At 66.2% G+C, this 57671-nt stretch carries 45 protein-coding genes and 6 pseudogenes; 34 read left to right on the forward strand and 17 right to left on the reverse strand.

From position 1 onward, the window contains the following. The first annotated feature begins 136 nt into the window (after positions 1-136). Positions 137-604, forward strand: coding sequence for a hypothetical protein (locus ACWDZ7_RS29505; protein WP_451801130.1), 468 nt, complete (start codon positions 137-139; stop codon positions 602-604). Positions 605-694: 90 nt separating this feature from the next. On the opposite strand, the gene ACWDZ7_RS29510 is transcribed toward ACWDZ7_RS29505, so the two are convergent. The 4 genes and pseudogenes from ACWDZ7_RS29510 to ACWDZ7_RS29525 form a co-directional block, all read right to left on the reverse strand. After that, the gene (locus ACWDZ7_RS29510) at positions 695-1057 is read right to left on the reverse strand and encodes a hypothetical protein (protein ID WP_451801132.1); all 363 of its coding nucleotides are present in this window, start codon (positions 1055-1057) and stop codon (positions 695-697) included. Positions 1058-1183: 126 nt separating this feature from the next. After that, positions 1184-1597 (reverse strand): annotated as a pseudogene (locus tag ACWDZ7_RS29515) (transposase); the annotation flags it as partial. 202 nt (positions 1598-1799) lie between these two features. Further along, the gene (locus tag ACWDZ7_RS29520; protein WP_451801133.1) at positions 1800-2012 is read right to left on the reverse strand and encodes a hypothetical protein; all 213 of its coding nucleotides are present in this window, start codon (positions 2010-2012) and stop codon (positions 1800-1802) included. A gap of 23 nt (positions 2013-2035) precedes the next feature. Further along, the gene (locus ACWDZ7_RS29525; protein WP_451801331.1) at positions 2036-2152 is read right to left on the reverse strand and encodes a DUF6233 domain-containing protein; all 117 of its coding nucleotides are present in this window, start codon (positions 2150-2152) and stop codon (positions 2036-2038) included. A gap of 1281 nt (positions 2153-3433) precedes the next feature. Here ACWDZ7_RS29525 and ACWDZ7_RS29530 point away from each other — a divergent pair. Continuing rightward, positions 3434-4018: a S1 RNA-binding domain-containing protein gene (locus ACWDZ7_RS29530; RefSeq protein ID WP_451801333.1), complete on the forward strand. Its 585-nt coding sequence runs from the start codon at positions 3434-3436 to the stop codon at positions 4016-4018. A gap of 498 nt (positions 4019-4516) precedes the next feature. Here the strand turns inward: ACWDZ7_RS29530 and ACWDZ7_RS29535 are convergent, their stop codons facing one another. From ACWDZ7_RS29535 to ACWDZ7_RS29545, 3 genes are all read right to left on the reverse strand, one after another. Beyond that, positions 4517-4858: a hypothetical protein gene (locus ACWDZ7_RS29535; protein WP_451801135.1), complete on the reverse strand. Its 342-nt coding sequence runs from the start codon at positions 4856-4858 to the stop codon at positions 4517-4519. Positions 4859-5125: 267 nt separating this feature from the next. Then, positions 5126-5539 (reverse strand): hypothetical protein, encoded by a 414-nt coding sequence (locus ACWDZ7_RS29540; RefSeq protein ID WP_451801136.1) that lies wholly within the window; start codon positions 5537-5539, stop codon positions 5126-5128. A 40-nt stretch (positions 5540-5579) separates the two neighbouring features. Then, entirely contained in the window at positions 5580-5894 is a 315-nt protein-coding gene (locus ACWDZ7_RS29545) for a hypothetical protein (protein ID WP_451801137.1), read from the reverse strand. A 647-nt stretch (positions 5895-6541) separates the two neighbouring features. Here ACWDZ7_RS29545 and ACWDZ7_RS29550 point away from each other — a divergent pair. The 10 genes from ACWDZ7_RS29550 (at position 6542) to ACWDZ7_RS29595 (ending at position 14107) form a co-directional block, all read left to right on the forward strand. Continuing rightward, the gene (locus ACWDZ7_RS29550; protein ID WP_451801138.1) at positions 6542-6937 is read left to right on the forward strand and encodes an IS3 family transposase; all 396 of its coding nucleotides are present in this window, start codon (positions 6542-6544) and stop codon (positions 6935-6937) included. Between the two features lie 77 nt (positions 6938-7014). Further along, the gene (locus tag ACWDZ7_RS29555; protein ID WP_451801140.1) at positions 7015-7203 is read left to right on the forward strand and encodes an integrase core domain-containing protein; all 189 of its coding nucleotides are present in this window, start codon (positions 7015-7017) and stop codon (positions 7201-7203) included. A gap of 104 nt (positions 7204-7307) precedes the next feature. Beyond that, positions 7308-7952, forward strand: a complete 645-nt coding sequence (locus ACWDZ7_RS29560; RefSeq protein WP_451801142.1) for an SMI1/KNR4 family protein — start codon at positions 7308-7310, stop codon at positions 7950-7952. A gap of 964 nt (positions 7953-8916) precedes the next feature. Beyond that, a complete protein-coding gene (locus ACWDZ7_RS29565) occupies positions 8917-9711 on the forward strand; it encodes a helix-turn-helix transcriptional regulator (protein WP_451801143.1) in 795 nt (264 codons plus the stop codon). A 163-nt stretch (positions 9712-9874) separates the two neighbouring features. Continuing rightward, a complete protein-coding gene (locus tag ACWDZ7_RS29570) occupies positions 9875-10084 on the forward strand; it encodes a hypothetical protein (protein ID WP_451801339.1) in 210 nt (69 codons plus the stop codon). Between the two features lie 50 nt (positions 10085-10134). After that, the gene (locus tag ACWDZ7_RS29575) at positions 10135-10911 is read left to right on the forward strand and encodes a MauE/DoxX family redox-associated membrane protein (RefSeq protein ID WP_451801334.1); all 777 of its coding nucleotides are present in this window, start codon (positions 10135-10137) and stop codon (positions 10909-10911) included. 19 nt (positions 10912-10930) lie between these two features. Then, positions 10931-11338: a hypothetical protein gene (locus tag ACWDZ7_RS29580; RefSeq protein ID WP_451801144.1), complete on the forward strand. Its 408-nt coding sequence runs from the start codon at positions 10931-10933 to the stop codon at positions 11336-11338. Between the two features lie 149 nt (positions 11339-11487). Continuing rightward, positions 11488-13260 carry an ABC transporter ATP-binding protein gene (locus ACWDZ7_RS29585; protein WP_451801145.1) on the forward strand — a complete coding sequence of 591 codons (1773 nt, stop codon included), beginning with the start codon at positions 11488-11490 and terminating at the stop codon, positions 13258-13260. Beyond that, positions 13257-13727: a S26 family signal peptidase gene (locus tag ACWDZ7_RS29590; RefSeq protein ID WP_451801146.1), complete on the forward strand. Its 471-nt coding sequence runs from the start codon at positions 13257-13259 to the stop codon at positions 13725-13727. Before ACWDZ7_RS29585 ends, ACWDZ7_RS29590 begins: the two co-directional genes overlap by 4 nt. Before the next feature lie 194 nt (positions 13728-13921). Further along, on the forward strand, positions 13922-14107 hold the full coding sequence (locus ACWDZ7_RS29595) for a hypothetical protein (protein ID WP_451801147.1): 186 nt from the start codon (positions 13922-13924) through the stop codon (positions 14105-14107). Between the two features lie 388 nt (positions 14108-14495). On the opposite strand, the gene ACWDZ7_RS29600 is transcribed toward ACWDZ7_RS29595, so the two are convergent. Then, positions 14496-15428, reverse strand: a complete 933-nt coding sequence (locus ACWDZ7_RS29600; RefSeq protein WP_451801149.1) for an anti-sigma factor RsbA family regulatory protein — start codon at positions 15426-15428, stop codon at positions 14496-14498. Then, on the reverse strand, positions 15428-15718 hold the full coding sequence (locus ACWDZ7_RS29605; protein WP_451801336.1) for an STAS domain-containing protein: 291 nt from the start codon (positions 15716-15718) through the stop codon (positions 15428-15430). The genes ACWDZ7_RS29600 and ACWDZ7_RS29605 overlap by 1 nt, the downstream gene beginning before the upstream one ends. Positions 15719-15921: 203 nt before the next feature. On the opposite strand from ACWDZ7_RS29605, the pseudogene ACWDZ7_RS29610 reads away from it, so the two are divergent. Further along, positions 15922-16194, forward strand: a pseudogene (locus ACWDZ7_RS29610) (transposase); the annotation flags it as partial. A 123-nt stretch (positions 16195-16317) separates the two neighbouring features. On the opposite strand, the pseudogene ACWDZ7_RS29615 reads toward ACWDZ7_RS29610, so the two are convergent. The 5 genes and pseudogenes from ACWDZ7_RS29615 to ACWDZ7_RS29635 form a co-directional block, all read right to left on the reverse strand. Then, positions 16318-17018: pseudogene (locus ACWDZ7_RS29615) on the reverse strand (Na+/H+ antiporter NhaA); the annotation flags it as partial. 168 nt (positions 17019-17186) lie between these two features. Continuing rightward, positions 17187-18728: an alanine/glycine:cation symporter family protein gene (locus ACWDZ7_RS29620; protein WP_451801151.1), complete on the reverse strand. Its 1542-nt coding sequence runs from the start codon at positions 18726-18728 to the stop codon at positions 17187-17189. 863 nt (positions 18729-19591) lie between these two features. After that, positions 19592-20164, reverse strand: a complete 573-nt coding sequence (locus tag ACWDZ7_RS29625; RefSeq protein WP_451801153.1) for a GNAT family N-acetyltransferase — start codon at positions 20162-20164, stop codon at positions 19592-19594. 209 nt (positions 20165-20373) lie between these two features. Then, positions 20374-20516, reverse strand: a pseudogene (locus tag ACWDZ7_RS29630) (Na+/H+ antiporter NhaA); the annotation flags it as partial. Positions 20517-20613: 97 nt separating this feature from the next. Continuing rightward, positions 20614-21210, reverse strand: a pseudogene (locus ACWDZ7_RS29635) (cation:proton antiporter domain-containing protein); the annotation flags it as partial. 210 nt (positions 21211-21420) lie between these two features. On the opposite strand from ACWDZ7_RS29635, the pseudogene ACWDZ7_RS29640 reads away from it, so the two are divergent. After that, positions 21421-21643 (forward strand): annotated as a pseudogene (locus tag ACWDZ7_RS29640) (hydroxymethylbilane synthase); the annotation flags it as partial. 476 nt (positions 21644-22119) lie between these two features. On the opposite strand, the gene ACWDZ7_RS29645 reads toward ACWDZ7_RS29640, so the two are convergent. Continuing rightward, the gene (locus tag ACWDZ7_RS29645) at positions 22120-22281 is read right to left on the reverse strand and encodes a hypothetical protein (RefSeq protein ID WP_451801155.1); all 162 of its coding nucleotides are present in this window, start codon (positions 22279-22281) and stop codon (positions 22120-22122) included. Positions 22282-22610: 329 nt separating this feature from the next. Then, positions 22611-23120 carry a helix-turn-helix domain-containing protein gene (locus tag ACWDZ7_RS29650; protein WP_451801157.1) on the reverse strand — a complete coding sequence of 170 codons (510 nt, stop codon included), beginning with the start codon at positions 23118-23120 and terminating at the stop codon, positions 22611-22613. Between the two features lie 423 nt (positions 23121-23543). On the opposite strand from ACWDZ7_RS29650, the gene ACWDZ7_RS29655 reads away from it, so the two are divergent. The 20 genes from ACWDZ7_RS29655 (at position 23544) to ACWDZ7_RS29750 (ending at position 56857) form a co-directional block, all read left to right on the forward strand. Then, positions 23544-23936 (forward strand): hypothetical protein, encoded by a 393-nt coding sequence (locus tag ACWDZ7_RS29655; RefSeq protein ID WP_451801159.1) that lies wholly within the window; start codon positions 23544-23546, stop codon positions 23934-23936. A 139-nt stretch (positions 23937-24075) separates the two neighbouring features. Then, the gene (locus ACWDZ7_RS29660; RefSeq protein WP_451801161.1) at positions 24076-25380 is read left to right on the forward strand and encodes a hypothetical protein; all 1305 of its coding nucleotides are present in this window, start codon (positions 24076-24078) and stop codon (positions 25378-25380) included. 58 nt (positions 25381-25438) lie between these two features. After that, the gene (locus ACWDZ7_RS29665) at positions 25439-27520 is read left to right on the forward strand and encodes a phage tail tip lysozyme (protein ID WP_451801163.1); all 2082 of its coding nucleotides are present in this window, start codon (positions 25439-25441) and stop codon (positions 27518-27520) included. A 197-nt stretch (positions 27521-27717) separates the two neighbouring features. Next, a complete protein-coding gene (locus ACWDZ7_RS29670; RefSeq protein ID WP_451801165.1) occupies positions 27718-28701 on the forward strand; it encodes a hypothetical protein in 984 nt (327 codons plus the stop codon). Beyond that, positions 28698-29399, forward strand: coding sequence for a hypothetical protein (locus ACWDZ7_RS29675; RefSeq protein WP_451801167.1), 702 nt, complete (start codon positions 28698-28700; stop codon positions 29397-29399). The genes ACWDZ7_RS29670 and ACWDZ7_RS29675 overlap by 4 nt, the downstream gene beginning before the upstream one ends. A 113-nt stretch (positions 29400-29512) precedes the next feature. After that, positions 29513-30262 (forward strand): hypothetical protein, encoded by a 750-nt coding sequence (locus ACWDZ7_RS29680; RefSeq protein WP_451801169.1) that lies wholly within the window; start codon positions 29513-29515, stop codon positions 30260-30262. Beyond that, positions 30259-30969, forward strand: coding sequence for a hypothetical protein (locus ACWDZ7_RS29685; protein WP_451801170.1), 711 nt, complete (start codon positions 30259-30261; stop codon positions 30967-30969). The genes ACWDZ7_RS29680 and ACWDZ7_RS29685 overlap by 4 nt, the downstream gene beginning before the upstream one ends. 63 nt (positions 30970-31032) lie before the next feature. Next, complete coding sequence (locus ACWDZ7_RS29690) at positions 31033-31557, forward strand: hypothetical protein (protein ID WP_451801172.1); 525 nt, start codon at positions 31033-31035, stop codon at positions 31555-31557. Further along, positions 31557-32606: a hypothetical protein gene (locus tag ACWDZ7_RS29695; RefSeq protein ID WP_451801173.1), complete on the forward strand. Its 1050-nt coding sequence runs from the start codon at positions 31557-31559 to the stop codon at positions 32604-32606. The genes ACWDZ7_RS29690 and ACWDZ7_RS29695 overlap by 1 nt, the downstream gene beginning before the upstream one ends. A 96-nt stretch (positions 32607-32702) precedes the next feature. Then, a complete protein-coding gene (mobL, locus tag ACWDZ7_RS29700; RefSeq protein WP_451801175.1) occupies positions 32703-34991 on the forward strand; it encodes a relaxase MobL in 2289 nt (762 codons plus the stop codon). A 138-nt stretch (positions 34992-35129) separates the two neighbouring features. Beyond that, positions 35130-35678, forward strand: coding sequence for a hypothetical protein (locus ACWDZ7_RS29705; RefSeq protein ID WP_451801176.1), 549 nt, complete (start codon positions 35130-35132; stop codon positions 35676-35678). A gap of 213 nt (positions 35679-35891) precedes the next feature. After that, positions 35892-36107 (forward strand): hypothetical protein, encoded by a 216-nt coding sequence (locus ACWDZ7_RS29710; protein WP_451801178.1) that lies wholly within the window; start codon positions 35892-35894, stop codon positions 36105-36107. A 93-nt stretch (positions 36108-36200) separates the two neighbouring features. Beyond that, positions 36201-37820: an ATP-grasp domain-containing protein gene (locus ACWDZ7_RS29715; RefSeq protein ID WP_451801180.1), complete on the forward strand. Its 1620-nt coding sequence runs from the start codon at positions 36201-36203 to the stop codon at positions 37818-37820. 276 nt (positions 37821-38096) lie between these two features. Beyond that, the gene (locus ACWDZ7_RS29720; RefSeq protein WP_451801181.1) at positions 38097-41006 is read left to right on the forward strand and encodes an AAA family ATPase; all 2910 of its coding nucleotides are present in this window, start codon (positions 38097-38099) and stop codon (positions 41004-41006) included. A gap of 143 nt (positions 41007-41149) precedes the next feature. Further along, positions 41150-43207 carry a hypothetical protein gene (locus ACWDZ7_RS29725; protein ID WP_451801183.1) on the forward strand — a complete coding sequence of 686 codons (2058 nt, stop codon included), beginning with the start codon at positions 41150-41152 and terminating at the stop codon, positions 43205-43207. 136 nt (positions 43208-43343) lie between these two features. Next, complete coding sequence (locus ACWDZ7_RS29730) at positions 43344-48470, forward strand: type IV secretory system conjugative DNA transfer family protein (RefSeq protein WP_451801185.1); 5127 nt, start codon at positions 43344-43346, stop codon at positions 48468-48470. 175 nt (positions 48471-48645) lie between these two features. After that, positions 48646-54195, forward strand: coding sequence for a hypothetical protein (locus ACWDZ7_RS29735; RefSeq protein WP_451801187.1), 5550 nt, complete (start codon positions 48646-48648; stop codon positions 54193-54195). A gap of 1 nt (position 54196) precedes the next feature. Continuing rightward, positions 54197-55936, forward strand: coding sequence for a hypothetical protein (locus ACWDZ7_RS29740; protein ID WP_451801188.1), 1740 nt, complete (start codon positions 54197-54199; stop codon positions 55934-55936). 38 nt (positions 55937-55974) lie between these two features. After that, positions 55975-56340 (forward strand): hypothetical protein, encoded by a 366-nt coding sequence (locus ACWDZ7_RS29745; RefSeq protein ID WP_451801190.1) that lies wholly within the window; start codon positions 55975-55977, stop codon positions 56338-56340. Between the two features lie 133 nt (positions 56341-56473). Next, positions 56474-56857, forward strand: coding sequence for an HU family DNA-binding protein (locus ACWDZ7_RS29750; RefSeq protein ID WP_451801192.1), 384 nt, complete (start codon positions 56474-56476; stop codon positions 56855-56857). A gap of 355 nt (positions 56858-57212) precedes the next feature. Here ACWDZ7_RS29750 and ACWDZ7_RS29755 read toward each other — a convergent pair whose 3' ends face one another. Then, entirely contained in the window at positions 57213-57554 is a 342-nt protein-coding gene (locus ACWDZ7_RS29755; protein ID WP_451801194.1) for a hypothetical protein, read from the reverse strand. Between the last annotated feature and the right edge of the window lie 117 nt (positions 57555-57671).

Consider the following 57671-nt stretch of genomic DNA (forward strand, 5'->3'; position numbering starts at 1 on the left):
GATCCACGGCCGCGACTGACGCTTCGCCATGACCTGACCAACGAGCCACCAAGCCGATAGTCACTTGATCAACAGCTTTTGTTAGAGCCAGTTAAAGGCGGCACTTAAAGATCGACTGAGTGGAACGATAGCCACCATGTCTAGTCAAGTCTGGGTGTCACTCATATCGTTGGGCGGCGTTGCGCTTGGTGGCGCGCTGTCCTTCCTCATCCAGTTTGCGACGCAACGGTCGGCTGAGCGGACGGAGCTGCGGCGGCAGCAGACCGAGTTGTCGGAGGCCCGGCGCGCAGAGCGGCTTGCGCTGCTGGAGCGGTTCGTCGAGGTCGCGGCCGAGGCGGAGCGCGTGGCCTTCAGCCGGCCGCACGAGTGGGACGACACGACCCCATGGTTCCTCACGGCCCAGGACGCCATGAACAGACTCTGGGTCGCGGAACGGTTGATCCGTATCCAGTTTCCGCTGCCCGTGCACGACGCGGCACGCAAGTACTTCCTCGACCTCAACCGGACCGTGTGGGAAGGCTTGCCCGACGGTGAGAGCGTGCGGGACTACCTGGAGCACAACAGACTGGCCTTTCTCGACGCGGCCCGAGCCGTCATGGGATAGCCCGCTGCGGGCCTCGAAGCTTTTTTACGGGACAGCCCTCAGGAAGGACAATTATCCGAGAGGGGTGCTCTCGGACAGCTGTGGGGCGCCTCACGTACGGGTTGCACCGTCCTTGAGACGCCGGTTGATGGCTGCCGTGAGTCCCGCCATCGCCACGGCGGCCAGGGCGAAGCAGCCACAGACCAGGCTCACGGTCTCAACCCATGCGCCCGGCCTGCCGAACAGCGAGACGGAGAACTGGGACCCTGCGCCGAGCACACCCGATCCTGCGGCGAGCAACCATGTGCCAGGGGTGAACGCAGTCCATGCATTACCCGCAGCCGCAGACCGCGCGATACGCAGTACGACTCGCCCAGCAAGCACCGCGCAGGCGATCGGCGAGATAGCGGCCACCCCCAACAAGAACACCACAGGCAGAACCCAGATACCGGCATCTTCGGACGAGAGGATCATGAGTGCATGACCGCCCGAGCAGCAGGAAAGTTGCCCTGCACAGGACGAGGATCACTGGCAACGCAGAGAGTGATCAGAGTGATCACAACAGGGCGTCTCGCTCTGTGGTTCGTGTCTGGTCCGGGATCAGGTTCCGCGCCGGTTCGGGGTGGCTTCGCCGGTGAGGCGGCGGCGGTGGTGCATGAGCCAGCCGAAAGTTCCGCTCGATCACCCAACGTCGGGGGATCACTTTGAAGCCTGCGGTGCCGGGCTCGCGTTGGACGACTTCGACGTCGATGCCGAGGCAGGCTCCGCGGCAATTGCTTTGGTGGGGTAGCCGGTGTCGGCCCACGCCTTGGTCAAGTGAGGGCGTGCGGCGGCGATCCGGGAGAGCAGGTGCATGCCGCCGACGTTGTCGGAGACGCTGGCCGCGGCGACCCAGATGGCCAGCAGCAGCCCAAGGCCGTCGACACCGAGGTGACGCCTGCGGCCTGCGATTTCCGTGCCCGCGTCGATACCCTGGCCGGCCGCGGGCACGTTGGCGGAGGTCTTGATGCTCTGTGGAGAGGATGGCGTCCATGATGCGGCGCAGGTCGTGCCCGGGTGGGAAACGGGCTGAGGGCCAACTTCACGTCAGGGCCACCCTCCAGAGAACGTATGTGCCTGTGAATGAGCGAACGCTGTAGGTTCCTGCCCGGGGGCATTAATGGATCGTGACTGGGACGACTTGCGCTGCTGGTCGCCGTCGTCGCGTAGAGGCGAGTCACGCCGCTTCGTAGCGGTGCACCCAGCCGCCCCGCCACGTCACCCACGCCGAGTCATCGAGCAGCTGCTCCGCATCCGGCAGACCGGCCAGGCGCAGGAACTCGATCACGTCGCGATCGGCGTGCGCCGTACCGAAGATCTGCCCGCATGCGACCACGCGCCGACCACCCGTAGGCGAGGGCGGATGGACGACTATCGGCACTGGTGCCATGCCCCTCGGGGGCGGCGGACGGTTCAGTCCAGCATGCCCAGCGCGGTGTCGGGCCGACAGTGCGGGCACGGACCGACGCGGTCGGCGAGCGCGCGCAGCGCCTGCCCGCGGCCGACACCCTTCGACCGCGCGCCCGCCATGTGGCAGCCGCCGGCGTGCACGTACACGGGGGCGCGCCCGGGGAGGCCCTGCTCAATGAAGCCGGTCCCGGGGCCGGCGGACGTGCCTGCTCGCCGCGGATCCGTTCGGCTTCGCGCTGCTCGGCGGCGGCCATCGCTTTGTCGATCCGGTCGGCCCACATGGCGTGCCGGGTCCGCAGGGTCGGCAGGGTCCGCAGGCGCGGCAGGGTCGGGCGGCAAAACGTTCAAGCGTTCGGGTCTATGTGTTGTCGGAACGATGGGCTCTGGTCGGCCCCTGAGGGCTCGCGCGACGACCTTGCCCTACGCCTCCGTCTCACCTCCCATGACATTTCCTCGCGGGGCGGCAGGAGTGTGCTTGATGATGGGAAGGTGCAACTTCCCTACGTCTACCGCGTCACCAAGTACGACCCCGCCGACCGTGACGAACACGGGCATTACATCGGCAGTGAGGACACCGTCAGCGATCACGGCGAAGTCGAGACGTCTTGTCTTCAGGCGGTCGCGGCCTTCGCCGAGGACACGGGCGTCGATCACCTGGCCGTACGTGAACCTCAGATCCCGTCCTTGGCGCACTTCGGTGCGGAGCCTCCGGTAGACGGCTTTGGGCTGGACGGGCTCTTCCCTGCCGGCCCGACCGGTTTTCACGACGGGGCGGAAGTACCGCTGGAAATCGGGCTGGAACTGGTGCGTGCCATGTTGCGCGCCAACGGCGCCTGGTGCCGGCTGGAGGCGGAAGGCGCGTTCGCGGTCCATGTGGGATGGGACCAGTACCTCTACATCGGAAGCATCCGGCCCTGCGAGGCGGCACTGGCCCGAACTCGCGCGCTGGGGCTGTTCCCGGAACGCCTGCACTCCTCTCCATACGAGATGGAGACCGATGGCGCGGATGTCCAGCGCCCCGGCGACGACGAATTCTGGGCCGGTCTGCGCTGGGCAGTCGCGGCATGCCGCGCCGGGCTCCTGGAAGAGACGTACATCGAAGGTGCCTCACGGTGGCACCGACTCACCCGCGACACCATCGACACAGTTCGCGCCGGGCTCGCTCCCCGCGCCCGGTTGGCCGTGTGGCCGGACCTGTCCCCCGACGTCGACGCAGTCATCGGTGCCCTCCCCACCGAGGGCCTTGTCGAATGTGTCTGGCAAGAGAAGGATGGCCGGATCCAGAGCGCTGTCGCTGACGAGGACGAGTTCCCGGGGCTGGCCGCCCGGGTATCCGGTGCCGACGCTGCAACGCTCCTGTCCGTGTACGCCGATGAACGTGCGCCTCTGTTCACCGCTGTCATGCCTGACAACGACGGAGTAGTACGGGCCCGCTGGCGGACCGAGCCGACGCCGAGCGACCGGAACTGGGCCCTCCTCAAGACCCTTCACCGAGGCGACATCGTCACCGGCACGGTGACCCGGATCGCCAGCTTCGGGGTCACCTTCGTAGACATCGGCGGCTTCGAAGCGATGATCAATATCCCGGAGCTGTCATGGCGTCCCATCAACCACCCCAGCGACATTGTCTCCGTCGGTCAGGAGATCAACGCCGAAATCCTGGACGTCGACCCCATCCGCGAACGCGTACCGCTGTCCCTCAAGGCTCTGCGGGAAGATCCAATGCCGCTGTTGATCGGGCAGATCAACCAGACGATCGTCGGTCGTGTCACCAGACTCGTACCCTTCGGCGTGTTCGTACGCATCGAAGAGGTGGTGAACGGCTTGGAGGGACTGGTGCACAGCTCCGAACTGGCCGACAGCAGCCCGGATACACCTCCGCTGAGCCTCCAGGTCGGTGACGCCCTACTGGTCAAGATCATTGACATCGACCCGGTCCGGCGCCGAATCACACTCTCGCACCGGCAAGCCACCTCGGAGCTCTGACTCCGGGTCCTGACGAACTTCCGGGAGTAGGCTCTGACAGTGACGCCCGGCTGGACCGCTGGCAGGCGAGACCGGGGGCGGGACGCTTCACCTGAAACGACATCGGCTCGCAGTTCGAAACCGGAGAGAACGACCAACTCGGTTGATCAGGCCACGCACCCGGGATGGCCGTGACGGTTTGAGTTGGCCCCGGAGGCAGTCGTCGATGGTCTTCTTGAACGGGCCCAGCGGGGGGCGAGCGGCGTACTGGCTGCCGCCGTGGCCTTGGAACCGGTGATGCCAACGCCTCCTGCGGCAGGCGCCGATGCACCCCGTACTTCCTCGACAGAGCCCTGATCGACAATCCCTCCCGCCACGAGTCGTGACGGGTCCGGCTATAGATCTCTTCCTTGGCCAAGGACACGGAGCCCCCAACCCGGCAACTATCGGGAGCGTGGCCCCAATGCGCCTCCCGCTGGGGCCGCTCCGGGCCGCCTGGCCCGGGGCCCGCTCAAACAGTCACGGCCATCCGGGAGCTGCTTCGTCCTTCGTCTGGATCCACTCACAAATGGTCTCGATGGCGTCGAGAAGCTCCTCGAAGGTGCGGAGATCACGATGCTGGCGTCGAACCCGACTTGTTGCCACGTCCCCGCACTCAAGCTCCGCTTCACCGCTGCTCCAGACGATGAGCATGGCGACGTGGTCATCCGTTTCCAGCGTCATCCAGGTGCTGACCTTGGTTCGGCCGTCCTCGGGCGACCGCTGGATGCCACCCGTGATTCCGCCCGATCGCAAGCGTTCCTCATGCACGGTGAACCAGGTATGAAGCCTCTGAGGCAGCTCGGCCGGGATACGCCCCACTTCTCCGCTTCGTCTCATAGCTGGGGGATGATTCCCACGGATCGATCGAGCTGGAATGGAGAACCGGCCTGCGTTGGATCCCAGCCCTGGATCCGCGCTTCCCGAATGCTCGCAGCAACGTGATCTGGGCGAGTTGGCTCTGCTTCCACACAACCAGTTACCGGGATGGGCCAGCCCGGTAGCGACGATCAAGGAACTGGCCTGCCCCGTGGGTATTCCTGGGTGCGGCGGTCCCGCTGTCTCGGCCCAGGTTCGGTGCCCCACACCTCAGGGCCGCGGTACTTGTTCAGGACCGATATCAGCAGCCGTCCGCTCCGCCCACTCGCGCACGGTCAGGGCATGCTCTATGCGGCTGACGACGTCCTTCTTAGACGCGGCACCCAAGGTCTCCGGGATCTTGTCGAAAGTGTTGGGAAGGACGTCGAGCAGGCCCCAGATCTGTTCGCCGGTCCTGACGGTCAGCAGTTGCTGGCACCTCCACTGCAGCGGCACCTCGAGACGGTGCCTCAGCCGCTGCACGAGCGTAGGGAACAGGTAGTGCGTCGCCTCTGCGGCGAGGTGATCTTGGAGCCAGTCGACCGGGAGCCGCTGGCTGAAGCCGTGCATGGCGGCCTCCTGTGCCAGGCCCAGGAGCTTAGCGGTGTCGACGGCTCGGACAGTGCAGGGAAGAGTCGGGGTCACGCCAAGGATGATGCCAAGAAACCTCCGCAGGGCCGAGAGGTCAGCGGGTCCGGGATGCTATCTGCCGCCGGGCAGGACCCCAGACTTCCTCGAACTCCTCGGAGGTCACTTGCTCGGGGACGTGGCCTTCCCATTCCGAGACGGGCAGCTCGGCTGTGATCCCGAACCTGCTGTCGTACTCATTGAGGCAGCCTGCTTCGTGGGCCTGCTGCCATTCGTCGAGGGAGGCGGCTGCGATCGATGTCAGCTCAGGCCCTTGGAGTTCGACCTGCCGGGTCACCCAGCCATCGGCGTCGACCTCGAAGTAGAACCAAACATCTTCCTCGTCCCAGTAGCAGCGCATCCATGTGGTCACTGGTCCATGGTGAGGGCTTCGCGTTTCATGAGGTCATCCCTGGTCGTGTCATGTTCTCCGCGAGGGTTTCCCGGGTGGGTGGCTGTGGCGACCTTATGGCCGAAGGGTGTCAGTTCCATGGGGTGTCCGCGCTCAGCACACTCAAGTAGGTGCTGTCCAAGGTCTTTCTCAGGCAGTGGATCTGCTTGATGAGTGCCACAGGCGTGTCGCCGCGGGCTCATGCGGCTTCGTGGGGCGTGGGGCGTGGGGTGGTGAACTGCTGCTACGCAGCGTCCAGTCGCTGCCATGCGTAGGGGCTGGTGAGGGCCTTGCGCCGGATCGCCGGCGTGCGGGCTGCTTGTTCGGCCAAGCGAAGGGCCGAGTTTTGGCTCGCTCCGCCTTGGGTCCTGATCGGGATGTTGTGCCTGAGTGCCCATCGCTCCATGCTTGCGCGGCTCGTGCCTCTCTTCCGAGCGAGATGAGTTTGAACCGCTCCGGGTCTGATGGCGGCTCGATTTCCTGAGAGATAGAGATCGAGTCACGGCACGCCCGTCCCCCTGCCCTGCCGAGCTTCGTGCGCGTGCAGTGCGCATGGTCGCGGAGATCCACCCCCAACTACCCGACCGAGTGGGCCGCGATGAAGGCGGTCGCCGCGAAGCTCGGCATCGGTGCCGCGGAGACCGTGCGGACGTGGGTCCGTAAGTCCCAGGTCGACTCCGGCCAGCCTCCCGGCGTCACCTCTGAGGAGGCCGAGCTCGACCGGCCGTCGAAGCGCTCGTACCCTTCATCGACGCGCACCGCCAGGTGTCGGAGTCGAGCCGATCTGCCGAGTCCTGACCAGCCAAGGGCTGAAGATCGCGACGAGCACCTACTACGCCGCCAAGAAGCGGATCGCCAGCGCCCGGACAGTCCGTGACACCGAACTGAAAACGCAGATCAGCGGCGCCCATACGGACAACCTCAGCGTCTACGGGGTCCGCAAACTCTGGCAGCACCTGCATCGGGAGGGCATACCGGTTGCCCGCTGCACCGTCCGGGACGACGGCCACGAGTTGGGCCGCTGACCTGCTCCAGCGCGATTTCACCGCATCCAGACCGAACGAGCGACGGGTCGCGGACTCGGTCGACAGGCCCGTACAAAATGGAGCTGATCGAACCCCGCAGGCCCTGGCACGGCCTTGCCGACGTCGAGCCCGGCACTGCGGAATGGGTCGACTGGTTCGACGACCAGCGCCTCCACAGCGCGATCGGAAACGTCCCACCCCACGAGTACGAGACTAACCACTGCGCTCAACACCAGCCCCGACCGGCGGCTGGAGTCAACGCATAGAGTTTCCACCAACCCCGAAGCGGTTCACGGCGAGCACAGTGGAGCACCGCCGAACCTTGCGTCCAGTGGTCAGCACGTGAACAGCTGGCAGTAGCGTGTTGGATATGGATGGTCATACGGCACGCGAGCAGAACATTGAGTGGCGCCAGATAGACGACGCCTGGCAGCGTATTGAGTCCTGGCTTGAACGGAACGCCCCGGCGACATTAGCGAGCCTGCTGCCTGGGGCTTCCGAGGCGGAGGTCGAGGAACTGCAGGAGTCGTTGGGCGTGCGGCTGCCCGTCGGGCTGAGGGCGTTGTGGAGTCGGCGGGCGGGTGTGGGACCGGATCCGACGCCTGGATTTATGCCGGGGCGGTGTGTGCTGATGCCGTTCGATGCCGTGCGCCGCACGTATGAGCTGCAGATGCTGCTGCGACAGGATGACGAAGAGGCGCAGCGGCGGACGGGCGGCACAGAGGAGGTCACGGTGTGGCGTCCCTCCTGGATTCCCTTTGCCGCGATGGACGCAGATGCTCTGTCTGGTCTGTGTTTGGACGCTGAGACCGGCAGGATCTGGTACTGGTGTGAGTATGCGGAGCGCAGCATCCAGTTCGAGTCGCTGACGGACTACGTGGAGGAGATGGCTGACGTCCTCGAAGTCCCGTTGCTCGCAGCAGAGGCGCGAGTCGGCCTGATGAACGGGTTCTTGGTGTGGGGGGTGCCGCAGGATGCGGCCGAGCGAGCGGCATGGGAGCCGTTGGCTGGGTGAGGCGTGTGGGGTGAGCGTGCGCACTTGTCTCCTGAGAGGCCTCGACGCGGCCCTTGACTTCGGCGGCCCGGGGGCGCCCTCTGCTCGCCCTGCACCGGCACTTCGGCGAGAGCCGCACCTTCAGCCGCCCGGATCGTGACTTGGACGACCTCTGGCGGATCATCGCACCCTCGACCAACGAGGCCACGGCCACTCCGCACGTCCTGCGGACTTCTCCCAGCACGACTATGTCAACGACAACATCCGCGTCATCCCCAAGTGAGGGGAGTGCGGTTCGGCGTTGCCCCTGACTACGGCAGGCACCCATGAGTGGACCGGGGATGCATTTCGGAATTCCGGCCTGGCCGGAATGCTGCCGGGTTCCGGTGAACGCCTCTGGAGTGCGGCGCCCTGACGTGCCAGATCCCCAGAGCGTCGACGCGACATGGACGTGCTTTTCGGCCACCGCTCCCCATCCGGCTGCCCCACACACCTCCGCCCGGCTTGGATGGCTGGCGTCCAGCTCACGGGGCCGCCGGCACGTTGCGCGCACGCCCCTCCAGTACCTGGGAGGCCGCATGGGCAACCGTCGGCGCGTGAGGGCAGGCCGCTTCCGGCAGCTACCCATGATGCGCGCGGCCTTCAACGACAGGCCCCCGGGCACCCAGGGCACCTGCGATGCAGCCTTACCGATGGCCTCGGCCACCACGATGCGGCGCAGGCGAACGCGACAGGGATTCGAGCAGGCCGGGCTGCTGGTACCTGTCCCCGAAGGAACGCGAACCCACTTCTCTCGAACTTACTTCCGGAGGCTTGCATGGGCGCATTCTTCGCACACCCCAATACCGGGAGTACGGCTCACCCCGCCGTCGACTCCCCCCGCCGCCCGCCGATGGCTCCTTCCTCGCCCGCACGCCCGATGCGCTGTCCAGAGGGCAGATGGGACCTGGCCTTCGCCAGTCCGCATCCGTCGCTGCACCCAGGCGTGCTCAGCTACCGGGGGTTCTGGTTCGCTTCTGGGCTGGCGCGGCGGCGTCTGGAGATCCCGTGCGGACTGGCGACGCTGATCCTCGGGTTCGGGCAGGCACTGCGGATCTCACCCGCGGGTTCCGCGAGCCAGTGCCGCTCGGTCGTTTCCCTGCTGAGCCCACCGAATACCCGCCCGGTGCTGGGTGAGCACTCGGGTGGGGTACAAGGCGTCGAGGTGATGCTCGCTCCGTGGGCGGCATTCGAACTATTCGGTGTGGCCTTGGATGAACTGCCCGATGGGGGCACAGAACTCGCCGACATCATCGGGGTCCGTGCCGAGCGCTTGGCGGAGTGCCTGGCACAGGCGTCGCACTGGCCCGCACGCTTCGCCGTGGTCGACAAATTCCTCTGGCGCAGCCGGACAGCGGGCCGCACCGCCTCGGAGCGAGTGGTCGCAGCCTTCCAACACCTGGAGAGGTCGCACGGCAAACTGGAGATCCACGCCCTGGCGGACAACCTGGGTTGCAGCCGTCGACAACTCGAGCGCGGATTCGGGGAGCAGCTCGGAGTGACCCCCAAACGACTGTCCCGGGTACTTCGCCTGCAGCACGCCGCCTCGCTGCTCGAGACCGGCCGCAGACTCGGTGAGGTGGCGTCCTGCTGCGGGTTCTACGACCAAGCCCATCTGACGCGGGAGTTCACTGCGATGACGGGCCGCTCGCCCTTGCGTTTCCTCGCCGAACGCGAGTGTTCGGGACATGGCACCGATCGGGCCGCCGGCCGGATTACCAGCATTCTGCAAGAAGGCTGAATTTCAGCTTGCGAGCCGGACAGTAGTGCGTTGGAGGAATATCGCAATCAACGCATGTCGCAAAAATCCAATGCCGCTTTCCTCCAATACGGGCCAGGCGACCAAATGGGACGGTGCATCGGCCGACGCAGGTCGGACGATTCACGACGAGAGGAGAGTGACCATGATCCGGAAACTGGAATCCGTCGGGCAGGCGCTGCTCGAGCGCTTCGTGCCCAAGATTTCCGCCTCGGCCCAGGTGTCGCCGCAGCAGTGCTGGAACGCGTGCTGGCAGTGCAACAGGGCCTACGGGTACGGCAACGTGAACGAATGGTGCAGCTACAACGCTCCTTGCTGTGGCACCGCCGGCGGCTACCTGAAGTGTTACTGCTGATCATGTTCTCGGGGCCCGGGGCGCAGCGCCGGGCCCTTCGCAGCTCAAGGATGCGAGGGCCATCGGCCCCCGCTCCGTCGCAGCCGCGCGACCGAGTACGAACAATCAAGCCGGAGGCCGAGGTGGAGCACTACCTCTCGATATGGATCAGAAGCGTCATCGGTCTGCTCTTCCTGGTGTCCGCGGTGAGCAAGGTCTCCGGACGCCGGGCCTTCGACGAGTTCGCCGCCGCTGTCGAGCTGCTGGCCCCGGTTCCCGGAGGGCGCCGGCTGCTCGCTCCAGCCGTGGTGGTTTTGGAATTCGGGGTGTGTGGGCTGCTGGCTCTGCCCGTACCCGGGACGTTTCGGTACGGAGCCTGGCTCTCGACGGGCCTGCTGCTCGCCTTCGCCCTCGGCATCGCGCTCGCCGTGCGGCGGGGAACAGACACGGCTTGCCGCTGCTTCGGACGTTCCACCGCCCCGGTCAGCGGCCGGCACGCCCTGCGCAACGTGGCGCTGGCCGTCCCCACCGGCAGCGCGGCACTGCTCGGTCCCGCCTCCGGCGGCACCCCTGCTGGAGTGGTCCTGACGATCGTGATCGGGTTGACGTGCGGGGTGCTCGTCATCGCTCTCGACGACATCGTGGACTTGTTCCGTCCGGGTGCATGGACCACTGCCTCGTCCTCCGTCACGTTCGCCGACCTCCAAGAGGAGAAACGTCATGCCTCTCGTGATAGCCGCCCTCGTTTTCGTCGGAGCCTTGTGCGTCCTGAATCTCGTGCTGAGCGTCGGCGTGATCAAACGCCTGCGGGACCAAGCCGAGATCCTCAACCGCAGCGGCAGGTCTAGCCCGGCGGTCTCGGTCGGCATGGGCGACGAGATCGGGCAGTTCTCCGCTCTCACGGAAAACGCCGGGCCCGTGGACGACGAGAGCTTGCGGCACGGCGACACCCTGGTGGCCTTCTTCTCTCCGACCTGCCGACCCTGCCAGGAGAAGCTGCTGAAGTTCGTTGACTTCGCCGCCTCGTTCCCTGGCGGCCCGGACAAGGTACTGGCCACCGTCGTGGGCGAGCCCGAGGCAGCAGCCGAGATGCTCGTGCGACTGCGTCCGGTGGCCCGCGTGGTGCATGAATCCAGCAATGAGGACGCGGTGAGTTCAGCGTTCGCGCTCAAGGCATTTCCCGTGGTGCTCGTCGTCTCGCCCAGCCCTGAGCATGGACGCCCCATCGTCACCGCTGAGGAGATCGACCTCGACGTGCCGGTGGTGGCCCGGTGAGCACGCGCCGCCTACCTCTGCGCGGCGGTTCCGGGAAGAGACCGCGGGGCTGCCCCGGGAAGGGAGGCACACGTCTGGCACGTCGACGGATCTTCGCTGCCATAGCCTTGTGCGCTGCCGCCGCCCCGTGGGCCTCGACCGGGTACGCCTTGATCACGCTGACGTCGGGGCTGGTACCGGTACTGGTCGCGTGGATGACCAAACTTTTGATCGACGGTCTCACGCGCGGTGCGGAGCTGAGTACGTTACTCGTCCCCGCGCTGGGCTACGTCCTGGCGGCGGTCCTGGTGGGCCTCGGTCCACTGGGCGCCCGCTACCTGCGAGGGGTGGTCGACCGGAAGGTGGGGTTGCTGACGCAGGATCGGCTCTTCACCGCCGTGGGCCGGCAGCCGGGCCTTGGACGTCTGGAAGAGCCGGCGTTCCTCGATCGTCTGCGGGTGGCCCAGGACGTGGGCAAGACGGTCGCGGGCCAGCTCGCCGACGGGGCGCTGACGGCAGGCAAGTCCGTACTGACCGTGGCGGGGTTCATGGTGTCGCTCGTGGCGCTCAACCCGATGATGGCCATGATCGTCCTGGTCACGGGTGTGCCGTCGCTCGTGGCTCAGCTCGCCCTGTCACGGCAGCAGGCCCGTGCCGTGTTCGAAATCGGCAGGATCGAGCGCAGGGAGGATTTCTACTCGAGCCTGATCGCCTCACCGACTGCGGCGAAGGAGATCCGGCTGTTCGGGATCGGCGACTTCTTGCGACTGCGCCTGCTGACCGAGCGCCGGGCGGCCAACGCGGTCACCCAGTCCGTGGACGCCCGCCAGACCAAAGTGCAGAGCGTTCTGGAGCTGTTGTCCTCACTGGTCTCCGGGGCCGGCCTGGTGTGGGCGGTGGTCGCGGCCCACGATGGCGCGCTCACCGTGGGCGGCGTGACGATGTTCGTGGCGGCGGTCGACGGCATGCAGAACTCGCTCGGGAGCCTCCTGATCCAGCTCGCGGCCTCACAGCGGGCGCTGCTCATGTTCGACCATTACCTTGCCGTCGTCGAGGCCGAACCGGACCTTCCGCTGGCCTCCGAGCCGGTCCCCCTGCCGCCGTTGCGACATGGCATCGAGCTGCGGGATGTCTGGTTCCGCTACGCCGCCGACCAAGAGTGGGTGCTGCGCGACCTGAACCTGTTCATCCCCTGCGGACAGGCGCTGGCTCTCGTGGGTCTGAACGGTGCGGGCAAGTCGACTCTGGTGAAACTCCTGTGCCGTTTCTACGACCCCACGCGCGGCAGCATCCTGTGGGACGGCGTCGATCTGCGCGAAGTTGAGCCCGCGGCACTGCGCGAACGCATCAGCACCCTGTTCCAGGACTTCCAGCACTACGACATGACCGCGGCCGAAAACATCGGCCTTGGCGACCTGCGGCTGGCGGACCGGCGGGATCGTATCCAGGCCGCGGCAGGCAAGGCAGGGATGCACGAGAAGCTCGCATCGCTGCCTCAGGGGTACGACACGATGCTCTCCCGTTCCTTCCAGCGAGACAGTTTTGCGGCGGAAAGTGATGGGGGGACACTCCTGTCGGGTGGGCAGCACCAGCGGGTGGCCCTGGCGCGCGCCTTCATCCGGGAGGGGCGTGACCTGATGATCCTCGACGAACCGTCCGCGGGGCTGGACGCCGCGTCGGAGCATGAGATCCATCTGTCGATCGGCCGACACCGAGCCGGTGCCACCAGTCTGTTGATCTCACACCGGCTCAATGCCGTGCGCGACGCAGACCGCATCGCGGTCCTGAGCGATGGGCGTGTGCTGGAAGACGGCAGCCATGCGGAACTGATGCGGTGCGGGGGCGAGTACGCGCGCCTGTTCGCCCTGCAGGCCGACGGGTACCTCGATGCGCCGAGCCCGTCAGGTCCGGCGGATCCGGTGCGAGCGGCGGTGGCAGGTTGATCGCGGACCGCACGGCAGTCATCGTCGCCGCGCTCGCCCGTCGGCTCGTGGCTGTCACCGTCGAAGGGCCGAGTATGGAACCGGCCTATCGGGACGGTGATCGGGTGCTGGCGATACGGGGCACGAAGCCGGAGGTCGGCCAAGTGGTGGTCGCCGAATCCCCTTTCGGGGTACGAGGCTGGCGTGAGCGGCCGCTCGCAGCGAAGGCCCCTGCGCCCCTGGTGACAGCGCGCCGCTGGATGATCAAGCGCGTCGCGGCCCTTCCCGGCGACATGGTTTCGAGCAGCCTGGTCCCGGCGTTCGCCCATGTGGTTGATGAACAGGTGCCGGAAGGAATGACCGTACTGCTCGGTGACAATCACACGGCGAGCTTCGATTCGAGGGAATTCGGCTTTTTCCCCCTTGAGCGGATACTCGGTGTGGTCAAACGCCCTCATCTTCCGTGCGTTTGTCATCGCCCCCCATAGCCGGAGTCGTCGTCGGCCTCCACGACACCCAGCACAATCACATGCTCTTACAACGCTGCCCGCGCCTGCCCCGAAGCAGGTCGAGGGCAGACCGCGGGTACCGGCCCCCGGCAAGCGTCGTGTGGGATCTTGTTCGTCCTGCACCCGGCATCCAATGGGTGTACCTCCCCCAGGAGCTTGGCTTCAGCTCGGGTATGACCTGCTGGCGGCGCCTGGCCGCCTGGAACGAGGCCGACGTCTGGGTCCGGTTCCACGTCGTCCTGCCGGAAAAGCTGCGGTCGAAGACCCACCTCGACCGGTCGCGGGCGGTGATCGACTCCTCCCACGTGCGGGCCGCTCGGCGGGCCCAAAAGGGTCAGGGCATCCCGCTAGACCAGTAGCCGCACGTCAACTGAACTAACGTGACTGTTCGGTTCGCCCAGCTCGCCGAGCTGCCGCTCAACACCAACGGCAAGGTCGACTCGTAGGGCCTGGGAGCCGAAGTGGGACGGATGTGCTCCAGGCGCGCCGCCGAAGTGGCGGCCTCCGCTGGAGTCCGTGTTCGCCGCCCGCCGACTGTCTGCGCCGTGGGCGCTGTGCCCGTCCACTACCGAGGCCGACATCGTGCGCGAGTGGTTGACGTGGGCGTCGGTCGGGATGTTTTTTAGCGGATGGTCTTCAAAAGGCTGGAGACGCCTACCGGCCCTCGGTGCGGGGCCGGCAGGAATACAAGGTCCGCGAGACAAGCGGGGCGGACGGCCACCCGGACAGGTGGCCGCCCGAGCACTGTCACACGCTGAGGTAGAAGCGCACGGTCGTGCCGTCGTCGCCGGTGTGCACGCGCACCAGGTCGGCCACGTCGTGGACCAGCATCAGGCCCCGGCCGCCCAGCTGGTCGCGCTCCGGCGGGCGGCGGCCGGCCAGCGGATCGGCCAGCCGGCCCGCATCGCGGACCTCACACACCAGCTGCCCCTGCTCGGCCCAGACCGCGAGTGTCCCGCGGCCTCCGCCGTGGACCACGCTGTTGGTCGTCAGCTCCGCGACCGCCAGCTCCACATCCATCAGCCGCTCCCCGGCCAGGCCCAGCCGCATCGCCTGAGCGAGAGCGAACTGGCGGACCGCCGGCAGGTCCTCACCACCGTAGGAGAAGGCCGCGGCGTCCGGTGCAGGCGCAAGCGCCTGGTTGTACCGATCGACGACCGCCTGCCAGTCATAGACGTCGCTGACCGACTCACGTCCATCCCCGCTGATGACGGTCGGGTGAGTGACCTTCGCATCAGCGATCACCTCCGGGTCCAGCCGCACCTCGTCGTAGGGGCACAGGATCGTCACCGCCCGGCCCTCGAACGCGGCGTTGATCAGCGCCTCGTGCTGCGCGCACGCCGGGTACTCCACCGCGCTACGCTCGGCCCAGATCGGCTCGCCGATGATCCGCACACGCCCCTTCGGGTGGGCGTCGGCGAATCCGCGCAACACCTTGGGGATGATCCGCCCCGGGTTGCGGCCGGCCTCGGTCATGTCCAGGAACAGGATGCCCTCGGCGTCCCCGCCCAGACCTGCCTTGACCAGCTCCAGATTGGGGCCGGGCACCGCCACGGCCATCGGCTCGCCGTTGGTCAGGCCCTCGCGCAGGAAGGCCACCGTCTGCCGCGTGTACTCCTGCTCGGTGCGGTAGAAAAGGGCAGGGTGGATGAACGCCTCGTGGGTGGTCACCGTGCTCATCACAGAGCCACCTCGATCCGGTCCAGACCCGGCCAGAACATCTCCAAAACCCGCGGCAGCTGCGGCGGGGGATTCTCGACCACAACCCTCCCGCCGGGCAGCTCCATGGCGGTTACCGCCAGCGCGGTCACCCCGGCCACGTCGACGAACGCCACATCCGACAGCTCCACGTACGACACGCCCGCGTGCCGCCGGGCCAGCTCGGACAGGGCCTGCTCCCAAGACGGGCGAGTGAGGGCGCTGATCTCACCGCGGGCTCGTATCCCGGAACGACCGTGCAACGGGCTCACCTCCAACACGGCCCTCCCGGGCTTCGCCGGGGCGGGCCCACCCACCACATATGGGGCATCCACGCTCCAACTCCTTCACATCAAGCCGTCTGCCGACCGTCCTGGCACGGCCAGAGGAAAAGCTCCTCGGACGGGGCAGTGTATCCAGGCGGCAGACACGCCTGGTCGTGTAACCAGCTCTGACAGAAACGGTTGATCATGTGATGGTTGGCTTGCCGGTTCGTTGGTCTGAGTTGGGGAACCGCCAGGCGCGGCCGTGGATCGTGTCGGACGAACTGTGGTCGCTCATCGCGCCGTTGCCGCCCGCGCCTGCTCCCAAGCAGGTCGAGGGCAGACCGCGGGTGCCGGACCGGCAGGCCCTGTGTGAGATCTTGTCCGTCCTGCACACCGGCATCCGGGGGGAGTACGTGCCCCAGGAGTTGGGCTTCGGCTCGGGTATGACCTGCTGGCGGCGCCTGGCCGCCTGGAACGAGGCCTGTGGCCATTGCCGACGGGGAGGTGCCCCAGCGAGCGCTGCCGGCGGTGCGAATCTCGCCCAAGGCCGTTCTGACGACCAGAGCCCCGGTGATGTGCCTGGAGGCGTCCATGAAGGCCTGCTGTCAGCGCTCGGCGGTATCGGCCCGCTGGTAGATGCCGGGGATGCCGTCGCGGTCGTCGTCGCGTGTCTCCTCGCCATGAAGGCGCCGGTAGACGCCGTTGCGCCGCTTGATGAGAGGAGCCGCCAAGGCTGCGGCTACGAGAGAACCGGCCAGAACCGCTGCGCGTGAACAGGGGGACCGCGACGCCCGCGGACACGGGGTGGAGCAGGTGGGAGGCCCGTTCGGCGGGGGATGCGGTCTCGCCCTTGCCTCGTGTGGTGCGCGGGATCAGGCCGATGGCAACGCCGGTGACGGTGGCGTGGACGCCGCCTTTGTACATGAGCGCCCAGGTGACGACGCCGAGTGGGACGTACCACCACCAGTCGCCGTCGTCGACGACCTCGGCGCGATCCTGATCTCGCCGCTGAGATGACGGCCAGTCCCGCGAAGGCTCCGCCGAGAAGGGTGAGCAGGAAGGCCCGGAGCGAGGCGGGCAGGTGGGTGCTGAGGACGGCGAGGACGGCCAGTGCGAAGGCGATGTCGGTGGCCATCGGCACGGCCCAGCCGTTCAGGCTGCCTCCACCGGCTGCGACCGTGGCCACGTAGACGGCGGCGGGCACGATCATGCCGAAGAGGGCGGCTATGACCGGCAGTGCCGTGGTGGCGGGGGTGCGCAGCTCGCCGACGACCAGTTCACGTCTGAGCTCGATGCCGGCGACCAGGGGAACCCCTCCAGGGCATCGACATGAGGGCGTGAGACCGGTCTACACGTGCCCGCCAGGCCGCATTTTCCCTGCTGGGGCGCGTATTTCGGGCATGACGAGCGGGCCCGTCCATACCAAGGCGTCAGGTATGGACGGGCCCGCTCAGGAGCCGGGCCGCGGGGGCGGTCAGACGGTGGTCTTCACCGACTCCTGGTCTTCGTCGTCCTTGGTGATCTCATCGGCGTTGCGAGCGCGGACGAACTCCAGGAAGGAGTTCAGCTCTCGCTTGACGACCGGGGCGAGGAGGTACAGGCCGATGATGTTGATGACGGCGAGCATGAAGAGCACCGCGTCGGCCATGCCGATCAGGGTTTCCAGCGTCAGCAGGGAGCCCGCGACCGCGAACAGCGTGTAGAGCACCTTGAAAGTCAGCTCGCTGCCCCTGCTGCGGCCGAAGAGGTACGTCCAAGCTTTGAGGCAGTAGTAGCCCCAGGTGAGCACAGTGGAGATGGCGAACAGCATCACCGCGATGGTGAGGATGTACGGGAACCAGGGCATCACGGTGCCGAAGGCGTCGGAGGTGATGGTGACACCGCCGATGGACCCACCGTTGCTCTCGCGGGCCTCTCCCCAGCTGGCCGGGTTGGCGATGACGATCGTCAGCGCGGTCATCGTGCAGATGATGACGGTGTCGATGAACGGTTCCAGCAGCGCGACCAGGCCCTCGCTGGCGGGGTGCTTGGTCTTGACCGCCGAGTGCGCGATCGGGGCGGAGCCGAGGCCGGCCTCGTTGGAGAACGCGGCCCGCTGGAAGCCGATGATCAGCGCGCCGAGGACACCGCCGGCGACACCCTGAGGGTTGAACGCACCCTCGATGATCGTGCCGATCGCGGCCGGCACGGCGGAGACGTGAACCAGGATGACGACCAGGCAGGCCACGATGTAGATGCCGGCCATGGCGGGCACGAGCCTGCTGGTCACGTTGGCGATCGAGCGGATGCCGCCGAGCAGCACGATGCCGACGAGGGCGGCGATCAGAATGCCGAAGAACAGCGCACCGGCAGAGGAACCCATCAGGCCGTTCTCGCCCCCGGTGACGGAGACGAGCTGAGCGTAGGACTGGTTGACCTGAAAGAGGTTGCCGCCGAAGAGGCCGAAGAACAGGATCATGAAGGAGGCGAGAACGGCCAGTATCTTGCCGAGCGTCTTGCCGTTCTTGCCGAAGCGGTCGGCCAGGCCCTTGGGCAGGTAGTGCATCGGGCCGCCGGAGACGGTGCCGTCGGCGTGCACCTCGCGGTACTTCACGCCCAAGGTGACCTCGACGAACTTGGTGGCCATGCCCAGCAGACCGCACAGGATCATCCAGAAGGTGGCGCCAGGGCCACCGATGGAGACGGCGACGGCCACACCGGCGATGTTGCCGAGGCCGACAGTGCCTGAGACTGCGGCGGTCAGAGCCTGGAAGTGGTTGACCTCACCGGCCGACCCCTTCTCGTCGTACTTCCCGCGCACCACGTCCACGGCGAGTTTGAATTTTCTGACCTGCACCAGCCCGAACCAGGTGGTGAAGACCAGACCTGCGATGACAAGCCAGGCAACGATGAGGGGCAACTCCGTACCGGCGACGGGGACGGAGTAGAAGACGACGTCCCCGAGCCAGGTGGCTATGGGTTCGAAGAATCCGCTGACAGCCTCGTCGACGGAGGTGGTGATGGAGTCGAGTGACACGGTGGCTACCTCGATGGCGCAGGGCCGGCGCCGGGGGGTGCGCCGGAAGATGTGCGGTCTTTGAGCGAACGCCGTTGTCCGATCGGCGACCCTGGGCTGACGTACCGCGGACTCGGAACGTGATCACCCTGGTCGTACTGCCGGTGCGTGCCGGCCGCTCCGAGTTGTGGCGAGGGGTGTAGCCACCTGCGGAGTTGCGCAGTTCTACCACGACCTTTGCGGTTTCTTTAGTGACGCAGGTCACATCACCATGCGTAATATTCGAAAGTCCCAGCGAACGAAATCAGACCGTTATTCAGATGGCCTGATCCGTTCATCGGACACTCATCCGCGATCGCACCGCAGGGCCCACGCCATCCCGTGATCCATCCATCCGCCTCAAGACCCTTCTACGTGCGGACCGAACGGTGACTCCGAGGGCAGGCCTACCCTGAAGGGCACACCATTGCCGGTCCTTCAGAGCCGGGGCATGGCGCGTCGTGGCCCTCGACTCGACCGCGCCCGACGAACGCCTCCCCGACCTGGCCTCCGCTCACGCCAGCGACGGCACCGGGCGCCCCACCGGTCCGGTCTGGAACCTTCACCCTGGCTACGTGCTACGTGCTACGTGCTGCGTCCGCAGGACCGGGTCGTCCTCGCCGCCACCCGCCAGGGCCTCGCCGACCTGCTCGGGCGACAGCTACGGATCCGCTCACGCCGCCCGGAGGCATAGGCGCATCTGCCCGTTTTGCCGCCTCCACACCCCATGTCCGATGCAGTACGTCGCTTGAATCGATGCGGGTCGGCCGGGACGCCTGGACGGTAGTGCCCGCCCCTGCCCCACACTTCGCGGTTGCCTGTCAGGACACATGGGCCAAAGGCGATCATGACGTCATGTGTGAGCACCGCACACCGGCGGCAGGGAAGGCGACTTCCATCTCCTCCTCCATCACGGCGAAGAAGCGCCGCCCATCGGACGACTGCCGGGACGTCGACCAGGCGTATCCCCTGCACGGGGCCATGGCCGTGTGCAGAGCATGGCGGCCGAGTCCCTGTCCTTGCCAGTGACTGGTGACGGCGATATTGGCTACGTATCCGATGCGGCACACAGGGCAGACCTGATACTCGAGGCAGCCCACCAGGCGGTGGCCCGAGTCCCGGACGGACACGGCCTGGCGGCCTGCGGGCAGCCCCGGGAACACGCGCTCGAAGTACACCTGCCGATCCACTCGGTCAGCCCCTGTCCACGATGCCTGGTCGGCCGATCTCAGCGGCAGCCGTCCATGTGAAGTCGCGGTCGGCGCTTGTCCGCTCCCTCGTGGAGCGGAAGAGGCTCGACGCCGACGTCCGGATGGAGCAGCCCCCGTCAGACATCCAAGACGAATGACCCGGGAGCGCGGCAAGAAACCTCGCAAGAGCACCCGAGTGGCGCAAAGGCGAACCTCATGCTGGACCACGTGTCGGCAGGACCCCGCTCATCCAACGGTTACGGCGCCCTGGCAGGCGCCTCCTCGTCCTATCGTCGCTCGGTTCCCGTGCCGCTGCCGTGCCCTGGCCCGCCCGGGCACGGGTGTCAGGGGTGCCGACGGCGTCGGCATCGACGGTCTCGGCCGTTTCCTCCGGCCGTCGCGGCAACGGAAGCGTAGAGAGCGGTGGGAACGGCCAAGAACACCGCGAGCTGCCCGTACGCTCCGCTCCACGGGCTGTTCGCCCACATCAGCGCGACGACTGCCGCCGCCAGGAGGATGAGCCCGCCGACGGTCTCGGTTCGCAGCGCGCGATGGCCTACCGCTCAGGCCATGGCGGCAGGCCGGGAAAATCCGCGCCCCTAGGCCGCCGACCAGACTTCCCGGCGCATCCCACGCTCCTCTCTTGTCTCGCTCCTCACACCGAATCGAGCCGTGGCTCAGCTGTCGCCCACAGGCCCTACGGCCGGACGCGGGGCTCCTTCGACTCGTGCTGTCTCGTCCCTCCGCTTCTCCCCCGGCTCTGAGGGCTGTGCGGTCCGCCGCCGGTCCAGACGGGTCACCACTGGCCCGGCCGTGACACCGTGCAGCACGACCGACACCAGCACCGTGAATGTCACCACCGCCCATAGCTCTCGCTCGGGAACCGAGAAGTCCTGCTGCCCCAGCGCGTAGGCGAGGTAGTACAGCGAGCCGATACCGCGGATCCCGTAGCCCGCCACGACCCACCGCTCCCAGCGCCTCAAGCGGCCCCCCAGCAGCCCGGCCCACCCGGCCAGCGGCCGGACCACCAGCAGAAGCAGCAGCCCGGTCGCGGCGCCCTGCCAGGTCAGCGGTGCCAGACCGCCCAGCGCGATGAACGCGCCCAGCAGGAACAGCAGCGTCGCGGTCAGCAGTCGCTCGACCTGTTCCACGAAGTCGTGCAGCACGTTGTGGAAGCCATGGGCGCGCTCCGCCGCCCTGACCGCGCAGGCGGTGGTGAATACAGCGAGGAAGCCGTAGCCACCGGCGAGTTCGGTCACCCCGTACGCCAGGAAGGGGTTGTGGATATGTAAGGGAGCACGGCTGACCTGCGGTCTCACAGGAATCACGCGGGATATCACGACACTTGGCGTGCCCGGAGTAGCCCCAGGTCACCCCGCGGATTCCCCGATCTCGTGCACCGCCAGGTGCCCGGGAGTGCCCGGAATCCGACGATGCGTCAGAACCAAGGGTCGCGTCCTCATGCCGCCCTCATGGGGCCGCGACGCCAGGACGATACGGGGCTGATCGACCTCGTCGGCAGCCTTGACGACCGCGACGCCTACCGGGAGACGGAGGCGAAGCGCCTGTTCCTCCACGTCCGCCACGGGCACTGCAACTCCCCTATCGCCGGGTGCACCCGGATTGAGCGCGGCGGGGAGCTCTCGCTCCCGCCATGATGTGATTCACGCCCACGAATGGGTCAGCCGCCTTGACCCGGCCACACTCTTGGTGATATCGGCGCCGAGTTGATCACGTTGGTGTGCTGGCCGGCGCCTCTCGAGTCGCACCAGCTCTCGAAGTCGGAGGGCTCAGAGGTACGAACCAAACTTCAGGTGCATGCCGCCCAGGTGCTGACCTAGCCTTCTCCGGCCGACGTTGCCTCATCGGCCAGCGCGCGCTTGGCCTGCTTCAGGCATCGTCCGCAAAGGCGCGCGCACGGCCTGGCCAGCTAGAAGCTGTTGCGAACGGCTGCGAACTGAACATCTTACGTGCATGCGTTGAGAGTTGAGGGCCGAGCCGTTGCAGGTGGAGGCGTTCGCGGGTCTGCGGATCCGGCACAGTTCGAGGACTTGCTGCGGGTGATGCGGGAGCGCGACGGCAATGGCCCCGCCGGCCGCCGCCCATGCACTCGGCCGTTGGCTGAGCGGGTGTTGCTGCAGGCCGCCTCGGCTCATCGGGCAGCTTCTGTGCGTGCCCTCAGGTCAGCGCAGGCCATCCGTGTCGTCGCACTCTTCGCCGACTGGGAGTGGCTGACGCTCGCCCCCCAGGGTCTCGCCGTAGATGACCGAGGAGACCGCCCTATCGTATGCATCGTTGAGGCCGTTACCGCTTGTGCCGAGCAGGTTCTCCCAGTCAATTCCCATACTCTAGAGCCTATCCGCACCGCTTGAGTCTCGACGATGAGGGACAGTGCGGATCTGCGGCTGCACGGCCTGGAAATGCACTGCTTGACGCGGTTGTCATGCCGTCCGAGCCAGCGCCATCGATCTGCGCGCCGTGTTCGGTTCACTGATGCGGCCTCTACGGCAGAGAACACCCGTGAGCGTCAGCGGGCGATCATGCGGCAGCTGTACGAGGACCTCGACGCGCGAATCTACGGTGCTGACGGCCACGCGGGCTGATTAGCAGCACGCAACCGGTCGTTCGCTCCTGCTGCGGGGCCGCGAGTTCAACCCAGCCGCCCGCAACAGCGTCATGCGCCTGGGTCTGTGACCTCTCCGGCCGGCTTGTTGCGGACATCACGCATCCGGACGTCGAGAGCGGCCTGGGTCTCAGGGTCGAGCTCGTAGTCGCCGGCGGTTTCAGGGTTGACATCCAGCGCGTGAGAGCGGAAGGCCTCCCGCTCAGCGGAGAGTTGCTGGATGGTCTGGGTGATCCGGTGGATCTTCTGGCGCAGTCTCTCCCATTCCTGCTCGGCGAGGGCGAGCTCGGCGAGCTGGCTCTGGATCTCAGCCTCGTTCTCGCGGGCGTAGTTGTCGCTGACCAGTGTGATCAGAGGGACTCCGAGAGCCCCGGCAGCGGTGACCGCCTCGTCGAGCCTGACCGCGCGAGTCTGCTGCTCGATGCGCGTGATGGCGGTGGAGTCAACGTTCGTGCCGAGCAGTGCGGCCATACGGCGCGCTAGCTCTGCCTGGCTGATGCCGAGGCGTTCGCGTTCTTGACGAAGTCGGCGGGCGAAAAGGTCCCCGGGCAGTGGGTTCATGGCGGTTTGGTACTTCCTGGTCAAGATCGCGATCGACGGGGTGCGTGCGCATGGCCCGCCCCGAAATCGAGCAGGCCAGCGTCGCAGCAGTACTGGAGCGGCACATTACACATCCCGCACTGCGGATTCCACAGGCGTCCGCCACGGCCCTGCGGTCGCGCACCGCGGTGCCGATTCACCTCGTTTCCGAGCGCTTTTCGACGCTTTATCGATAGACCCTTTGGCATGCCTCTGCGACCCGGCATTTGAGTGGGGTAGGTTAGTCACTGCAGATGCGCACTTATGCGAATCGAGAGGGGGCGATAGCATGCCACCGACCATTCCGGCTTCTATCGCTGACCTCCCAGGTGGACGAGCTGCGCTTGTCGCCTTGAGACTCACTGTCATGCCACCGAATGACTCGAAAGGCGAGAGGAAAGAACCGTGAAGCAGATCCACGAGGCAGCCGTCCTCACACAGGCCTCCCTGCCGAGTGCAGCCTGGGACCTGACCAGCTTCCTACAGAACGCCAAGTCCCAGATCCAGCTCTGGGGCGGTCTTCTGCTCATGCTGCTCGGTGCTGTCGGCCTGGTCTGGGGCGGCGTGCTTTTGATCAAGAAGCTGATGGCCAACCCGCAGTCCGCGGGCCAGCAGCAGGGCTGGGGCACGATCGCGCTCCTCATTCTCGTCGGCGGAGCCCTGGGCACTGGCGGGTGGTCGCTGATCTCGACGGTCGGTTCCGGCGGCCAGCAGACCATCACGGACCTCGGCGGCGGCACGGTGATCGTCCAGACCGTTGATCAGTTCAGCAGGCTCCTGAGCGGCCCCTCCAAGTAAGAGGCCGTGACAGACCGTGCACACGACCGGAGACAAAGGCGTCGAGCGAACCGGGTCGGTTGAGGTGCAAAGGCCTCCTCCGGCCCGGTTCGCCATATCCGGGCCCGCAGCACGGTGCAGGCACGAAAGAGAGCAGAACATGGGGATCAAGGACAAGGCACTGACATTCAGCAGGAAGTTCAAGCTCGACTCGCACCACGCGATCGAGCGTTTTGGGGTGTCCTTCGGCATCTTCGCGGTCACGGGCGCGATCGCAATCAGCGCATCGGGGGCCTCGGCGTACCAGGCGGAGCGGGACTCGCTGTCGCAGACGGCGCTGTACACCAGCGACTTCAAGACGTCGAAGACGAATCTCGACGGCACCGTCGACGGGATCTACACCAACGAGAGCGGCAACAAGGCGCTCGTGATGATGCACTTCAGTCCGACCGCCCAGATCTCGTACAACGCCGCGGACTACAGGGCGTTCCTGCTCGGGTCGGACACCTCGCTGAATAGCGAGCCGGTCAGCACCAGCGGGATCAAGGGCTCCTTTTACGCCTTCGGTTCGACCGGCTACATCGGGGTCCTCCTAAACGCCGACCGACCCTTCGACCGCCAGGTGTTGAACCTGACGGTCCGTGCGAACGCCGAACTCACCACGCCCGGAGCCGAGCAGACGCAGAGCAGCGGCAAGCTGGCCGGCGACGAGACCTTTTCCAAGTACGACCAATGGCGGGTCTTCTTCAACCCCGGCGCGTCCGGGGTCCAGAAGATCGCTGCGCTCGACGCCCTGGCCTTCGACCCGGCGCAGGCCTACTACGAGGTCGCGCTTAAGGAAAAGGAGGCCGAGGCCAGGGGTGCCCTGGACCAGAAGCTCGTCGAGATGCGCACGAATCTGACGCAGATTCAGTCGTACACCTCCGACCTGCAGACGACGAAGATCGACGGCCTGTTCCTGCGTCCGCCGACCGTTCCGGTCTCGATCGCCACCGACAAGATCACGGGCGTCTCTGCGGCCGAGGCCAAGGACGGCGTCTCGACGCTGGCGCTGCAGACCAACCACGTCGCCCCGGGCGGCTTCGACCTCAACTGGCGTGCAGGCAACGTCTACGACGGCTACCTCGATGCCCTGGTGCCGGCCGGTCAGAGCTACACCCAGTTCTTCACCAAGAAGCGTGATGAGGGCTCGGATCCGACGAGCCAGCAGATCTCGGACATGCAGTGGCCCCTCTCGGACGGCACCAGCCTCATCGAGGATTACCAGTCCTCTGACGTGACGATGCGCCCTCTCATGAACATCATGAACAACCTTTCACAGGCGTATCAGAACTACTCCCGGAACAAGGCGCAGTACGAGTCGGATTTGTCGCTCGACTTGCTCCGACTGGACGCGAGCCTGCGGGACGTGCAGTCCAACAGCACCATTCGAGACGACAAGACGTTCCTCACCACGCTCCATTGAGTGCGGCAATGAAGTGACGCATCCCGTTACCTGGCATTGAGCCGGAAAGGAACGCGACATGGCCACCGACAAGCCGAATCGGAGTCTCAAGAAGGGGACGACGAAGGGTCAGCCGAGCAGGTCGGTGAGTCAGGGGATGCCCCGGCAGGGTCGCGGGACCAAGAGCTTCGGCCCCAAGGGAGGCATCGAGAAGCCTTCCACGGGCAAGACCAGAGTGCCCAAGCAGCGCAAGGCGGCCGGTGCCGCGAATGCCGGGTCGAAGAGCAAGCAGGGCATGAACGGCGTCGCCTGGAACATGGCCGGAGGCGCGGCCCAGAAGGCGATCGGGGGAGACGGCAACAGCGCGACCCGCCGTAACGCCGGGCGTTACGCAGGAGCTGCCGTCTCCGGTGCCGTGGCCGGCGCACAGGCTGGCGGGCTTCCGGGAGCCGCTGCTGGCGCGGCGAAGAACGTCGGCGTCGAGGGGGCCCAGGACGCGGTCAAGGGCGTGTCCAAGGTCATCGGTGGCAGCCCGGACGCCAAGCAGGCCGACCAGTGCGAGCTAGGTGCTGGCGGCACGGGCTACGAGCGTGGTGCGTCGAAGGACGACGAGGGCCTGGGCTCGAAGGCGGCCAAGGGCGTTGCCGTCGGCGGTGGCGCGGCTGCTGCTCCGCCGGTCATGGGTGTGATCACGGCCATGGCCTTCCTGCACTGGCTCAAGTCTATGTTTTTCGCCGCCATGGCGATGGCCGTCAACGGCGGAAAGTTGCTATGGACGATCATCGTCAACATCGCTAAGGCGGTTGGTCATGCGATCGCTGCGCCGTTCATGGCGCTCGGCAGCTTCATAGCCAAGGGGGTCGGCGCGTTCCTGGGTGTCGCTGTCACGGCGATTGCCCCTGTAGCGGCATTAATGTCGGGTGCCGTCACGATGACCGCCATCTTGGCCACGCTGGGCCCGGTTCTCAACTCGACGACGCTGGCAGAAGGCAGCATCAACGCGAACGGGACGGCGTGCGTCGTCAACGCGGGTAGCGTCGGCGACGGTTCCGGGGCCACCGTCCCGGCGGGCATGGAGAAGAACGCCAAGGAGATCTACTCGGTGCTCAGCAGCTGGGGGATGCCGAAAGAGAACATCGCGGGCATCCTCGGCAACTGGTCGCAGGAGTCCGGGATCGACCCGACGAGCGTGCAGAACTTCCCCACGGGGACATATGCCATGACCGCCGGGAAGGCCAGCGCCGCACAGAACACGGACAACGGCATCGGTCTCGGGCAGTGGACGTTCGGCCGCAACACGTTGCTGCGCCAATACGCGAAGAGCAACGGCATCGACTGGTTCATGATTAAGGCCCAGTTGGCCTTCATGATCGATGGGGACAACCCGGGCGATGTCACGGTCTTCAAGGGCATGCTCAAGACGTCGCAGGGCTCCCCGCGTGCGGCCGCGCTGCACTTCCACGAGAACTGGGAGCGTTCGACTGACGGCGCGGCCGGGCTCACCGCACGAGGTGACAACGCCGAGATGTGGTTCGGCAAGATGAGTGGCTGGTCGGTCGACAGCTCGATCGTGGGCGGTGTCGAGAACATCGTCGGCGGGATCATCGAGAACATCGTTAACGGCATCAACACGATCCGGAGCAACTGCAGCACCAAGGGCGGTACTTCTGTCTCATTGAAGGACGGCGGGATGACCCAGGAAGAGGCTCAGGCCCTCGTCGACCTCTTCAACAAGGAGGGTGACAAGTTCCTCGACGACCGCTACGGCGACCAGGGTGGTCCTGGCTCGTGCGGACGCAACCATGCTGAGAACTGCGTGTCGTTCTCGACCTACTTCGTGAACAAGTACACGACGTTCCAGACCTACCCGGCCGGTGACGGCAAAGAGACTGCGTACACGATCGCGAGCGCGACCGGCAAGCAGTTGTCCTCGACACCGACGCCGTATTCGGTGGGTTCCGGCCCGGGCTCCGGTCCTGCTGGCCACACCCTCGTGGTGCTCGGCGTCCGGGGCGACAAGGTCATCCTCGGCGAGGCCGGCTACTGCGCCTACATGGGCCGGGTCCGTGTCGACAGCGCGGCGCGGATGGCGGCCGAGGGTTGGAAGTTCGTGGACATGTCGAATTCGATGCTCCCCTCCGGCGAGATCAAGACGGTCTGATGCGCTGTATCTGATCTGGGAGTGAGAAGCCGGTGCCGGGCGATCTGGGCACCGGCTTCTTCATGCCCGGTACAGGCCCTGCGTGTCGGCGTCGTTTTTCGGAGCCACTATTGAATGGACTATGAGTCGGCCTCGAATACCTTTCGGGATAGACTTGAGTCGCTTATGGGCGTAACGTGGAGTGAGGAGTTTGTTCCGTGACGACAGTCCATGACGAGTCCGAGAGCACGGGCCCCGAGCGGGAGACCGGGGCGATGCCCGGGGAGAAGCCCGCGGCACCGAAGACGCGCAAGAAGGTCACCGGAGCTGAGCTCGAAGAGTGCTTCGCGGGCTGGACGATGCGCCAGCGCGAGAAGGTCCAGGTGCGCACCCCTGAGGACAACGCACGTTTGATCCGGCGCAGCGTCACCGCAGTGATGGGCGTCGGGATCCTCGCCCTGGTCGTCGCCACGGGCGTGGCCGGCGAGAGCTTCAAGGCGAGCACGGCGGACAACGAGGCCCAGATCGTCCAGCTCAAGGGGCAGCTGGATGATGCCCAGTCCACGCCCGTGGAGGCGGACGCCGGCGCGCAGTTGTCCAAGCTCACCGAGGCGGCAGCCGCCGACGCGAAGAAGGTCGCGACCGGGGAGCAGACCTTCGCCACGTTGCACCACCAGGCCAGCGTCCAGCCCAGCCCGAACAACGGGGCCCCGAACCAGGCCACGCTGGAGATCATCAAGCACCGCCGGGACATGGCCCCGCTGTTCAGCAAGCACTCCTTCCTGGTCAGTGACAAGGAGGCGTACAGCACCTCGTCGCTGACGCCGTTCGACGCGACCACCGAGATCGATCCGCGCCACGCCTGGTACATCCGCTACGACGGCCAGAACGCAGCTGCCCCGAGCACGTACGCGTGGAAGGTCGAGACGGTGATGCCCGACCTGAGCATGAAGAACGTCTCGGGCGTGACAAACCAGGCGAAGGTCGTCTGGCTGTGCCGGGACACGAAGAGCGGCGAGGTGCTCGCCTGGGCGAGCGCGCGCTACGTGCACAACGGCAGGACGGGGGCCTTCGACCACTTGGCGCTCGTGGTGACCGCCGCTGGGGCCCAGTACGAGAACCCCGCAATCAAGATGCCGGCCCGGCCCGGAGTCCGCGAACCCAGCGGCACGGGCGCACAGAAGAAGGGCGGGAGGCGATGACGGAGCAGACGGCAGCACCCACACGGCGGGGATTCTTCCGGCGCAACCTCCCGGTCCTGGTGACGGCAGCGGTCCTCGCGGTTGTCGCGACGGTTGCTGGCGCGACCTGGAGCAGCCTGCACGCGGCCCTGGCTGAGCAGGAAACCCGGATCAACGACGTCGAGGGACATCTGGCAGGCATCCAGAAGAAGAACGCCGAGCAGGTGAACGCGGACGTTACGGCGGCTATGGGGGTCAGCCAAAACCGGCTGAGCACCGACGGCGAGCGCATCAAGTCGCTGCTTTCCATGGCCTTCACGTGGGACTCGGGACAGAGCTACGAGGCGGCGCGCGAGAGCCTGAAGAGCCGGTTCGACCTCGCCGAGAACGAGACGTTCCTGAAGTCGTTCATGCCTCCGTCGAGGTTCAACGAGGACTCCCAGGGGCGGCGTTACTACTACATCGACACGGTCGGCCTGAACTCGGCTCTGGGCGAGGATCCGGGCATCGAGGTCGTCGATGTCAAGGCGGGCGTCTACACCTACGCCATCCTGGCCGACGTCGAGGTCACCTCCGACGCGGTGTCCCAGAACAAGGCGAGCAAAGCCAGTGTCACGGCGCACCGGCGCGCGCTGCTCTTCGTCACGGTCGACGCCCAGGGCAAGGTCTCGAATCTCTCCGGCGTCCCGGCGAGCGGCGAGACTCACTATTCCGGATGACTCATACCACCTTTCAACTCACCCTATTGATAGAGTCGCCCTGGTATTCGAGTGAAACGGCAAGTTGAGGACCAATGGCATCGACACAGACCGATGAGTCGAGTGGGGGCGCAGTGCGCAAGACGCGCTTCGTCGCGACGTCCGCGTCCTCGCAGGAGAGCACGGACACTCCTGAGCAGACGGATCCCGCGGGCGGTCTGCGCAAGCGCACCCTCGTGGCCGGCGTGAGCATGGGTGTGGGCGCACTGCTGTGCTTCGCACTCTCCGCGGGGTTCTCCGGCGGTCAGAGCGCGGTGATCGATACGGCTGCGCCGGAGGTCTCCTCTTTGCGGGAGCAGATCAGGATCACCGAGGCGAAGACGGCGGCGCTGCCGAAGGCCGACGACGCCGAGCGTGGTCTGACCGCGGCCCTGACGGCGGCTGGTCAGGTCGCGAAGCTGCAGAACGACTACCGCTACCTGACGCCCAGTGTGGCGGCAGACGGCGGCACGCTCGACACGGCGATGTCTCAGTCGACGCTGCGCAACCTCATCCCCTACTTCGCCCCGTCGGTGCACCAGGCGGACCTGGGGCCGTGGTACCTGCTCGCCAGTGACAAGGACGTGGTGGCCGGCGTCGGGATCCCGATGAGCTTCAACTCCGGCTTTGAGTGGGTCGCCCAGATGCCCTACCTGGTCAACGACGACAGCACCATCACGGTGACCTGGCTGGCAATGGAGACCAGTACCGGTGCGGGCGAGAGGCCGGCGGTGCTGGCCTGGGCCCGCGCCGATTACGACCAGGTCCGCAAGGCGTTCGTGAACATCCAGACCGGCATGACGGCCACCGGCGAGGCCCTGAAGCAGGAGGCGAAGACACCGTGAACGAGGAGATCAAGGACAAGCTGCTCCAGCACGCCGGGAAGATCCTGCTCGGCGGCACCGGGGCACTGCTCGCGCTCTCGGTGGTCACGCTCGGAGCCAGCCTGCTCAGCGACGGCCCGGCCGCGTCGGACACCCAGGCCGATGCGGTTGTTCACAAGCTCGGAGGCAACCTCGGCGACGCCCGGGCCAAGGTCGCAACGCAGCACACGGCGCTGCTGGTTCAGCTGCCGGGCGTGGACATCGAGCGGGTGAACCGTGACAGGGCGACGGGCCGGTCCCTCCTGCTCAGTTTCACGGACAGCTCGGTGTCGACCCGGACCGTCAAGGAGCAGCAGGTACTGCTCGACGCGCGCTACGCCTTCCTCGACCACAAGTCCCGGGTGCTCACCGAGTTCGTGCCGGAGTGGATGACGGCGGCCAGAGCCACGAAGGGCGCTGGGACGACGTACACGCTCGCTGATCTGGACATCGATGTGAGACGGGTGCAGGGCCTGAACTACTCCTACTCGGGGGTGGCCCGGCTCGATCCGGTCCGTGTCGGACCGGATGAGAACAGCGCTGCCAAGAGCGAGTTCGTGGTCTTCACCTACGCCACCTCTCAGAACGGCACGGTGACGTCGCTGGACGCCTACCGGGCCTCCAGCAAGACCCGCGACGCCCCCGCTGCCGCCAGCGAGGAACAGCCCACCCCCAAGCCGACCAGGTGAGCGAAGCGCCCACCGCTTCAGCACGCACCAAAGAAGACCCCGACGAGACGTAAGGACACGAACATGTCGACCCAGACCCTGGAGAAGACCGAGACGACCGCCCCGACAAGCACGACCGCGACGGCGAAGAAGACCACGGCGAAGCCCGTGAAGGAACAGAAGGACTCAAAGCTGCGCACCGGATGGCGGCGTCTGGCCCCGAAGAAGGAGACCGGCAGGTTCTCCGTCGTGGGGTGGGCGGGATTCTTCCGGGCCATCGTCCTTCTCGCCGACTACCTGTTGGCGTTCATCACGGCCATGGTCATCATCCCGCTGCTGGGCGCATGGCTGCACCAGCAGTCGGGCACATCCCGGGGTGCGCTCAGTGCGGACGGAAGCATCGCCATGTGGCTGATGCCGCTCCTCTTCCTGGTCGCACTGCTCGCCGCAGGCGAGATCGTCATGATGCGCGGCATGTGGCGCAGGGCAACGCGGATGATCGCGAAGATCCGGGACGCCCGTGGCGAGGCGACCGGGGCCGACGCCACGCCGAAGTCCACGACAAGGACCACCAACCAGAGTAAGACCAACCGCAAGAGGAGCAAGTGATGCGCACCGCAGGACTGACGATGAACGACGTATGGGCCCACCGTGTCCTGCGTGAACGAGGAGTGGAGACGTACCGGCTGGAGGGGGTGAACGCCGAGCTCGGCGTCATGGTCGAACTGCTCGACCTCAAACACCGGGGCAAGGAGGAGAACTACCGCCCGTATCTGCACATGACGGGCGAGCTGCGCTCGGTCACCCCGGCCAAGGCACTGCCGTTCGGCATCTCCCAGGTGACCTACTCCCCCGGCCAGGGCGAGAAGGTAGACGCCTTCTACGAGTTCGACAACCAGCAGCTGGTCGTGCTCGCCAGCAAGGGCTACTTCACGAGCGGCTTCGCCGTGCCCGAGCAGGTCACTGGGATCGAGTGGGAGCTGCCGGCCACGGCGGACATGCTCGTGCTCGCTCCGTCAGGGGCACAGACCGAAGACGATACGGCCGTGGTCTTCACCCAGATCCACGACATCGGGGGCTTGGAGATCGATCTCGAGTCCAGCGGCTACGACCTCGCCGACTACTTCGCCGACCACTCCAAGGACGGCGTCCCACGGGCTGAGGCTGTGGTCGATGCGCGCGGGCTGAAGGCGCCTTCGGACGCGATCAACTCGCTGTTTACCGAGGACGAGCTGGGCCTGGACACTGAGGTCAAGCAGGTCGTCGGAGCGCCCGCGCCTGAGGCAGCGCCGGTCGCTGACGGCATGAGCGCACGTCTGCAGCAGATCGAAGCGGAGATCGCCGCCGAACAGGAGCAGTACCAGACCGAGCGTGCGAGCACCGAGGGCACCACGGAGAACCTCTACCGGGAGCGCGTGGCTGGGGCTCTGCACCAGGCCGAGGAGCAGGAGGAGGTGTTCGCTCCCCCAGTTCCGGCCCGTGAGGCGCAGCGCGACCTGAACCTGGATCTCGACCTGGAGCTGGAGGAGCAGGAACAGGAGACCCGGCGACCTGAGCTCAAGCCCGCTCCGAGTCTGGACAAGCGCAAGCTCCAGGTGGCCCAACGTGCGGCCGATCTGGACTTCGGCGAGAACGGCGAGCAGAGCCTGGGGTCTTGAGGACGGATCAGGCATGACGAGCGCGCGGCCCCGGTTGCTGGTGGACAGCAGCCGGGGCCGTAGTGCGTCGGTACCGATGCCGGAAGGAGAGCGACGATGGGCCTGAAGCAGGACATCATCGTGGTGAACGAATTCAGCGTGCCGCTGCCCGGCGGCAAGGGATCACGCGGCGCGACGCCGGGCGACTACGTCACCCGGTACATGGCCCGCGAGCAGGCGACCGAGTCGCTGGCTCCCATCCAGCGCCTGCGCACCGACGACTTCATCATGCGCTACATGGCGCGGGAGTCTGCCGTCGAGCGCGCCGGCATCTCGCGGAGTGCGGCGAAGCATGAGATGCGCCAGGCCCAGGGCGACGGCGGCGTGGCCTTCGGCTACGGCTCGGTCTCACTCTCCGACGAGCAGCTGCGCGCGGCCGGCAACGACATCCAGCAGCACTTCGAGAACGGCAAGACCGTGCTCAAGACGGTGCTGTCCTTCGACGAGGAGTACCTGCGGAAGCACCGCATCATCGACGAGGACTTCCACTGCGAAGCCCGCGGCGACTACCGCGGCCACATCGACCAGATGAAGCTGCGCATGGCGATCATGCACGGCCTGGAGCGGATGAGCTCGGGCACCAGCGGCTTCGACGACCTGCGCTACGTCGGGGTCATCCAGGTCGACACCGAGCACGTGCACTGCCACCTGGCCATGGTCGACGGCGGCAGGGGCCAGGTGACGAAGAACGGTACGCAGCGCGGCAAGCTCCTCGACCGGCACAAGTTCAGGCTCCGCCGCGGTATTGACGCCTGGCTCGATGAGAAGCAGGCGGTGGCTCATCTCTCCAGCGCCGTCGGCTACGAGAGGCGCAACGTCACCACCTTCATCAAGCGGTGGGCGCACGAGCGGATCCGCGCCGAGTCCCTGCCACAGTTCCTGCTCGCCTGCCTGCCGGCAGACCGAACGTTGTGGCGCGCCGACTCGAATGACGCCCGCATGCGCAAGGCGAACCACCTGGTGACCGAGCTCGTGGAAGAGCAACTAGACCGTGCCGGGTCCCCGATGCCGGAGGCCATGGAACGCATCGTCGACTACGCCAACGAGCGCCGCGCGAAAGAGTCTCTGAGCACGGTGGAATGGCAGAAGCTGGTCGAGCAGGGACGTACGCAGATCATGGAGCGCGCCGTCAACGGCATCTACCAGATGCTGCGGGCCATGCCGGAGTCGGAGCTGCGGGTGCGCACGCCAATGCTCGAAGTCATGGGGATGGACTATCAGCAGATGGCGGTGCTCGCCGCGGACCGGCAGGGCGAAGACCAGCATACTGAGGCCGACTTGGTCTCCTTCGGCTTCAGACTGCGCAGCTACGCCTCACGCCTGCAGCACCACCGGGAGAAGGCCGGGGTCTACCGCGACCTCGCGCACCAGTGGGAACAGGCCGAGAAGGCCGACGTCGCCGCCGAGGACTCGCGCCCGCTCTACGACTTCTACCGCTTCGAGGAGAACTACCACCGGCGGCTGATGAGCAAGTACCGGCACTTCCTGCCCTTCCCCGGGGACGCCGGCCAGTGGTACGAGGAGCAGCAGGACGTGGCGACCTACGGTCAGCGGCTGCTCTCGCTCATGGCGCTGCGCGCGGATGCCTCCCTGCAGCGGATGAGGGACCCCGAGGAGGCCGAGAACCTGGGCCGGACAATCTACGATCAGCCCGGCGGCAGGCTCCTGACCGAGGGCAAGCGCGGCCGAGCGGTGCTGGACGCGCGCATCCGGACGATGAAGCAGTCCTATGACCAGAAGCTGGACAACCTGCGGGCCGATCTCGCTTCCTCCGACCTGGTGCTGCGCGTGGGGTCGAGCGCCGAGGATCAGGCGAGTACGGAGACCGACGCGGTCAGCACGGACTTCAAGATCGTCGTCGGTGCCGCGTATGACTTCGACGAGGTCAAGGCCCTGGACCTGAACCACCTGGGATACGACTTCGTCACCGACGTCGAGATCGGGCCGCACGCACACCAGACCTTCGTCGAGACGACCAGGGACCGCCGGCGGCTGCTGCTGGCGGCGATGGACTACCTGGACCAGTCCGGCCAGGCCGAGGCAATTCCCGATCTGCCGGTGGACGATGTCGCGGCGATGACACGGGTCTCCCGGAAGCTGGCACCTCAGCAGACAGACGAGGACTCCGGCACCCTCGTGTTGCGCTCCCGGATCGCGGAGCTGCGCGCCGGGCGCGAGCAGGTCGAGCGGATGCGACGGTCCAAGGCTTCGTCACTGGACGCCGACCTCGTCGTTCGGGTCCAGGCTCAGGTCGATCAGGCTGTGGCCGCAGCGGACGCCGGAATGGCATCCGATTCGCAGTCATCTCCCATCTCGATCGACTTTGAACGTGAGCAGAAAGATTAGTCGCAGGTCTTGTCGAGTGCTCTATGAGAGTATTAGCGTGAAGAGCGTTCAGCGGGGACTTAATGCCTTGTCTGGATGATGTGACTGATCGCGGTCGACTTGTCAGAGGGCAGTCGGAACAAGTGGAAGGAAGAGATCATGGCACTTCTCAGGGGCAAGGGCGCGATGACCGGAGTCAACCTCATCGCGAAGGTCTACAAGAACGACGTCACCAAGGACCGCAAGTCCCAGTACGCCGACGTCCAGCTCGATGCTCGAGATCCGCGCGGTCCGGAGCAGACGAACCTGCATCTGAAGTCCGATCGGGTTCAGGGTGAGGACGGCAAGGTCCGCTACAACAACGGCGCTCCGTACTCCACCGGCCAGATGGAGGAGATCGTCAAGGCCGCGGGTCCGAACACCGAGCCGATCCTGAACAAGGACGGCACCGAGGTCGGAACCATCTACGGCTTCAAGGGCAACGTAATGCCCGCGACGCGCGGCACTGGCCTGGTGGTTAACACCAAATCCGTCGAGGCCTCCGAGTTCAAGGTCGACGACAAGACGCTGGACAACCAGTTCGCGTCCATGCGCGCTGCCCACGAAGCACGGGCGGCAGCCAAGGAGTCGCAGGCTCAGGCCCCGGCCCCCGAGACCAAGCAGGAGCAGGCAGCCGAGGTCGAGGCCGAGGAGCCGGCGGTCGGCTGAGACCGAGTCAAGCCTCATTCGAAAGGCCCCTGGATGTCACTTGGCGAACTCGCCGTCGTCGCAAGCGGAATGCCTCGACATACTCGCGGCGCCGCTCCTTTCAGGGCGAGCAGCCCTCTCCGCAGGGCTGCCCCACAGACACACCGGCGCATCTCGTGTGCCGGTGTGTCTGTGGGGCAGCCCGGTCATCCCGAACCCCGACTGAGCAACGACATGAACCACAGCGTGATCGGCCCCAACCTGGAATGGCCAGCCATCCGTACCGGCCCGGGTGTGGCCTACAAGAAGAAGCGGCAGCTCGATTCGGCCGGCGAGTTCTACGTGCTCTGCTCCGCCAAGAACCGCTATGGCAACCGCTGGTACTACGGCGAATCCTTCTCCAGCGGCTCGTACGGCATGAAGGGCTGGGTCGCCGCCAGCTGGTTCTAGCACCACCGTGCGCCGCCGACGCGACTCGCCCCCAGACGCCGGTGTCCGACGTCGCGTTCATCGCCTGACCACCGACCTCTCGCCGTGTACGCGGTGACCATCGCCGTCCTGGTGGCTCTCGAAGGCGCGGCGACCGTCGCCCTGCGCACCCTGCGCGCCCACCTCATCCCGACCGCCGTCTTCGGCAGCACGCTCAGCATGACCAGCGTGCTGGTCGTGGTGCCGATGCCCGTGACCAGCGTGCTGGTCGCCGCCCTCCCCGCCGACGCCCTGCCCGGCCTGCTCCTCACCTGCGCCGCCCTGCAGGGCGCGGCCATGGCCCTCGTCTTCCGAGGCCTGTGGCACCACCGCGCCTCCTACGCGCCCAGCCTCACCGCTGCCGATCCCGCGGCCACCGGCCCCCCCTGCCACGGCCGACACGCCGCGCGCGGCCTGATCCCGGTCCAACCCGCCCTAATCTCCTGGGAGTTCACCGTGTCCCACCCCATGCTGCTCGTGATCGGCTGCGGCCCGCGCCCCATGCGGAGCTACCTGCTGGAGCAGACCGCGGCCCACTACCCGCTGCTGCTGATCAACGACACACCGCTGACCTGGCAGAAGCCCTACGTCATCGACCACGAGGTGGCCGATCTGAGCGACCCGATCGCGGTTAATGCTGCCGCCGCGTCGCTCGCCGTCCGCTGGCCCATCGCTGGCGTCGTGACCTGGGACGAGTACTACCTGATGACCGTCGCCCGCCTTGCCCAGAGCCTCGGCGGCCGACCCGGCAACAGCCTCGCGGCTATCGTCTCCGCCCGCGACAAGGCCATCTCCCGCCAGCGCTTCGCCGCAGCCGGCGTCCCCTCCGCCGCCTCCACCTGGGTGCACACCCTGGACGCCGCGGCCTCCGCGGCCGAACGCGTCGACTACCCGGTCGTCCTCAAACCCGCTGCTCACGCCGGCGGCATTGGTGTCGTCCGCGTCGGCACGATCACCGACCTGCCCACTGCCTGGTCCATCGCCTCCGCCGGCGCCGCCCACCAGGGCCCCGAGGGAGACGGCGTGCTCGTGGAGGAGTACCTCGACGGACCCGAGGTCTCCGTGGAGACTGTCACCCATCGCGGTGTCACCAGCGCCGTGGCCGTCACCCGCACGTCGGTCGGTTTCGACCCCTACTTCATGGAGACCGAGCACAGCGTCACTGCCGACGACCCCCTCCTGTGCGAGGTCTCGCCCGTCGCCGCAGCCGCTCTGGAGGCTGTGGGCATCACCCACGGAGTCAGCCACGTTGAGATCCGCCTCACCGAGGACGGACCGAAGGTCATCGAAGTCAACGCGCGCCTGGGCGGCGACCTCATCGGCGAACTCGTGCGCCTGGCCACTGGGATCTCCCTGCCCCTGGCCTCCGCCGCTCTCGCCTGCGGCGAGATCCCCGACTTGCGCCCCGTTCGGCAGCGAAGCGCCGCCATTGGCATGATCTACCCGCCGGCCGCAGGTCTTGTCACCCACCGTGAGCTACTCCCTGGCAACGACCATCATCTGGAGCACTTCCAGTGGCTGTGCGACGTCGGCGACGTCGCCACGCTCACCCCGTCCAGCACCACGCCGAACAACATCCGCTGCGGCTTCGCGGTCGTCAGTGGTGACAGTGCGCATGACGCCCAGCAGCACCTCGACGAGGTTCTTGGCCGTGTCGTCGTGGAGGTCACCTCCGAGGCGCAGCGCGCCGCCTGACCACGCCGTAAGGCCGGCACGGAGGGGAGCAACGAGGCCCCGCCAGGGAGCGCTTCAACCACCAGTTCGAGCAGCCCCAGACTCCGGAGGGCACCGAGTCCGAATACGGCGGGTGGGCGACCGCGACCAGCGCACGGAACGAAGGGCCCCGGAGTGGACTCCGGGGCCGGGGCCTTTCTTGTTCTCCATTCAAAGCCTTATCCAATGCGACTCATGATAGGATTTTGACTGCTTTTCCAGTTGAATCCTCAGTTCAGTCGAGAGGTCTTGCGCGGCATGTTCCACGAGGCACAGCTCAACGAGCGCTACCCACTCCTGTCTAAGCTCTCGGAGCCGCTGAAGAAGGCTGAGCGCGACATCGTCGGCCGTGAGCACGAGACGATGCAGTTGTTGGCCTCGATGAGCCGTCCCGAGCTGTGCAATGCGCTTCTACTGGCCGAGGCCGGAACGGGTAAGACCGCATTGGTCCAGGCCACGATGCTCGTGGATCCGGATCGCCTCTATCTCGAAGTGGACCCGGCGCGCATGATCTCCGAGGCGGGCAACGCCGAGAACATGGCCGCGATACTCAAGGGCTTCTTCGACGAGGCCGAGGACTTTGTCAAGGTCGAGAAACACGAACTGGTGCTCTTCATCGACGAGTTCCACCAGATCACCCAGCTCTCCGACGCCGCCATCGAGGCGATCAAGCCGGTCCTCGCGGCCTCGGGGACCCGAGGCATCAGGATCATCGCGGCGACGACCTACGAGGAGTTCCACAAGCACATCTCACCGAACCAGCCGCTCGTCGAGCGCCTGCAGCGCATCAACCTCAACCCGCCGGACCAGGCGACGACCATCAAGATCCTGCAGGGCATGGCCGAACGGTACGGCGTGGCCGACGAGTTCTACGACGACCACATCTTCCGGCAGATCTACGAGTACACCCAGCGCTACATGCCGGCCAGCGCCCAGCCGCGCAAGTCGATCCTCGTGCTCGACTCCATGGTCGGCTGGCATCGCCTGACGCACCGGCCGTTGGACCGGGACCTGCTCTCAAACGTGCTCATGGAGTCCCTGAACGTGAACGTCGCATTCCGGGTCGACGGCGCAAAGATCAAGAAGCAGCTGGACGCCAAGGTGTTCAGCCAGGACTGGGCGACCAGCGCGGTGGCGCGTCGTCTGCAGTTGTCGGTGGCGGACCTCAACGACAAGGGAAAGCCAATGGCGAGCCTGCTGTTCACGGGCTCGACTGGTGTGGGGAAATTCTGCATCGACTCGACGCAGGTGCCGGTCTACTCGAGCGATGGCGAGACCACCTGGAAGCTGCACGGCGACCTGCTCCCGGGCGATAGAGTATTCGGTCGCCAAGGTCGCCCGGTCGAGGTGCTCGGACACTTCCCGCAGGGCATACAGGACGTCTACCGGGTCACGCTCTGGGACGGCCGGACTCTCGACGTTGGAGGACCGCACTTGTGGACGGTCTACACAGCCAAGCAGCGGTCGAAGAAGCATGCGGGCAAGGACGTCGCGCCGATGGTCCTGAGCACGCAGGAAATGGTCGAGCGTGGCGTCGTGCGCACCTACCCCGGCGACTCTCGGGAAGATCTGAAGTTCTTCATCCCGGCGAACGGACCGGTGCACTGGCCGGAGCAGGACTTCGACGTCGAACCGTACGTCTTGGGCGTCCTCATCGGGAACGGGTGCCTCACTGAGAGGCAGCTGACGCTCTCGTCTGACGGGGACGACGCCGACCACACCGTGTGGATGGTGGGCGAATGGCTGGGGTCGGCACCGAAGTCGTACGGACGCAACTACAGCTGGGTTTTCCCTGTCGGTGTTGGCCCGGTGGAGGACCGCCGCGATTCGCTGTACCAGACGAAGTACGTGCTCGCCTCAGTTCCCGATCTGATCGGTGCACGCTCGGCGGAGCGCCGTATCCCGGAGAGGTACAAACACGGATCGGTACAGCAGCGGTGGGCACTGGTGCGGGGCCTTTTCGACACCGACGGATCGATCGGCGGCTCGAACGACCGCTTCAACGTCTCGTACTCGACGTTCTCCAAGGGGCTCGCGGAGGACCTCCGGGAGGTGTTGTTCTCGCTCGGCGTCTCGAACACGATCAAATTGTGGACGCGCACGAAGGAGGGCGGGCGCGAACTGGCCGAGTACGGCGTGCATGTGAAGGTCGGCAACGAGGATAAGGCCCGGTTCTTCTCCCTCCCCCGCAAGCACGAGATCGCACGGCGGGCGGTCATGGAGACCTCGGGTCGTCAGCGCGTGAAGAAGTTCGACATGGTCGGCATTGCGTCGATCGAGAAGCTGCCGGAGCAGCAGAGCTCGTCGTGCATCTACGTCAACGACAAGGAGCACCTCTACCAGGCTGGTCAGTTCGTGGTCACGCACAACACGGAGCTCACGAAGCAGCTGGCGCGACTGCTGTTCGGCGATGACCAGCGGCACCTCATCCGGTTCGACATGACGGAGTACGCCGAGGACTCGTCGTTCGCGGCGTTCCGTTCCGAGCTCACCAAGCGCGTGTGGGACCTCTCCCACGCTGTGCTGCTCTTCGACGAGGTCGAGAAGGCCTCGGCGATGGTGACTCGCGTACTGCTGCAGGTGCTCGACGACGGCCGACTCAACGACGACAACAACCGCGAGGTGAGCTTCCTCAACACGTACATCGTGCTGACGACGAACGCGGGCTCGGAGATCTACAAGGACATCTCGCAGTACGCGGCGGACGACACAGGGTCGGGCAAGCAGCTGATGGAGTACGAGAAGCTCATCCGTCGCTCTATCTCCTCGACGACGGGCGACAACCGGTTTCCGCCCGAGCTGCTGGGCCGTATCGACGCGATCGTGCCTTTCCAGCCGCTGTCGCTGCCGACGCAGCAAAAGATCGTGCGGAAGAAGCTGCGCCAGATGGTGCAGGAGGTGTTCGTCAAGCACAACATGCGGGTCGACGTCGATGCGAGGGTCCTGCAGTACCTCATCGAGGACAAGGGCGACACCGACTCTGATGCGGGCGGTGCGCGTGCGGCTGTGGCGAAGTTGACCGACGAGGTCACTACCGCGGTGGCGACCTTCCTCAACGAGCACCCCTCGGAGCGACGGATCCGCATCGACGTCGTCGGTGACCTGGTCAGCGACGACAAGAACCTGCTGAGTTCCGACGCTTATGTCGAGGTCAGCGCGGTGCGATGAGCCGGTTCGAGGATGGCGGGAACTAATCAACTCATGAGTCAATAGCCCATTGGGGCCCTACGAGCACCTAACACAATAGGGCGGCAATAAGATGCCCATAAGCCAGGTGGACTGTGTTTTGTTAGCGAAGGGATCGCGCATCAATGGGTATTCTGGGGACGGCAGCGGTCAGCCAGAAGAGGGAACGGAAGAAGAAGCCCGACGAACTTCTGGCCTCCGTGGTGAGAGAGACGGCGATTCCGGCGGCGGTCGAGCTGCTGCGGTCGAACACGCAGTTCGTCTTTCCCAGCGGTACGGCCTGGGTGATGCTCGTGCTTGCAGCCGACGAAATCGGCGGCTTGAGCAGGCGTCACGGGCGAAACGAGGCGAAGGGCTCGATCATCGAGCTCATCAGCTCCGACCAGATCCGCACGGTGGCCACGGCGGAGATGATCGAAGAGGAGGTCTTCGGCATCATCCCCACCGACGAGACTCTCGCGCGCATGGAGGAGTACTCGCTACTCACCGGTGCCACCTACGCCTGGGCCGTCGTGTGGCAGAAGTCCAGCGGTGATCTGCTCGTCGATCTGGTGAACCATGCGACCTTCGCGCAGGCGCGCTTTGTCGCTGCAGGTACCACGAGCCTCGAAGAAGCCGTGGGCAAGAAGGCGTGGGAAGAGCACAGCGGCCTGGTCGCCGAGGCTGGAGCCACTACCCCCGCCCCCGCGCTCCTCGGGCAGGATGAGGGGGATGCGATCTTCGACGGGATCCCCAGTGTCGAGGGAGCTGACGAGGGCCTGGACGACGAGCCGCTCTTCAACGACGTCGTCGACGAGGATGAAGGGGCGGACGCACCCAAGTTCGACGCGGACGACGCGGGCACCGCCCCGGTCGAGTCAGAGCCGGACTACGACGGCGACGAGGTGGCCGGCTACGAGGGTTTCGACGAGACCGACGCCGGCTACGGCATCGAGGGCGACTACCAGGAGGCCGGCGACATTGTGCTGCTGGCCGATCAGGCCCAGGTGCGCGACGTCATCGCCCGCCGGTTCCTCACCGAGGAGCTGGACCTGGACGTCCGGCTCGATGAATTCAACGCGACCTTCGCCATCGGCGCGCCGGTCGTGCAGATCGCTGTGCCCGAGGGCGCGACGGAGTGGCTCGGGGACCAGGTCGCCCAGCTCAACCGGCAGTCCAACGCAGACCTGATGCAGCTCCGTTCCGCGCACGAGGATGAGCTGCGTGCGCTCTACGTCAACCTCATGTCGGCGCACACCGAGCAGGTCATCCGCGATGTGGCCACCGACCGCGCGGGCTCCCGGTACAAGCTGCTGAAGGACGCCGCCGAGGCCGAGCACCAGCAGCGGCAGACGGAGAAGGATGAGAAGATCCGGTCCCGCCGGGCGGAGATCGCCAAGGACTACGAGTCGCAGGCCTCCAAGGTGGCCCAGCAGGCGGCGCTCTCGGCGGAACTGCAGTACAAGGAGCGCAACCGCTCGAAGATGGAGCGCGAGCAGATCGACTCCGTCGCCGAGATCGAGCGGGACATCGAGGATACCCACGCCCACAACCAGCAGGAGATCCTGCGGGTCCGGCGTTCGGACGCGACGCTGAAGATGCAGACCGGGCAAACGCGGATCTTCGAGGTGCTGGCCGAACGGCAGTCGGAGTACCTGACGGCCGAGGAAGAGCGCCTGAACCAGTGGAAGTCCGAGATCCAGCGGATCGTCGATGACAACCGCAAGGCCGACATCGCCCAGTCCGAGACGCTGGCCGAGCACCTGCGGACCACGGACGAGATCGGCGTCCTGCGCCGGGAGCAGCAGGACCTCCTGGATTCGGTGCGCTCTGAGCACGCCAACCGGATCCGCCGCATGGAGGGCGAGCTGGAAAGCCACCGTAAGGGCTCCATCATGCAGATAACGACGCGGGACGCCGAGTGGCAGCACAGCCTCGACCTGGAGAAGGCGCAGACCAACTCCCAGATGGCGCGGGTCACCGACCTGCTCAAGCAGCTGTCCACGGTCGAGGATTCAGTGGCCAAGCAGTATGAGGTGCGCCTGACGGAGAAGCAGGCCGAGAAGGAGTTCTACGCCAACGAGCTGGCTCGGGCCTCCGAGATGCAGAGCAGCTCGGACAAGATCCTCGTGGTCATGATCGTCACGCTCTTGCTCCTGTTGGGCGTGGTCGTGTTCGTCGCCGGGGTGTTCTTGACCCGTTGAGCGGAACGGTCATGAGCGACGGAGTGATCTGACGACGCATGGGGCGCGTCCCCCATTCACCGTCGTCGTCTGCGCAGGCAAGCGCACTGGGCAGCAGGACAGCAGAGCGAGCGAGGCTCGAGAGCAAGGGATCACGATGGCCACGAACAGGCGGAAGGCAACGCGGCCGAAGGCGAGCAGCTGGGACAAGATTTCGGCGCGGACGCCAGGCGAGACGCTGACGAACCGAGACGTCTACGACAGCCAGCAGCTGGACCGCAGCACGTTCGGGACCCTGAGGTCGACCAGGCCGGGCATCGTCGCCGCGGTGATGGCCGGCGTGCTGGTGGCGATCGTCGCCTGGGTCTTGTACTCGCTCATCGCCGCGGCGGTGCTGTCGTCGGGCGTGTCCGTAGGTTCGGGCGTGCCCGGCAGCAGCACCGGCAAGCCGGGCGCGTACTACGTCCAGGACACCACGACGGGTGCGGGCGGCTCGGTCGTGAAGTGTTACCGGCCCCTGACCAAGGACGGCAACCCGGACGTGAAGGCGAAGTGTTACCCCAGCGCTGAGGCTGTTCCGGTCCCCAGCTGGTACACCGCGGAGAAGGACGGCAAGCCCAGAGCCGAGAAGCCGGCTGAGCCCAAGAAGAGCGCGACGACGGTCGGCGAGCAGCTGGCCGACGTCTCGGGGTTCAAGCTTTTCATCACGCTCGGCTCGGGTCTGATGGCCGCCCTCATCATCGGTACGTGGTTCTCGCGGAAGGTCGCCGCAGCGAACCTGATGAACACCACGAGCGACATCAACCAGTACCAGAACGACCAGCACATCGCTCTGCCGGAAGAGATCCAGCAGAACTACGACTGGTTCCCCGATGCCGGTGCTCACTCGAGCGTGCAGGTCAGCTCGATGCTCAGCCACATGATGCTCAAGAAGAAGGGGCTGGGCACCGTGGGGGTCGCCCAGCGCGCCACGAAGGACGTCATTGATGAGGAGGGGAACCTCGTCTATTACGCCGGCGAGGTCATGGACGACGACGAGGGCGATCCGCTGACGCAGACCCTGCCGATCATCGACGAAGACTTCGGCGACGAGCTGTTCGAGGCATCCGGGCTCCCCGATGACAAGACGCTGCGGCAGAAGTACGACACGACGCTGATCCCGTACAACCCTGACGGCAAGAACCGGGACAAGCTCGGCTTCGAGTCGGACACGTACAGGACCGTCGCTGCCCTGATCAAGGAGGACTGGGAGTTCCCGGCGTACGAGGTCCAGCGCCCGGCCGGGGCGTACGTGGTCGATACCGCGCCGGTGAACACCATGGTGCTGGCCATCACCCGAGCCGGTAAGGGCCAGACGTACATCGAGCCGGTCATCGACATGTGGGCGCGGGAGAAGAAGCCCTCGAACATGGTCATCAACGACCCCAAGGGCGAGTTGTTGGTGAAGAACTACGTGCCCCTGGTCACACGCGGGTTCGAGCCGGTGCAGTTCAACCTGATCAACTCCATGAAGACCGACATCTACAACCCCCTGGGACTGGCGGCCGACGCGGCGCGTGAGGGCAACTTCACCAAGTGCGCGCTGTACGTGGAGAACATCGCCGGGATCTTCTTTCCGCTCGACGGCGGCGAGGACCCGGTCTGGCCCAACGCCGCCAATAACGCCTTCAAGCGCGCGGCCTACGGACTCATCGACTTCTACCTGGAGGAGGAGCGGGAGCTGCGCAGCGCCTCAGCCGTGCTGAATATGGACCCGGCGCTGCTGGAGCAGAAGCTCGATGACCTCTGGGGCAAGGCCACGCTCTACAACTGCTACCAGCTCTTCGTGCAGATGAGCTCGAAGAAGATCAAGAATCCTGAGGCTGAGCTGGAGAAGCGGGTCAAGGCCGGGGAGTTCGAGAACAACGATGATGCCCTGGCCGAGGAGCAGGAGAAGGCGGCGGCCCAGGCCTTCATGTGGGAGGGCAAGGCCGATCAGGACATGCTCAGCCTGTACTTCAACGCGAGCGAGGAGCTGCCCCGCAACAACATGCGCACGCTGGTGGGCAACGCCCACAACGCGCTGCGCTCGATGGCCGGCGCGGAGAAGATGCTGGCCTCGGTGTACGGCATCGCGATAACCGCCATGTCGTTCTTCACCGACCCCACGATCTCGACGCTGACCTCGGGCAAGCCCTCGCAGAACACGGATCTCGCGGGCCTGTCGTTTCCGCGTCGTCTCGGCGTGCGCTTCGCGCCGAACTACGTCAAGCGTGACCACCTCGTCGGTCAGCAGGCCGTGTGGTCGGCCTACGCGGACCCGATGTTCACCGAGAACCTGGGTGAGGACTTCGAGCACGAGGAGATCGTCGGCCGCGAGGGTTGGGCCCGGTACAACTTCAAGGGCAAGTTCCCCGGCGACGAGGCCTGGCTCAGGCTGGAGCTGGTCAACCCGCAGACGAAGATGCTGGTGCGGACCTTCTACTTCAGCTTCACGAAGAACTACCAGGTCTCGCTCAACGGCCGGCACTACGTGGTCGAGCCGGTGACGGGCAACAAGATCGTGAAGAACGGCGTGATGCGTGAGCTGAAGCCGGTGCGTGAGGGTGGCATCCGGGACGGGAAGATCTTGTCCTTCCAGGCCGGGGACACGCTCTACCCGGACACGCAACTCGACTTCTCCGGCGGCGGCAACCCGGAGAAGGTCTCGTATCAGGCACGGGCGATCACGCAGACGCTGTCGCGCTACTCGGAGTCCCCGAAGGCGCTGTTCCTGGTGACTCCGCCTCACCTGATGAAGTACGCGAAGCTGATCCTGATCTTGGTCAAGCAGCTGTTTGACGTGAGTGCCGACCAGGCGTACATGACGAAGTCGAACCAGAAGCCGCTCTACCGCACGCGGTTCATGCTCGACGAGCTCGGCAACCTGCAGTCGGAGGGCAAGGGCATCGACGGCTTCGAGACGATGCTCTCCATCGGCCTGGGCCAGGAGCAGCAGTTCACGCTCATCCTGCAGACCCTGCAGCAGCTGCGTGACGTCTACGGAGAGAGCGTCGACAAGATCGTGCAGGGCAATGCTGCCCCGCTTCACTCTCTCGTCGCCACCCCTGCGGGATGGAAGCGCATGGGCGACATCAGGGTCGGCGACGAGGTGCTCACGCCGTTCGGCACGGTCACCACGGTGACCGGGGTCTATCCGCGAGGTGTGCGTCCGGTCTTCCGGCTCACCCTGCGTGACGGCTCTTCGGCCGAGTCGTGCAACGAGCATCTGTGGCCGATCGAGCGCTGGAAGTCCAGCGTGAAGTACCTGGGAGGGAAGACCGAGGACGGCAAGAGGGCGTACGTCGGCGGCAATGACGGCAAGACCGCCGAGCGTGTCACCGAGATCGTCACCACCAATGAGTTGAAGTCGCGCGTCGACAAGGGTCGTCAGGTCGACCTGCCTCGAATCATGCCGGTGGCCTACCCGGAGGCCGACCTTCCGCTCGACCCATACGTTCTGGGTGCTCTCATCGGGGACGGGCATATCGGCAAGACTGGTTTCTCCTGGCTCTCGTGCAACGACGAGGAGATCGTGGAGGAGATTCGTCGTCGCGGCCACACGGTCTCGGAGTACAAGGTCAAGGACGGACACTGCTTGACCTACAGCGTCCTTGGAGTCAGCAAGCACCTGCGCAAGCTCGGCATCGCAGGTAAGCGCTCGTGGGAGAAGTCGATCCCGGCGGCTTACGTGTTCGGTTCGGTGCAGCAGCGGACCGACCTGCTGCGCGGTCTCATGGACACCGACGGCACGATCAGCCGCAAGGGCGAGATGGAGTTCACCTCCGCGAGCCGCGAGCTGGCTGAGGACGTCCAGAAGCTCGTGCGCTCCTTGGGCGGTCGTGTGGCGATCAACGTCAAGACGAACGTCAAGTACACCTCGCCGAACCAGCCGACGCCGAAGGAGGCCAGGGACGCCTACCGCGTGCTGAACATCCGGCTGCCCGAGATCAACCCCTTCCTGCTCTCGCGCAAGGCAGAGCGCTGGCGTGACCGTACACGCGGATTCAATCGTGTCGTCAGCGTCGAGTACCTGCGAGACGAGGAGGTGCAGTGCATCCGGGTCGCCGACGAGCGGCATCTCTACCTCACCGACGACTTCATCCCGACGCACAACACCTCGAACATCGTCTTCTTGAAGTCCACGGACGATTCGATGATCGAGACGCTGGAGAAGATGAGCGGCAAGACGCACCGGTCATACCGGGACAGCAAGCAGATCAGCCAGGATCTCGACAAGGTCATCGGCGGCAAGACCGAGGGCCGGGTCTCCTACACGATGAACACCAAGGAGGAGCCGCTGATCAGCTACAACGACATGGCCTTCCTTTCGCCGCGCAACTCGATCGTCTTCCGGGCCGGCGACGCTCCGATCTGGAACCGCAACCAGACGATCCTGCCGATGTCGTTCCGGCTGCTGGGGAACACGATCAAGCATCCGGGGCACACCTACTCGCTGCAGACGATCCCGACGCTGTCCAGTGCCATGGACTTCGACGTGCGGATGAATCAGCCGGACTTCGTGAAGATGCTGGAGAAGCGCATGCGCCAGGCGGTCAAGGCCGCGGCCGCGAAGGCGCAGTACAAGGAGATCTACGGCTACCAGGAGGTCGACATCGAGCGCCTGGACCCGGATGTCTACGCCGACGAGGTCATGGAAGTCATCACGACGATGACCACGGTCGACGAGGGCCAGGACCCCAACGCTCCGGTGGTCGTCGACCCCGACGCGTACGAGGGGATGAGCATGTTCGACGAGGACCAGTTCATCGAGAACGTCGAGGTCGGGGTTGCGGTCGCCGAGAGTCAGGCGGTCAGCGTCGAGCGGCAGCGCCTGCTCTACGCCGAGGGGACGATCAGCAAGGAGATGCTGGTCAACCCCGACGGCTCGGCGAAGGTCAAGAGCCTGGACATCGAGATCGGTGAGGCCTACAAGTCGGCGCAGACCGAGTTGGAACAGGATCGCGAGCACTTCTCGGTCGGCGGCGACGGCGAGCTGCGCAGCGCCGATGGGTCTCAGACGTACATCAGCCAGATCCGCTCGGACGCGTACGCCAATGCAGCCCGCCGGATCAACGGCCACGTGAACGACGAGGACTCGCGGGTGTTCGCCGAGGAGGACGTCACCGAGGAGGACCTGAAGTCGCTGGCGACGGTGAAGGTCCACTCGGCCTTCTACCAGTACCTGGCCTCACTGCCGAGCTGGGAGGTGCTGGCCGACGGCCGGTTCGACCGGGCCATGGCCATCGAGATGAAGTCGAAGTAGCCGGCGGCCACTTAGGGCCAGCCATGGATCACGACCAGTGCCGAGGTCGTCTCTCGATCGAGGGAGACTGCCTCGGCACTGGCCTTTCCGTATGACCTCTCACTTCCTTTCTATAAGCAGGATAGGCTCTATACACACTTATGTAACCCGAGCATCCACAGGAAGCTGATTGGCCATGAAGAAGGCACACGGACTGCGCAGGTACTTCTACGAGTACGTCTACTACAAGGCAGTCGAGCAGGCCAGGGATCAGACCGGACAGGTCGTTCCGATCTCTCAGGCCAAGGTGATCCGTGCCCGGGTCGACGAGATCCTCGGCCAGCGGGGCGCCGCGCTGGCCGACCCGCGGCTGGGCGTCACGGACTGCCTCTCCGCCATCGACCAGGCATTCGGTGAGCGGGTGTCCGACTACGAGCCGCAGTTCGGTGACCATTCCCCGCAGAACGAGCGCTATCAGCAGTCGCAGCGGGAGTTCACCCGTGCCACCGGCGTCGGCGCCCAGATCGACCCGAAGTCGGCCCGACTGCCGATCAGCCCCTACGACCCCGACTGGTCCGAACGCGCGACCGTGAAGCGCGCCGGTACTGCGCTGGTGTACCTGCCGGACGAGACGATCGGACGCGTTACCAACGGCGAGGTGGAGACCCTGGCCGATCCCCGGCGCGGGAACATGGTGCTCTGGCGCATCGACGACGAAGGCAAGCCTTTCGAGGCCGGCCGCGCGATGACGAACGACGACGCCGCTGGGCTCACCGCGCTGATGGACAAGATGAGCCAGCAGGAATACGACCAGGTCCGCGAGTGGGCCATCGACGGCGGCCGGGACCCCCAGACGAAACGCGTCGACCGCAACCGCTTCATGTCCCAGCGCGCCGTGGCACGCTCGGCAGCACTGCTCGAAGAGCTGAAGGCTCAGGGCGTGTCCTACGAGGTGATGCGCGACCGCGAGCCCGGTCAGATCAAGGCGAAGATCGCCGGAACCGGCATGGAGATCCGTCTCACCGACACGCGCCAGGAGGAGTACGCCGGAGCCCGGATCTACGACAACGGCACAGTACTGCGCTACTCGACGAACTACCGGGTCCCCGGCGGCATGGCGGTCCACTCCCCCTCGCCGGCGGAGGCCGTTCAGCTGCTGCGCTTCGCCCAGGGCCACCGCATCGAGCGCACGGATCTGCCGGGGCACGCCGTCGGCGAGACCGGCCCAACGCACCAGGAGCGCGGCCGTGGCCGCACGCTGGTGGATGTGCCCGACAGCTACCACGTAGACCGGGAGTCGATGTTCGTGGTCGGCGACTACGTGGCCCCCGGCGAATCCGGTCCCCGGCCCGGGTCGAAGGTGATGCTGCGCCGGGACGCGAAGAACCGCTCCCTGCCAACCTTCTTCGTCGACGCCGAGCCCGCTGAGGCCTACGCGACGGCCGCCGTCGAGAGCGCGCGGGAGAATCTGCAGGCAGCTCTTGGCGTCGAAGACCTGATCGCTCGCGCCGAGGCCGAGCTGGAGCGAACGGGCGGCGATCTGGATGCGGTCGAGCCGCCGGAATACTCGGCTGACTCTGAGGTCGCTGCGCTCCAGCGCTCCTACTGGGACGTGCTCACCGGCGCGCACAGCGATCTGCTGCGCCCGGGTGCGACCGAGGAGATGTACCAGGAACGGCTGGAAGAGATCGGCGAGTTGCAGGTCGAGGAGGTGCCCGAGATGGGCAACCTCGTCTACGGCGGCACCGCCGTCGAGAAAGTCCGGCAGCACGCCGAGGACGTCCCCTTCGAACTCATCGGAACCTGGGCGGCGGAGCCTCACGACGTCGACGGCGAGTGGGTCGATCAGCGCTTCAACCCGGACCGGGTGGCGCGGTACATGACCAGCCCCACCGGGCAGTGGTCGAACCTCGACAACCTCGCATCGGCGCTGCGTCGTTGCGGGATCTCCCCCGACGAGATGATGGGCTCGACCTTCCAGACGACCCGGTTCAAGGACCGGCTCGTCCGCTTCAACGCCGAGCGCTCCATGCCGATCGCAGATCACCAATCTGCGTTCATGCGGCGCATCGGGGCCACCGTGCGCGAGAGCATCGAGCGCAACGCGGCGACGGTCTCCGAGATCCTGGTCGACTCACAGGGCGTCATCCGCTGGAGCGGCGAGAGGCTGCGCCGTGACGGTAAGGGGACTCCAGTCTCGGGTGAGATCGGCCAGGTTTTCGATGTCGGCGAGTACGGCGGGATCACCACCGCGTTCGCCAGCGGCGAGAACGCTCTGATCGTGCCGGGCTACGAGGCCACGATCACGGCCCAGACTCCGGGCGAGGCCCCGACCTCGGTCGAGGAACGCACGCGCCTGTACGGCTACGAGCAGCTCATGCACGAGCGCATCCAGTACCAGATCGCCGGCGACCTCATCGCCGGGCGCAGCGAGACCGGCGAGCCCTCCTCGCTCAACACGGTCTACTCGCAGCTGTACGGCACGAAGCACCCGATCGACTTCATCGAGCGCGCCACCACGTACCAGCTCGACGAGTCCACCGGCGAGATCAAGGCGCACCTGGACGAGTGGACGGCCGCGATCCTGCAGACCGAGGCGTGCCGTTTGCGCTACTCCAACGAGATCAAGGCCGGCTCGACGATCTACGCCGAGTACCGGGCCCAGCGCGACCGGACTGACCCGGCTGACGACAACCGTTTCGACGCCTGGCGGCTCACGGGCGGGCGGAACATGACGGTGCTCACCGGCAAGGATCGGAACAATGTCGCTGCGCCCAGCGGCTACTTCGACCCGGTGATGACCGGAGGCGCGACCAACCAGGGCATCGTGCGGTACCTGACCACTCAGTCCCAGGTCGACGCCGACGGTCGGATCGTGCCGGGCGACGAGAGCGTGGCCGGGCAGCGTGCGCCGCTCATGGCTCTCCCCGAGCTCGAGACGCTGCGGTACGACCCGTTCGACCGCCAGCAGATGACAGCTTCGACGATCATGCAGTCTTCTGAGGTCACCGCGCCGGAGAAGACGGCGCTGATGACCTTCGGCGGCTGGACGGCTGATGACCCGATCGTGGTGTCGAAGGAGTTCGCCGAGCGCCACCGCATCCGCGGGGCCGGTGGCCAGGAGCGCGATCTCGTCGTGGGCGACAAGATCTCGGATTTGCACGGCAACAAGGGCGTGATCTCGCTGATCGTCGACCGGGACATGCCGCTGCAGGACGCGCAGGAGCAGGATGTCGTCGAAGAGGTCAACTGGTTCCGGGCCAACCCGGGCCTGGAAGTGGTGATGAGCCCGTTCAGTTTGATCTCCCGGCGCAACGCGGGCTCGGCGCGCGAGCTGATGAGCGGGAACGTCTCCGACCTGCGCTCCCCCAACGGAGAACTGCGGCCAAGTGCCCTGGGCGAGATGCGCTTCGTGGTCACCCACATGGCTGTCGACGAGAAGACGAAGATCTACGACGACGAGCAGGTGCGTGCCGGCAAGGGCCGTAAGGCCTCCTCGCAGCTGGCCTGGGCGCTGCAGTCTCAGGACTGCCCGGCGATCATGCGTGAGTTCTACGGCCACAACAGCGGGGCCGAGTCGAACCTGCGCGAGTACCTGCTGGTGACCGGTATGGACATGGAGGCTGACGGCACGTTGCGGGTGGTCGGTCACGCCGAGGGCCTCGACGAGCGCCCCGAGCGCCGGTTCATCCCGATGCCCGCGTTGCTGCGCACTCAGCCGCGCAAGGAGGGCCAGCTCCCGGGACTGAACACTACGGCGATGCGCAAGTCCTTCGGCGGTCTCATCGGCTACCGCGGCGGCGACATGGAGATCCCCTTCCCGCTCACGTATCCGACCGGTGAGCAGACCGAGACGGTGAGCGCGAGCTCGTGGAAGCTGCCGGTGATGTCCTCACATCTGCGCAGTGGCCAGGAGTTCGAGGACGGGTCCTCCGTCACGCACGACTACACCCGCAGCTACCAGGACGTCTTCGTCGAGGCCTGCCGCTACCGCTACATGGCCGAGCAGCTGGACGGCCAGGGTCTGTCCGCGGAGAAGCGCGCCGTGGTGCGTCGCGGCATGAGCGAATCGGTCTCGCGCGCTCAGCGCGCCTTCGAGGCGATCACGACCGACGTGCAGAACCGGGTGCTCACGGGCAAGAACAACATCTTCAAGACTGGGCTGATGGCCTCGCGGCTCACCGACTCGGCGACGATGGTGTGGACCGCGGACCCGCGCCTGGACGTCGACCAGATTGCGCTCAGCTCAGTCAAGGCAGAGCAGCTGGGGCTGACCGAGGGCGACCACGCGCTGGTGTGGCGTGACCCGGTGCTCCGTGACGCCGGCGTGCGCTACATGCGGGTAGCGATCGACGACCGGCTCACCGGTGCCGCGATCAACCCCGTGATGGACGCCTGCTTCGACGGCGACTTCGACGGCGACGCCGTCGCCGTGGTGAAGCTGCACAGCGCGGCCGCCAAGGCGGATGCCCTGGCGAAGCTCTCGGTGCAGGCCAATCTGCTGGACACCGGCGTGGTCAAGAGCGACGGCTCGCACCCGCTGGCCATGCAGGTGTCGCTGGACACCCAGGTCGCGCTCTTCAAGAACGCCGGACTGGCCGAGGAACTGGAGAGTTCGCGCAGCGAGGCGAACCGGCTCCAGCTGCAGGCGCTCACGGACGCAGAGTCGCCGGAGGACATCAAGCTCGGCCAGCAGGTCGTGACGGAGGAGCTGAGCGGGCTGTACCGCCAGGCGCAGCGCGGCGAGTTCGGCGCGGCACTGGCGTTCTCGGACCGCGCGGCGCACCTGCGGAGCGTGCGCGAGGTCTGCGTCGAGACCGGCGCCAAGGGCAGCGAGAAGAAGCTCACCGACTACGCCAGGAACCTGGGCGATACCCAAGGCACGCCCGGCATCACGCAGGCCGACCAGGAAGCCTCGATGTTCGCCACGGCGATCAAGGCCCACGGCACCGGCCTGGGCGGCTCGTTCAGCCAGCGCGCCGTGCGCGCGCTGCGCGGCGAAGATCTCAAGGCCGTCTTGGAGGTCACCTACCCGGTGACCCAGTCGATCCTGCAGGCCAAGCACGACGCCGCCGAGGCCCGGCACAAGTACGCGATACTCCAGGGCCCCGGCCGCGAGCTCTGGAGGGGCCGCAGCATCGAACACATCGGCCCCGGTCAGTGGCGCACGGCATTCCTCGACGGTGAGCCCGTCCAGGCCACGGCCGAGGAGTGGGAGAAGCAGTTCATCGAGTTCTACGAGTCCAAGGAGGGCTTCGGCGTCACGGTCAACCCGGACTACGTAGCCCGCGTGGCCAGGTCGCTGGAGGACCCGAAAACCGGGCTCCTTCGCAACCTCGAAGAGGACCCGTCGCTGGCCGGCACCGTGATGGATCGGATGGCCTACGGCGGTGGCTTCGAGGCGCTCGTGCAGGCGGCTAAGAACCGCGAGAGCGTCTACGACGGCGAGAAGAACGAGCAATTCGCGTCCTCGGGGACCCGGAAGGCGCGGGCTGAGATGTCCCGGCAGCTCGATCGGCTGGGCTCCGCTGAAGCGCACAGCATGGACAGCGCTGCGATTGCCGTCGATGACTCGGTGGTCAAGCGTGACGTGATCTCTCAGGACTCGGGGACCTCCCGCACCCGCGGCTCGCATCGCCGCTCTGCGCATGCCGTGGGCGTGGGCGCGTCGCGCCCGGTCTACACGCCGAGCATCGAGATCGATCAGCCGCAGGGCAACGACGACGACTACGGGATGGGGCACTGAGATGGCACAGCACAAGGAACTGGAAACGGGCCCTGCGGGCCGCCGGCGCGCGACCAAGGAGCTTCCGGTGGACGACGACCGGCAGCAGGCCGACGAGCCGCAGGGCAACGCGTACGCCTCCTGGGACTCGCGCTCGGACGAGCCGATCGACGCCGAGGTGATCGACGAGCCGGGACCGGAGGACGCAGACGGTTCGCGCGCCTGGCGCGAACGGCTCCGGGACCGTTCCCGCGGGTTCTTCGGCGCGAAGACCCAGGAGCGGATGGCCGACCGCGAGCGCGTGCACTGGATCGATGTCGACTGGGCCGAGGACGAGACCGAGGGCCTGGACCAGCGTGAGCAGCTGCTCAAGCTCCGGGCGGAGACGCGGCTGGCCGGCGAGAAGTACATGGCCTCGCTGCGGGACTCGAAGCTGCTGGTGCCCGGCTTCAACGACGAGGAGCGGACGCAGGAGCTCGGCGTCATGCACCACGTCTACATGCAGATGATGATGCAGTCGTGTCTCAAGCCGCTCTCGCGCGGAGTGAATGCCAACTCGATCATCCAGGCCGCCGGCATGGTGATGACGATGCGGATGCTCGCCCCGGACTTCAAGACGGAGATGGACAGCCACCTCCAGCCACTCAAAAACAAGATCCAGGAGCGCATCGACACCAGGGCCCGCGGCATGATCGCCTCTGCCGAGAGCGGCATCACGCACCGGCAGAGGATCTTCAAGGACGTGCCGAACGACGCCCGGCGCGAGCGCCTCATCGGCAGCACTGATCCGCGTGACCACCTGCCGAAGAAGTGGCGCAAGCGCTTCGATGCCATGCAGCACCGTGAGCGCGGCCACCGGGAGATGTTCACTCCGGACTCGGCAGCCATGACCGAGGTCGCGCTCATGGAGAACGCCTTCTGGAAGATGCGTGAGCCGGGCGCGGACGCCGGCCTGATCCGCGACAGCTACCGGGCGCTTCGCAAGCGGCTGCACGAGCAGATGAGTGAAGACGCCCTGGAGCGCCAGGAGGTCGTCCAGCGCGCGCGGATGATCATCGGCGAGCGGATGGAGTATGAGCCCGAGCTGCGCACGATGTTCAACGGAGTGGCCCACGGCCGGATCGTCAAGGCTCCCGCGCACGAGGAGCGGATCGCGGGCTCGGGCCGGGTCCGCACGGTTTGGAGTGGTGAGTTCGACGACCAGCTGGGCCAGCGTCTGCCTGAGGACGGGATGTTCACGCTGCGCCGGCCCATGGGCGCGGACGCCCACCAGGTCCAGCTCGCCGAGACGATGAAGACCTCGATGCTCGACGCGCTGGGCCGCGGCGATCAGGAGAGCTACGGGGGCAACGTGCTGGGCTACCTGGTCGGCTTTGCGGCGCAGAAGCAGGGCTTGGACACCAGCGGGCTGCCCGACATGCTCCAGCACCGCCTGGACCAGTCCGAGGTGATGATCGCGAGTATGGACATCGACGGCCTGCCGCCCGAGGAGCAGCAGCGGGTCTACTCCAACGCTTACGTCGACGCGATGGAGGCGGCGAACGAGAAGTACCCAGATCTTGAGGCCGAGTTGAAGCGGAGCCTCGGGGAGAACTGGCGGAAGACGCTGCAGACTGCGGTCGACGACCCGGGTGCCTTCTTCGAGGAGCAGCGGCTCAAGCCGCGAGCGCGCCCTACAGGGCCGTCGGCCGAGCAGGAGGCCGGCCCGCAGAACGAGAGCCCGAACGCTGAGGCCGATGCCGAGGACTACCAGCCCGCCTGAGGGTGGTCCGATAACACGAGCAGGGAGCAGGAAGGGCCATGAGTCAGGAACAGAATGAGGGACAGCAGGTCAGGTTCGGATCGCGTTTCGCGCGGATGTTCGGCTACGTCACGCCGGAGGACAGGAGCCGATGGGAGCAGATGCGGGCACAGAACAAGCCGAACGTCAGTGCGACCAAGCAGGGCACGAAGTCATGGCTGGGCTCGATGATGGAGTTCGGGGAGCGCAACATCGGCGCGAAGCTCGATGCGGCCCACCGTGTGGCGGCGCAGCAGCGGTTCGAGGAGTCCCACGACAAGGTCGTGAACCAGCGCCGCGATCCGAACACGCGGAACATCATCGAGTCGGTCGACTACGAGCCCAAGGACGACCGGGAGGAGATCGAGCCGGATCTGGAGATCTAGCCGAATGGGCCACGATAAGCTTAGCAAGCTTCATTCGATAAGACCGATCCTTCTTCTAGACTCGCGACTATCTTCGATAGGCTAGTTTCTAAGCGAAACCGCGGCACGAAGGACGACAGGACAGGGTGTGGGTATGGAGACGACGACGAATCCGCGTGTCAGTAAGCGCGAGTTCATCTCTCGGGTCGCGACTCGCAGCGGGTTGCCGGTCCGGGTGGTGAACAAGGTGTACGAGTCGTTGCTCGGCGAACTCACGGGCGCGGTCAGCTGTGGGGAGACGGTCATGCTCACGAGCTTCGGCCGCTTCTACCGACAGGATCACAAGGGCCACAAGGTGCGCTTCGGCAAGAGCGACGTCGACGACTACGTGGTGCTGAAGTTCTCCGCGTCGAGCAGCTTCAACCGCCGGCTCGGGGGCAACGAGGATGAGGTCTCACCGGAGACCTACGGGATGATCGAGGATGCCGACGAGTTCGGGAACACTATTGAGGATCGTGAGCTGCGAGCCGCGTCGTAGGCAACGAGTAGCCGGCAGAAAAAGAGAACCCCGCGATGCACAGGCATCACGGGGTCTCTTTCGTGGTGGGACGAGCCCAGTTGAGAGGCTCAGCCGTCGGCAAAAGCGAAGATCAGCACGAGCACGATGACCGGACGAAGAGCACGGGCCGGCCCCGGCGGGGAGGTGCTCCCACCCCAGCGGCGAGTTGATCCAGTCCATGAAGTCGTTCCACAGGCCGGCGTCGGTGTCTGCGATCGAGCCGAAGAAGCCGGTGACCTATCCGATGATGGCTGCCAGGCTGACGCCGCCGATCAGGCTGAGGGCGATGATGAGGTGGGCGCTCTTGAACATGGTCATGAAATGGCGCCCCGCCCTACTGCCGATCTTCGCAGAGCAGGTAGTACAGCCCGATGTGCGGGATAACGAGGGCAGCCAGTGCGATCCAGGCTCGATCTGGGTCCTCGATCACCCAGCCGATGAAGTCCTTGACGGGTCCGACGTAGGCCAGCACGGGGGCGAGCACCTCAGTGCGGAAGATGCCGTGGAAGATTCCGTAGGCCATGCCGAGGGCGATCGCCAGTCCGATGCCGTGCCGTACGAAGAGGGCGGAACGAGGACTGATCCGCCGGCGACGTCCCGCGGTTGTGCTGGACTGGGGTTCGGCATCCAGGGCTGCCGCCTGGGTCACCGGCTCGTAGCCGCACATCGTCACCATCTCACCCTTATCAAATCACCATTGCTTCCATTTCACGAGAAGCCCCTAATAGGACTCCGTTAGGTCTGTCTTGATCTCGCGGCGGGGTGTGTTTGGGTGGGCAGGGCTTGATAACAG

This window comes from Streptomyces sp. NPDC003032 (assembly GCF_053591415.1).

What these genes read in the sequence shown, in the direction of transcription:
- ACWDZ7_RS29505 (WP_451801130.1), top strand. Translation starts at nt 137, where the DNA reads ATGTCTAGTCAAGTCTGGGTGTCACTCATATCGTTGGGCGGCGTTGCG.
- ACWDZ7_RS29510 (WP_451801132.1), bottom strand. Translation starts at nt 1,057, where the DNA reads ATGATCCTCTCGTCCGAAGATGCCGGTATCTGGGTTCTGCCTGTGGTG.
- ACWDZ7_RS29520 (WP_451801133.1), bottom strand. Translation starts at nt 2,012, where the DNA reads ATGGCACCAGTGCCGATAGTCGTCCATCCGCCCTCGCCTACGGGTGGT.
- ACWDZ7_RS29525 (WP_451801331.1), bottom strand. Translation starts at nt 2,152, where the DNA reads ATGGCGGGCGCGCGGTCGAAGGGTGTCGGCCGCGGGCAGGCGCTGCGC.
- ACWDZ7_RS29530 (WP_451801333.1), top strand. Translation starts at nt 3,434, where the DNA reads ATGCCTGACAACGACGGAGTAGTACGGGCCCGCTGGCGGACCGAGCCG.
- ACWDZ7_RS29555 (WP_451801140.1), top strand. Translation starts at nt 7,015, where the DNA reads ATGGAGCTGATCGAACCCCGCAGGCCCTGGCACGGCCTTGCCGACGTC.
- ACWDZ7_RS29560 (WP_451801142.1), top strand. Translation starts at nt 7,308, where the DNA reads ATGGATGGTCATACGGCACGCGAGCAGAACATTGAGTGGCGCCAGATA.
- ACWDZ7_RS29570 (WP_451801339.1), top strand. Translation starts at nt 9,875, where the DNA reads ATGATCCGGAAACTGGAATCCGTCGGGCAGGCGCTGCTCGAGCGCTTC.
- ACWDZ7_RS29575 (WP_451801334.1), top strand. Translation starts at nt 10,135, where the DNA reads ATGCGAGGGCCATCGGCCCCCGCTCCGTCGCAGCCGCGCGACCGAGTA.
- ACWDZ7_RS29580 (WP_451801144.1), top strand. Translation starts at nt 10,931, where the DNA reads ATGGGCGACGAGATCGGGCAGTTCTCCGCTCTCACGGAAAACGCCGGG.
- ACWDZ7_RS29595 (WP_451801147.1), top strand. Translation starts at nt 13,922, where the DNA reads ATGACCTGCTGGCGGCGCCTGGCCGCCTGGAACGAGGCCGACGTCTGG.
- ACWDZ7_RS29600 (WP_451801149.1), bottom strand. Translation starts at nt 15,428, where the DNA reads ATGAGCACGGTGACCACCCACGAGGCGTTCATCCACCCTGCCCTTTTC.
- ACWDZ7_RS29645 (WP_451801155.1), bottom strand. Translation starts at nt 22,281, where the DNA reads ATGGGAATTGACTGGGAGAACCTGCTCGGCACAAGCGGTAACGGCCTC.
- ACWDZ7_RS29650 (WP_451801157.1), bottom strand. Translation starts at nt 23,120, where the DNA reads ATGAACCCACTGCCCGGGGACCTTTTCGCCCGCCGACTTCGTCAAGAA.
- ACWDZ7_RS29660 (WP_451801161.1), top strand. Translation starts at nt 24,076, where the DNA reads ATGGGGATCAAGGACAAGGCACTGACATTCAGCAGGAAGTTCAAGCTC.
- ACWDZ7_RS29665 (WP_451801163.1), top strand. Translation starts at nt 25,439, where the DNA reads ATGGCCACCGACAAGCCGAATCGGAGTCTCAAGAAGGGGACGACGAAG.
- ACWDZ7_RS29675 (WP_451801167.1), top strand. Translation starts at nt 28,698, where the DNA reads ATGACGGAGCAGACGGCAGCACCCACACGGCGGGGATTCTTCCGGCGC.
- ACWDZ7_RS29690 (WP_451801172.1), top strand. Translation starts at nt 31,033, where the DNA reads ATGTCGACCCAGACCCTGGAGAAGACCGAGACGACCGCCCCGACAAGC.
- ACWDZ7_RS29695 (WP_451801173.1), top strand. Translation starts at nt 31,557, where the DNA reads ATGCGCACCGCAGGACTGACGATGAACGACGTATGGGCCCACCGTGTC.
- mobL (WP_451801175.1), top strand. Translation starts at nt 32,703, where the DNA reads ATGGGCCTGAAGCAGGACATCATCGTGGTGAACGAATTCAGCGTGCCG.
- ACWDZ7_RS29705 (WP_451801176.1), top strand. Translation starts at nt 35,130, where the DNA reads ATGGCACTTCTCAGGGGCAAGGGCGCGATGACCGGAGTCAACCTCATC.
- ACWDZ7_RS29710 (WP_451801178.1), top strand. Translation starts at nt 35,892, where the DNA reads ATGAACCACAGCGTGATCGGCCCCAACCTGGAATGGCCAGCCATCCGT.
- ACWDZ7_RS29720 (WP_451801181.1), top strand. Translation starts at nt 38,097, where the DNA reads ATGTTCCACGAGGCACAGCTCAACGAGCGCTACCCACTCCTGTCTAAG.
- ACWDZ7_RS29725 (WP_451801183.1), top strand. Translation starts at nt 41,150, where the DNA reads ATGGGTATTCTGGGGACGGCAGCGGTCAGCCAGAAGAGGGAACGGAAG.
- ACWDZ7_RS29730 (WP_451801185.1), top strand. Translation starts at nt 43,344, where the DNA reads ATGGCCACGAACAGGCGGAAGGCAACGCGGCCGAAGGCGAGCAGCTGG.
- ACWDZ7_RS29735 (WP_451801187.1), top strand. Translation starts at nt 48,646, where the DNA reads ATGAAGAAGGCACACGGACTGCGCAGGTACTTCTACGAGTACGTCTAC.
- ACWDZ7_RS29740 (WP_451801188.1), top strand. Translation starts at nt 54,197, where the DNA reads ATGGCACAGCACAAGGAACTGGAAACGGGCCCTGCGGGCCGCCGGCGC.
- ACWDZ7_RS29745 (WP_451801190.1), top strand. Translation starts at nt 55,975, where the DNA reads ATGAGTCAGGAACAGAATGAGGGACAGCAGGTCAGGTTCGGATCGCGT.
- ACWDZ7_RS29750 (WP_451801192.1), top strand. Translation starts at nt 56,474, where the DNA reads ATGGAGACGACGACGAATCCGCGTGTCAGTAAGCGCGAGTTCATCTCT.
- ACWDZ7_RS29755 (WP_451801194.1), bottom strand. Translation starts at nt 57,554, where the DNA reads ATGGTGACGATGTGCGGCTACGAGCCGGTGACCCAGGCGGCAGCCCTG.